This window comes from Roseomonas genomospecies 6 (genome assembly GCF_008365375.1).
Lineage (GTDB): Bacteria > Pseudomonadota > Alphaproteobacteria > Azospirillales > Azospirillaceae > Azospirillum.
On the sequence record NZ_QOKW01000039.1, the window covers coordinates 1 to 42,903 of the forward strand.

Sequence of the window (42,903 nt, forward strand, 5' to 3'; positions counted from 1 at the left end):
CGCCGAGGCCGACGTCCCCGCCCAGGCAAAGGCCATCCTCGACCTCCGCGAACACTTCAAGGTCCGTCGCCACAGATCGATGCGGTGATTGCCCGGCCCGAGCCGAGGGTGCGCTCGCAACGCTTACCATCAACCTGACCGGCGACTATCTCTGGAGCGCGAACCGAGTGCCGAGCATTACCGGCTATCGCCCGTTGCGCGCGCCAACCGAACTCCTGGCCGCATGATGTTCCGGCTTTGTCCGCTTAACGTATATTTTCGTCCGTCCTATGGCGTGACCCCGAGGAGATCGATGCGACCGAACGGGCTTTCGTCGCGGCCCCGATCGCTGGAGCGCCCACGCTGACACGGACCATCGAGGCGGGACGCGCCTTCCGGGCCATGGTGCGCGACAAACAGGGCGGCGACTTGGATGGATGGCTCGCGGCGGCCGACGACACGGCCCTGGGCGGCTTTGCCGAAGGCATCAAGCGTGATCTGGCGGCGGTGCGTGCGGGGTTGACGTTGCCCTGGAGCACCGGGCCGGTGGAGGGGCAGATCAGCAAACTGAAGACGACCAAGCGCACGATGAACGGCCGCGGCGGATTCGACCTGCTGCGCCATCGGGTCCTTGAAGCCGCCTAAAAGGCGGCGCTCCAGCTATTCCGGTGCACCGGGAATGCGGATGGGCCAGTATTCAACCGGCACTGACACACCGCCTTGAAGGCCCGCCGGCTGGTGGTCTGGGTATCGTGGCTGCCGAGGTGCTGGCCGATCCAACAACCATCGCGGCACGCCTCGGCGTGCTTCTGGATGGATGCGGTGGAGAACCTGAAGCGCGCCAACGTCGCCTTGAACAGCACGGTCCGCTCCTTGCCTTTCGGCATGGTGCGGGCTGTCTGCCAGTCTTTCGACTGGCGCATGAGGTCGAGGCGTTTCAGCGTCTCGTCCAGGCAGGCATTGTAGATGTGCCGGGCCGCCTCCAGCCGCACCTGAAGCCTCCGCTCGTCCGCTGCGCAGCGGGAACTCGGCGCTGAAAGACGGTGTGGTCGAGCGCATGGCGGTATCATGCTTGAACACGAACAAAAGGTAAACGTCTTTCGTCTGCGACGAAAGCACCGCTATCCTCACAGTCGAAACAGGGAGCTTGAGCGGTGCTGATAGCGCGCCCGGTCACCACGACCGCCTCGTTCAGATGACCACCGCGTACTGAATCCCACGTTCCCCTCAAGAGGCTTGTTGCCTAGAGCCGCCAAAGCCGCACACCCGTCGGCACGGCGGCGCGGTCGAGCACTCCCTTAATGTCCAAGACAAGGCCGCGACCATCCTTCAGGAGACCGGTCACGAGGCCCCAACCCTCGGCGCAATAGGCGGCGTGCGGCACCGCCAGCACGACAGCGTCGGCCAAAGGCAGGTGGTCGCGTGGGACCAGCGCAAGGCCGTATTCGTGGGTTACCTCGCTCGCCGAGGCCAGCGGGTCGTGCACGGCCACCGTTACCCCAAAGCTTTCCAGCTCAGCTACGATGTCGACCACGCGGGTGTTGCGGATATCGGGCACGTTTTCCTTGAAGGTGAGCCCCAACACCGTAACGCGCAGCGGTTCGGCAACGATTCCATTGAGGCGCTCGCGCATGAGTTGCTTCACCGCCTCGCGCGCCACATACTGACCCATGGTGTCGTTGATGCGCCGGCCGGCCAGGATGACCTCCGGGTTGTGGCCCAACTGCTCCGCCCGGTGGGTCAGATAGTAGGGGTCCACGCCGATGCAGTGGCCGCCGACCAGCCCCGGCTGGAACTTCAGGAAATTCCACTTGGTGCCGGCGGCGGCCAGCACGTCGCGGGTGTCGATGCCCATGCGGTGGAAGATCACCGCCAGTTCGTTCATCAGCGCGATGTTGACGTCGCGCTGGGTGTTCTCGATCACCTTGGCGGCCTCCGCCACGGCGATGGAGGCGGCCTCGTGCACGCCGGCCTTCACCACGCTGCCGTAGACCGCCGCAACGAGCGCCCGCGTCGCCGGGTCGGAACCCGAGACGACCTTGGTGATCGTCTCGAACCGGTGCTCCTTGTCGCCGGGGTTGATGCGCTCCGGCGAGTAGCCGACGGTGAAGTCCCGCCCGTAGGCGAGGCCGGACTCCGCCTCCAGCACCGGCACGCAGTCCATCTCCGTGGCGCCGGGATAGACGGTGGATTCGTAGACCACCACGTCGCCGCGCTTCAGATACCGCCCGACGGTGCGGCTGGCGGCCAGCAACGGGCGCAGATCCGGGCGCCGGGCGTCGTCGATGGGGGTCGGCACGGTGACGATGTGGAAGTCGGCCTTCGCTAGGTCCGCCGGGTCGTCGGTCAGGTGCAGGTTGGCCATGGCCAGATCCGCGTCCGCCACCTCGCCCGTGTGGTCGTGCCCGGCCTGCAACGCCTTGATGCGGCGCGAGTCGATGTCGAAGGCGACCACGGGAACACCGGCGGGAGCGCCCGTCCGGCCGAACGCGACGGCCACCGGCAGGCCGACGTAGCCGAGTCCGATCACCGAGATGCGGCGGGAATGGGGCATGGTGGGGAGGCTTCCTTAGAGAGACGAAAAACGGGAAAAGACAGAAACGGGCCGGAAAGACCCGTCTTATACACGCTCTGCCCGTGCGGTGGAGCGGGGAAGTGGGCGGTCTCAGCCGTTCCCGAGCGGAGTTGTGCCGCGCGCTGTGCTTCATGCCCTTGCCAGGGAATGGTTCGCGATTGCCAAGCCGCGCCGTCACCCCGCTTTTTATGGGAATGCCCGGCCCCTCCGCGTCTTTCCGCAAGGAGTCCTTCGTCATTGTTCCACTTTCCGGTATCAGTATGGCGTGATTGATCCTCGCACGCGCAATCGGGGTTTGCGAACACCGTGTGAGTCTTGGGGCGATCCACGCGAGGGGATGAAGATCCGTGCCGCCCTCCCTCATCGACCGCAAACGCTTAGGAAGGACGAAGCATCCATGGCCACTCTGGCAGACCGCATCAAGCCGTTGAAAGGACGCCGGATTTACCTGTTCGGGGCCGGCGATTGCGGTGTGCATGCGCGCCATATGCTTGAAAAGCGGTTTGGTGTCACCGTTTGCGGGTTCATCGACTCGTTCCGAAGCGGCACACTCGACGGCCTTCCCATTGTCCGGGCAGACACGTTCCACGCCGAACACGCCCAGAACAGCGCGGTCCTGATCACATCCCAGTACTGGCGGGAAATCAGGGACGGGCTTCGGGCGCGCGGGCACGACCGTTACGACCTTCTGGTCCATGCCCCCGTGTCGTGGCGCAACCTGAACCATTTCCAATCCAAGCTGGTCTCCGTCGATGCGGCGGCGGCGAACGGAGTCCCGCCGGGGCGTCTTTCACCCGCCGCAAGCCCGCAAGCCGACGGCGCTCCCCACGTCCAGAACACCGACGTCCAGGACACCGGGAGCCTTACGGCCGACGCGCCGGAGCAGTCGCTGCTGACGGTTCCCTTCAACAGCGACTGCTCCGTGGATTTGCCGCTGACGGAGCGGTGCAATCTGCGCTGCGGCTATTGCCCTCACCACGACACCTCGCGCAAGGATTGGAGCGAAACGGCGCCATGGCTGGTTGACCGGGTCCACGCGTTCCTCACCCCCCATCCCGGCGTCCGCATCGAGCTTGGCGGCGGCGCCGGCGAAACGACGGTCCTGAAGGATTGGCAGCGGCAGGCCGAGCGCTTCATGGCCATCGGCAGTCGGCTGCGCATGACCACCAACCTCGCGCGGGAACTCCGTTGGGATGAGGCCGAGACGCTGTCCCGGTTCTTCCACATCAGCGTCAGTTTCGATAGCGTCGACAGCCGGATCCTCAAGTCCGTCCGCGTCGGCGCCAATCCGGCGAAGATCGTGTTCAACATCGCCCAGATCCGCGCGGCGGCGATGGCGGTCGGGCGCGAACCGCCCAGCTTCAACATCCAGGCCGTCGTCACCGACAAGAGCGTCGCGTTGGTGGATCAGGTCGCCGCCATGGCAGCGGCGCTCGGCATCAAATATGTCCGCTACATCGCGCTGAACGGGGGAACCTACGATGCGGCCCTGTCCGGCATCGCCGGGCTGGCCAGAGACCAAGCGCGCAAGGCCGTGGCCGCCTTCGAACGCGCTTTCGAGATCGGCATCGACGCCGACATCACCATCGAGGTCGATGACGAGGTTTCCGACTGTCTGGCCGCTTGCCTGTCCCGGCCCGCCACCTTGGAGGATGCGGCCGCCCCGGCCGTCCCCGAGGCCATCCCCGCAGCCATCCCCGCAGCTATCCCCGTGGCCGAGCCTGGCCTCGTGGCCGGCGCTCCGGCGGAGGGATGCCCCCCCGGCAAGACACGTCTGTGCCTGGAGCCGTGGACGCACGTCATCTTCACCTACGACGGCACGGTGTTCTCCTGCTGCTATGGAGCCCCGACCTTCCGCCCCGACTATGCCGCCATCGGGACGGACATGAACGCGATCTTCAACGACGAACCAATCCGGGATCTGCGCCGGCGGTTGCTGACCGGCGATCTCAGCGCGCTCTGTCACAATTGCTTGCAGAAACCCATGGTCGCCGTCAGCGACCTTCGCGAGAAGGTTGACGCCCTCATCCGCGTGCGGCGTCAACCCTGCAACGTCGAGAGCCCCAACGGCTGAGCGGGAGGGGGCCTCAGGCAGCCCCGATTTCCGCCGCCAGACCGGCCCAAGCGTCCGGCGGGGTGACAGCCCGCTTGCGCAGCGTCCAGACCGCCGGCATGTGAAGGGTGACGCCGGTCTGGCGGACGAAGTGGGGATTGCCGGGCGCGTCGGTCCGCGCCACGCGGTCCAGCGTGGCGTCGCTGACCGACACGTCGAACACCCCTTCCACCTGAAGCCCGGTCGTTTGGGCAAAAAGGCGCGGCAGCCCTTCGGGTGAGGCGAGGCGGGCGGGAACGCCGGCCACTCGGGTGTGGCCCTCATGGTCGGCATCGGAGCCATCGTTCAGCACGGTTTCCATGGTGAGAACGAGGCATCCCCCGATCCGCAGCCGCGCGTCGATCCAGGCCATCGTCTCCGCGAAACCGTGAAGGAAGATGGCGTTGTCCGGAACCACGACGATGTCCCAAGCCCCCCGGTCCAGACGGGCGCAGGCCGGCCGGCCGATGTGGTGGACGGCAAGACGGTCGGGATCGAAGGGGCGCGAAACCAGCCGCCAACGGTCCGTTTCACCAAGGGCGACCCGCCGGGCGCGCTCGGGCGCGTCGGCGCCGATGTCGATCACATCGACGTGGCGGACGACATCGGACAGGAGCATGGGCATGCCGTCCGGGTGCGGAACGATGACCGCGGCCTCGCGCTCCCGATCCAGCATGCCGAGCCGGTCCAGGGCGTAGGCGGTCTGCGCGCGCGCCCACGCGCCGCAACTCCGCTTGTAGAAATTGTAGACGAGGTCGAGGCGGTCCAGGGCGTTGACCCGGGGGGCATCGGGGGTCTCATCGTCCAGATAGCGCGGGAAGGTCGAGCAGCTGACTTTGAGGCGGTCGAGCCACGCGAACCAGGGCGCCGACTCCCAGTCCTCGGCCGCCGCAAGCTTGCTGAGAGCCGGCGGGCCGGCGGGGCGCTCGGCCGGCGGCAGGGCGCTTTGCACGCGCACGCGCAGGGCGTTGCGCGACCGGGCCGCTGCAGCCTTGACCCGATCGAGCTGCGGCTGCGTGACCCTCTCGGCGCGCTCCAGCCCGGGCCAATCGAGCAGGGCCATCAGCGGAGCCGTCCAGCGCATCGGATCGACCGTGGCCGGGTCGCCGGCCCGCAACACGGTTTTCAGGTCGCCGCGCGCGATGGCGACTTCGCGCGGGCTGATTTCCCGCGTGCGGCCGAGCGCCTGCGCGAGGTAGGTTTCGACGCTCGGCCCGACCGCCGGATCCATCCGGATCAACGGCCGGACGATGTCGGCCAGGCGATCCCCGACGCCTTGCAGGGACAGCTCGCGCACGCCGCGCTCGTAGGCCGCCTCGACGATGCGCGTGCGCAGATCCCGGTCGGCGATCAGCCGCGTCAGGTTCGCCGAGAACCCCTCCAACGCGTCCGCCAGCAGCACCGAGACGCCGTCGTCGAGGCAGTGGACCACCTCTCCCACCGGGGTGGCGCACACGGCCACCTTCGCCAGCAGATACTCGAACATCTTGGTCGGGCTTTTGCAGGCGTTGAACATGGTGTCGGCGTAGGGCAGGACGCCGATGTCCATCTCCGCCAGGACCTCGCTGAACCGCTCCGGCGCGATGCGTTCGTGGAAGACGATGTTGCGCAGGTCGGGATAGCGCTGCGCCACGCGCCGCTTCAGCTCCGGCCAAGCCCGGCCGAAGCCGATCAGATGGAAGCGGGCTTCGGAGCGGAACTCCGGCGGCACCAGGGCAAAGGCGTCGAGAGCGAAGAAGATGTCCCGCAGGACCAGCGAGCCCCAGACATCGCCGCACCAGAGGATGTTGACCGCATCCCCGAAACGCCGGCGCGGCAGGTGCCTCCTGAGCGGGTTGAAGTCTTCCGGATCGGCGACGGTGTGGACCAGATGCGTGTTCGGCTTGTCGCGCCCGACCAGGTCGAGAAGCCGGGTGCTCGACACCACGCAAGCGTCCGCGCGGGCCGCCATCGTGGACAGAAGGGCGTCGGGCTGCAAGGAGGGGAACCAAGGCTCCAGGCGCCAGTAGGGCGACGTGCCGATGTCGTAGTCGTCGTAATCGAAGACGATCCTGTTGCCATGGCGCGCCGTCGCCAGACAGCAGGCCAGCACGTGGTAGCCCGCCTTCTGGACGTAAAGAACCGCCCGAGGGTTTTCGGCCAGGATGTCGAAGGCCCGCAGGTTGAGGCGGAGCTTCTCCTCCTCGGGGATCTGCGCGACGGGACCGCCCCCGAACCGGGCGCCGAGGTGATCGACGAAGGACAGGACCTCCGCCGCGATGCCCTTCTGCCGGAGTAGCTTCGCGAAGCTGTAGCAGCGTACCCGCGCAGGGGCGAGGGAGAAGCCGTCTTGCGCCACGAAGATCACGTCGGCCTCCTTGTAGCGCTGAAGCTGTTCAGGGCTGGGGAGGAGCGGTTCCGACATGTGAATTTCCTGCCTGGAGCAAACCACGCCTTGCGAATGGGCGAAGTCTTGAAACGCCGAGAGTGGATGGACCGTGCAAGCCACCGAACCGGCCCGGGGCCAGGCGGCGCCGAGTTCCTGACCGAGATCCTGGCCGGGATGCGGCCGAGATCGTGAGGGCATTGCCTCGCCGTCGTTGTACGCCCTGGCCACCGGTCGTACAAGCCGCGCGTTCAACAGGGAAGAACACCGGCATGGCGCGATGCACGGAGGCATCAACCGAGGATCGCTGTCCACTCTCGGCCAAGTCACTCCTGTGACAGCGCAAATAACCCTTTATTTACCACATGGCGGTAATGCTGCCCACCATGTCCGCAAAAATATTGCCGCCGAGCGAACGGAACGATCAGTGACAGACGTCAGGAGCAGGGCCTTACATCCGATTCCACCTTAGACGCATTTCCTCGGGAGCCTCCCGCCAAAACGTGGCGGACAGGTGGCGCGTTCGGCTGGACGCGGCATCCTTGCTGTGGGGCATGGTCCATTGGTGTATCGATTTTGACACAGGATGCCGTAATGCACACGTTCGAGACAACGTCGATCAGCAACGTCCAGGCGTATTGGGACGCACGCCCCTGCAACATCCGCCACTCCACGAAAACTCTGGGCTCCCGCGAATATTTCGACGAGGTGGAGGCCCGCAAGTACAAGGTCGAGCCGCACATTCCGGAGTTCGCCGATTTCCAGCGCTGGGCGGGAAAGAAGGTGCTTGAACTTGGCTGCGGCATCGGCACGGACACCATCAATTTCGCCCGGGCCGGCGCCCAAGTCACCGCCGTGGATCTGTCCACCAAATCCCTGGAGATCGCGCGCCAGAGGGCCGAGGTCATGGGGGTGGCCGACCGCATCCAGTTCTTCAACGCAAACGGCGAAGAACTGTCGAAGGTGGTTCCGCTGGACGAATACGACCTAGTCTATTCTTTCGGGGTCGTGCACCACACACCGCACCCGGAGAGCGCCATCGCCGAGCTGCGCCGGTATCTGAAGCCGGGCGGAACCATGAAGATCATGGTCTATTATCGCTATTCCTGGAAGACGCTGTGGATCCTGCTGGGGTACGGGAAAGGACAGTTCTGGAAGCTGCCCGAACTCGTCGCCCGCCATTCGGAGGCGCAGACGGGCTGCCCCGTCACCTACATCTACGACCGGGAGGAAGGGCGGGCTCTGCTCGAAGCCCACGGCATGCGGCTGTTCGAGTGCCGGGTGGATCACGTGTTCCCCTATCGCATCCCCGACTATGTCCAGTACCGCTACGTGCGGGAATGGTATTTCCGCTGGATGCCGGACTCCCTGTTCCGCGCTTTCGAGCGCCTGTTCGGATGGCACCTGCTGCTGACGGCGAAAGCCGACTGACCTCCTGCGGAATCCATGACGCCTGGCCAGATTTGGGAATGGGGACATTCAATTGACGGCGAACAAAAAAGACAACCCCCTCGAAAAGGCCAAGAGCGGCCTTCCCGTTTCCAAAGACGAACAGATGCTCGAAATCAATGCGGCATCTAATAACTATTATTACACGGATGATCAAACATTCGATGACAAGATGAAAGCATGGGTCATCGAAAAATCCCTGGAATTTCTGAAGCCTGGGCGAATTCTTGATCTCGGATACATCAACAGCATCTGGACGAAGGCGCTGCTTTCGGTTCCTGGCGTGGAGGCCGTCGATATCGTCGAGGCGGCGCCCGGTCATGTCGAGCAGGCCCGCGCCGACTTCGCCGGCGAGAAGCGGGTGCGCATCTTCCACACGCTGTTCGAGGAATTCACCCCCGATCACCCCTATGACACCATCCTGATGTCGGGGGTAGTCAAGTATGTTCCCGACGACGACGCCTTGGTCACCCGCGCCAAGAGTTGGCTGGCCCCCGATGGGGTGGTGATCGCCTCAACCCCCAATTGCCGAGCCTTCCACCGCCGGCTGGGGACTTACATGGGGCTGGAATCGTCGCCGTGCACCCACAACGCCCGCGACCACTCGGTGTTCAACGTGCGGCTCTACGACCGTTACTCCTGGCGGGCCCTCTTCGTCCGCAACGGGTATCAGGTCGGTCCCGTCCACGGCATCGGCATGAAGCTGCTCTCTACTCCCCAGATGATTCATCTGGGCACCAAATACGACATCAACGGCATTCTGGAAGGGCTGCGGAGCATGGCCGAGGAGATGCCGGACTATGCCTGGTACCTGTTGCTTACGGCGAAAGCCGGCACCGCCGACTGAGGCTGGAAACGGACATGGATGGACTGCAGACCACAAGCCCGTTCGCCATCAAGGTCGCCGACGCCCTGGCCGGGGATCCGTTCACGCTGATCGACGTCGGCTGCGGGGGTGGGATTGATCCTGTCTGGCGCGAATTCGGGTCCAACCTGCGCGCGATCGGATTCGAACCCAATCTGGCCGAATGCCGGCGCCTAGCCACCGGGGAAACGCACGAGGGGATCCGCTACGAGCCCACCTTCGTCGGGTTGCCGCCGGACCACCTTTTCCTTACCCGCAAGGCGGCCAATTCCCCCGTTGTCATGAACTTCTGGCAGCGGTGCAGCGCTTTCCGATCCTGTCAAATTCAGCAGGAAAAGAGAAAATCCGAAGGGCAGGCCCTGAATCCGTATTATTATGAAGGCGACGGCATGGCCGACGCTGCCGATCAGATTTACCTCCCCGATTATTTCGCGAAGAAAAACATCGGTGACATCGATTTCGTAAAGATAGACGTCGATGGGCCAGATTTTGAAGTTCTTGTCTCCCTGGAAGGTGAATTTTCAAAAAGAAATATTCTCGCTCTCGGCCTAGAGGTGAGCTATTTCGGAACGGAAAACGACACGAACAACACGTTCCACAACACCGACCGTTTCATGCGGCAGAACGGTTTCGAGCTGTTCGGTCTCAGCGTCAGGCGCTACTCGGCGGCGGCGCTGCCGGGACGCTATAGCCTCGGAATCCCGGCCCAGGGCGATTTCGGCCGTCCGATTCAGGGCGATGCGCTCTACGTCCGCGACCTTCTCAGCCCGAGGTACGAAAAGGAACGCGACCGGTACGATGAGGAAAAGCTGCTGAAGCTGGCCTGCATCTTTTCGCTTTTCAACCTTCCCGACAACGCGGCCGAGATCCTGGTGGCTTTCCAGGCGCGGCTGAAGACGCGCGTCGATGTGGAGGAGCTTCTGGAAGTGCTGGCTCGACAGGCCCAGGCCGGAAGACAGAAGGTTCTGGGCTACCGGGACTATATGGCCGCCTTCGAACGCGACGATCCGATGTTCTATCCGCGCTGAAGCGACGGCCGAACCAACCGGGGAAGAGATGACATGGACGGTGCTGGCATGGGGCACGACCGCCGAAGCGCGGGATTGGCGGGAGCGCGGATCGCCGTCACGATCCCGCCGGAGAGCTGGTTCGGCGGACACGACCGTCTGCTCAGCCTGCGCGAGAGCGCCGTCCTGGAGACCGAGTTCGGCTGCCGGTTCCATCATGTCGACACCACCCCCTTCATTGTCGGCGATGTGGCCGGCCAGCGTGCCGAAATCGACGCGTTGCGGGCGTTCCGGCCGCAGGCCGCGCTTGGGCTGCCGAACGGGAACTATCCCTGGTGCTGCCGGACGCTGAGCGGCTCGCGCCGGATTAACATCTTCACCGACATCCTGGAAATTCCCCTGGTGCTGCCGTGGGACCACGGGCTTCTGCAATTTCCGAGCATGGTGTTGTGGCAGTTGCCGACCGGGCCGGAAGCGTCGTCCGAGGATGCCATCCAGCGCGTCGCGAGCCGCATCAACCACCCGTTGATCCATCACATCGCCATCGACAGCGGCCACGTCGCCGAGATGCGCCGCCTCGGCCTGTTGACCAGCCCCAACGTCACCTTCATGCCCGCGAAGACCTCCTGGCCCTACATCCGCCACGGCCGGTCGCTCGCGGCGGAGCGCCGGTTCGACGAGGACGTGGCGTTCGTCGGCAACATCTCCCTCAACCGCGCCCGCGCGGTGTTTCCCGAAGGGTCCGCGGCCGGCCGGCTGGCGAGCCAGGTCGTGCATGCCCGGCGCCGCAACCCCGTCGCGGCGCCCTGGCCCCTGCTGCTGGAAAGCCTGGAGCGCCTGTCCGACGACGAACGCTTCAGGGAGCGGCTGCTGTTCGACGACAGCTATTTCTGGTACGTTGCCTACCGCATCGTCGAGGACATCGCCAACGCGCACGGACGCATCGAGCTTCTGAAAGCCGTGGCGCGCCCGGTGGCGCTGTACGGCGGGTTTGCCGACCCCGGAACGATGGACGAACTGGCCGGGCGCTTCGCGCACCTTCGCTTCCGCGGCTCGGTCAATTATGCCGATGAACTGCCGTCGGTCTACGCGCGCACCCGCATCACCGTCGACTGCATCAATTCCGGCTTCATCAACAACTCCTCACCCAAGCCGCCGTCGTGCTTCTCCTCCGGCGGGTTCGCCCTGTTCGAGCACAAGCCCGACTTCGCGGAGCTGTTCGGCGCGCCCGGCGAGGCGGTCATGTTCCGCAGCTTCGACGAGATGAACCGGAAGATCGACTATTTCCTGACCCACGAGAAGGAAAGGCTCGACCTTTCCGATCACCTGCGGGAGTTGATAAACCGCGACCACGATTACCAGGATGTCATCCGGCGCGTCATGGAAGGCGCCCTGGCGGGGTAGGAACGACGGGGCGGGGAGCCTTCAACCGGCTTCCCCCTCCTCCGGCCGGAGCGCCCGCCCCCCCTCGACCCGGCGCACCCGGTTGGCCTCGTTCCAGCCAAAGCCGGGAATGAACATCTCCTCCCAGTAGCGCAGGACCATTCCGGGAACGAGATCCGGCTGCGCGATCCCCTCCCCCAGCCCGAAATGCCGGGCCGCCAGCTCGACGTCGTTATAGCCGAAATGCGGCCGCACGCTGGAGGTCCCGGAAAAGCGGGGGTTCACCTCGAAGCAGACCGGGCGGCGGTTCTCCACCTTGAATTGGAAGTTGACCGGGCCGACGATGCGCAGTCGCGTTGCCCAGTCGAGCGCGGTGTCAAGAAGCCCGGCGTCCTCGACCAGGGAAATCCGGTAGCTGGTGCCCTGAAGGAGTTCGCGCCGCAGCACGATGCCGGCCCGCGGACGGGCCGCGCGGTCGCACAGCACCGCCGCGGTGTATTCCGGCCCGTCGACGTCCACGCAGCGTTGAACGATGCCGTCCGCGCCAAGAGCGTCCGCCGCCGCCGCGACCAGCGCCGGCGACTGGGCGATGACCACGCCACCGCTGCCATGCCCGGTCCTGGGCTTGACCACCAACGGCGGCCCGAACCGTTCCAGAAGGGCGGCAACGCCGTTGCGATCGTCGGCCCGCACCGTTTCCGGGTGCGCGATGTCCAGGCGGGCGAAGCATTGCGCGGTCAGCCACTTGTCGTGGCACTGCTCGACCAGATCTGCGGCCGGGACCAGGACGATGGCTCCCGTGGCGTCTTCGATGCGCGCGCGCAGCCGCGCCAGGGGCAGGGTCTCCACATCGGCGGCGGCAAAGACCAAGTCGATCCGTTCGTTCCGCAGGATTCCCGTAATGCTGTCCAGGAAGGCCGGATCGTCCGTGCGCGGCACGACGTAGCCGCGGTCCACCGCATAGAGCCCGGCTCCCAGCGGGTTGCAGTCGGTCCCCACCACATGGCTTGCCAGACGGCTGCGGGCCAGGGCCTTCAGGATACCCTGGCCGACGTTGCCCCCCACTCCCGTCACCAGGATGCGCAGGCGGCCGGCGCTAGAGCCTTTGCAGGAGAGCATGGCAGTAATCTTCCAATCCCGATGTCAAAGCGATGTGAGGTCGATAGCCGAACGCCGCCCATGCGCGGCCGATGTCCAGACGCACGCTGGGCGACGGATCCGGCGTCGCCGTGAATTCGATGGCCGATCCCCGGCAAGCCGGAAGAGCGGTGATGAGGCGCGCCAGTTCGGCCATGGACGTTGCCTCGCCCGATCCCAGGTTGAACACCCCATCGGCCCCGGCCGCCGCCACCAGACCGCGTGCCGCGTCTTCGACATGCAGAAAGTCCTGGGTCCGCCCGCCGTCCCCGAACAGCCGCAGCGGGCTGCCGGCGAGCGCCCGGTCGAGAAACAGGCGCAGCACCGACATGGCCGATTGGCCCGGCCCATAGAGCGATGACAGGCGCAGGATCGCCACCCGGGTGCCGAAGGACCGCACCACCCCCAGAACATGCTCGGCGGCCAGCTTGCCGACGCCGTAGGGGGTGTCCGGGCAGGGCGCCAGACCTTCGTGCAGGACCGGGGCGGCGCCCATCGGATAGACCGAGATGCTGGACGCCATCACCAGCCGCTTGGGCGGGGCTCGCTCGCAGACGGCCAGGAGCGTTTCCGCCATCCGCAGATTGTCGCGCAATCCCGCCAGCCGCCCCGCACCGGCGCCCGTCGGGATGTTGGCCGCGACATGAACGATCAGATCCCAGCGACCGGACAGCGTGACCTGTGCCTCCGGCGCGGTCAGGTCGACGGCGATGGCGGGACCGCCGGCCGGCAAAGTCCGGTGACCGACGGCCACGACCTCGGCGGAGGGCCAGTGCGTGCGGGCCAGCCGCAACACCGCTCGTCCGAGAAAGCCGCCGGCGCCGGTCACCAGGATGCGCTCAGGCATCGCACCTCTTCCCCGCGCGCCCGCCAGGCGGGCCTGTATGGAAAAGGCGGTCACCCATTCTGGCGTGCGTAATGCGCGAAAAGCTGGATCGCCTCCAGGTTCTTCGGCTTCTTGCTTTGCCAGTCCGGACAGGAACGGCAGAAGGCCGGCAGGGCTTCCCAGTTTCCGGCGGAATGCGCGACCAGATGAGGGTACACTTTTCTCTGCCAGACGTCGAAAATGGACTCCTCGCGCAGGTTCCCGTGAACCAGCTTCCCTTCCCAATCATTGATGCAGAAGGGAACTTCACCGTTTTCATTGACGTTGATCGAATCGAAAATCCAGGCGCAGGCGTGCCGACGCTCCTGGCCAGTGCCGATCTCGTCCGAGAGATAGTTGATCCACGTCATCTTCGGCCGGATGTAGATTTGCACGGGATGTTTCGACCAGTACTCCCGGAACGGCTCCAGCTCATGCTGGTTGACGTCGAGCACGGCGAACTGAACGGAAATCTGCATCCGGTCGCCGGCCAACTCGATCGCGTCATGGACGTTGCGCATGACGGTGTCGAAGTTCCCGCCGATACGGACCTTCTGCTCGTAGGTTTCCTTGGTGGAGGCGTCGATCCCGATGTAGATCTCGTCCAGCCCGCTCTCCGCAAGCCGTCGGATCGTCTCGCGGTCGAGCAGATTGCCGTTGGTGTTGATCGCCGCCCGCTTCAGGCCCCGGTCCTTGGCGTAACGGATGCGCTCGTAAAGGCCGATCTTCTTCGAAACCAGCGGCTCGCCGAAGTAGCAGAACCACATGCGCACCCAGGGCGCGCCTTCCAGCACCTCGTCGATGATCTTGTGCGCCAGCGTCTCGTCCATGCGTCCCCACGGGCGGGGATTGAACTGGCGCGCGCACATCGTGCACTGGAGCTGGCAGTAGGACGAGGTTTCCAGCAGAACCTGATTAGGGAAATAGCGCAGGCGCCGGTAGATTTCTTCCGGGGTCGTCGGCGTCTGGCTACGCAGAAAGTTGGTCTCGACGGCGTTCAGGGTGGTCGCGTACTGCTCCAGCAGCTGCTGGCGGGTGGGCAGGTCTTCCGGCGGCACGGAATAGACCGGCAGCGTGTCGCCATGGGTACCGGTGGCACCGGGAACAACGTCCATATAGCCCCTCCTCAGATTGGCAGGCGGTTTCGCGCCCAATCGGGTGCTTCCGCCGAGCGATGAATTTGATTGAGCCGGTGGGCGTCCGATCCGCTCACGAAGTGCACCCCTTTTTCGCGCAGGACATCCAGCAACGCCATGTAGGAGGTCACGAACGGTTCGCCACCCAGCCGCTGCGGAATGTGTATCAAGTCGCGGCAATGGAATTCCATGGCCGTGTTCCGCGCGATGAGAACGTCCGCCAGCGTGTCGATCAACGCCGGAGGGAGCCGGTCCGGCCAGAGCGCGCCGACATAGTGCGGGGCCAGCTTCGGAAAGGCGACGTAGATGAACGGATGGACGACGACGGAAACGCGATGCCGTTCCAGAGCCCGGATGAGGGATTCCGCCTCCCGTTCCAGGAAGCGGTCGGGAGGCTGCGTCAAATCGGCCGTCACCCAGCCGAGTTGGTAATGCCCCATGCCGAGACTGAGGAAATCGACGGCTTCGGCAACGTCGGGGCGGAAGGTCGTGTTTCCGTCCTGGTCGAGCAGGTCCAGCTCCGCTCCCAGCAGAATCCGGCCGGAAAATTCCCCGCCCAGCCCGGTGATCTCCGAGCGCGCTTGCCGGAAGATCGCGGATTCGGTGTTGGGATGGAGATGGTCGATCAGGCCGATCTCCTCCAGCCCACAGCGCCCAGCCTCGGCAACGACGGCGTCGACGGTCATCTCGTCCGCGGTGCATGGGCTGTGATGCAGGTGGATGTGGTAATCCGCGCGCATGGGCAGGTCTTTCGTCGGGGTATCGGTCATTTGCACAGCAGGAAGGGTCCGATGGCCAGGGCGTTCATCCCGGTTTCCAGGAAGCAGCGGACCGCATCATCCGGGGTCCGGACGATGGTGTCGCCACGGATGTTGAAGCTGGTGTTGAGCAGCACCGGCACCCCGTTGCGTCGCTTCACCGCCAGGAGCAACGCGTGGAGTTCCGGATTCTGGGTCGGAGCCACCGTCTGCACGCGCGCCGTTCCATCGACGTGGGTCACCGCCGGGATCACCGTCCGGCATTCGGGGCGGACCATGTCGACGGTCAGCATGAAGGGCTGCCGCCCGCCATACTCGAAGTAGCGCTGCGCCTCCTCCTCGACAACGACCGGGGCGAACGGGCGGAACGCCTCGCGGAACTTCACCTTGGCGTTGACGATGTCTTTGGCGTCGGCGCGGGTCGGGTTGGCGAGGATGGAGCGGTGGCCGAGCGCGCGGGGGCCGAACTCCATGCGTCCCTGGTACCAGCCGACGATGGCATGGTCCGCCAGCAGGTCGGCGACCTCCTCCTCCAGCTTGGCGGGGCGGCGGACCGACACCGTTTCCGGCAGCGTGCGCAGCGCCGCTTCGATCTCCGCCGTGCCGTGTTCGGTGCCGTAATAGGCGTGCTCCAGCGGTTCGCGCCGCACCGGGACGCCGGCGTCCGCGCTCGCCAGCAGGGCCGCGCCGATGCTGAGGCCGGCGTCGTTGGCGGCCGGCAGGACGAACACGTTCGCGAAGGGCGTGTGGGCGCGGATCTGTCCGTTCATGCTGCAGTTCAGGGCGACGCCGCCGGCCAGGCAGACGTTGGGCGATCCGGTGGCCGCGTGCAGATCGCGGAGCAGCTCGAAGCAGCGCTCCTCCAGAAGCGCCTGAACGCTGCACGCCATGTCGGCGGCGCGCTCGTCGATCTCCGATTCCGGGACGCGCGGCGGGCCGAAGCGCTCGACGACGCGCGGCGAGTACCAGACGCGCGGATGGCCCTGTTCGTCCATCAGCGTGTCCCGGTGGAAGGTAAAGTAATCGAGATCCAGCTCCAGCTCACCGTTCCGGTAACGGCAGATCCCGCGCAGGTCGTCCAAGAACCGGGGCTTGCCGTAAGGCGCCAGCCCCATCGTCTTGCCCTCGTCGCACGCGGCCTGGAAGCCCAGATACTGGGTGAAGGCCCCGTACATCAGGCCCAGGGAATGCGGGTGCGCGATCCGTTTCAGGACGGCGATGCCCGCCCCGCGACCCAGGCACAGGGATGTCGACACCCAGTTGCCCATGCCGTCCACGGAGAAGATGGCGCTTTCCTCGAACGGAGACGGCAGGAAGGCCGACGCGGCGTGCGCCATGTGGTGATCGACGTGGAACAGCCGAACCCGGTCGCCCACATGGGCGCGGAGCGTCCGCTCGACGTCGGCCTGCGCCCGCAGGGGCGGGACGAAGGCCCCATCATAGGCGCGCTTGATGAAAGCGCGCTTGTGGGTGTTCGTCAGTTCCACGTCGTTCGCGTAGGCGACGACGTCCACGTCCGTCAGCCGCGCGCCCACCAGGTTGAGGCAAGCGTCCATGGCCTCCTTGGGGAAAGCCGAGGAGTGCTTCCGGTGGTCGAAACGCTCCTGCTCCATCATCGCCGCGAGACGGCCGTCGATCACGACGGCGGCACTGGCGTCATGCGAACCGAAGTGAAGTCCCAGGCTGATCATGGCGTGTCCTTTTCAAAAGGTCGATTCCGACTAGGCGCTCGACGCCGGGCGTGAAACGGTCGGGCCGCGAAGTCCGGCACCGTGTCAGCAAACGGTCCGGGGGCGCCCTTGCGATGCCCGCAAGGTTGCGACGACCCGGTCGACATGGGATTCCGGCATGCCTGGATAGAAGGGCAGAGAGAGCGTCCGCGCGCCGATCCGCTCCGCCTGTGGGAACATGCCCTCACGATAGCCGTGGGCGTCGCGGAAATACTGCGTCAGATGCACCGGCCGGTAATTCACCACGCAGCCGATCCCGGCGCCGCGCAGCCACGCCACGAGATCGTCGCGCTCGTCCTCGACCCAGATGGGGAAGAGGTGCCGGGCATGCACGCTGTCCGGGCGGTTGGCCGGCAGGTGAACTCCGGGCAGGTCGGCCAGAAGCGCCCGGTACCGTGCCGCCAGGGCCCGCCGCCGTTCGAGGTTGTCCGCCAGACGGTCGAGCTGGGGCAGCAGGATCGCCGCCTCGATGTTGCTCATGTTGTATTTCCAGCCCATGGCGACCATGTCCCAGTCGCCCCGCGCGCTGGTGTGGCGGCTGAGAAGCGAGCGATCGATGCCGTGCAGGCGGATGAGCTTCAGCTTTTCGTAAAGCGCCGTGTCGTCGGTGACGAGCGCGCCGCCTTCGCCGCAGGTCAGGTTCTTCGTCGCGTAAAAGCTGAAGCACGCCGTCGCCGAAGCTTCTCCCGGCCGCATGCCGCCGCGGACCCCTTCGATGCAATGGGCGGCATCCTCGATCAGTGCCAGGCCGTGCCGGTCGGCGATGGCCCGCAACGCCGTCATGTCGCACATCAGGCCGTAGAGGTGCACCGGCATGACCGCGCGCGTGCGCGGCGTGATCGCCGCTTCCACGCGGGCTGCGTCCAGGTTGCCGGTGTCCGGCTCCACATCCACGAAGACGGGGGTGGCGCCGACCTCGATGATCGCCGATGCCGTCGCCACGAAGGTCATCGGGGTGGTGATCACCTCGTCGCCGGGACCGATTCCCAGGGCCAGCAGCGACATGTGCAGGGCGCCCGTGCAGCTCGTCACCGCCAGGGCGTGCTTCCGGCCCAGCGTTTCGGCGAAGCGGGCCTCGAAGCGCTCGACCAAGGCGCCGGTGGTCAGGATCGGCCCGCGGAACACCTCGGCGATGGCGGCCAGCTCGGCGTCCCCCAGGTCGTGGCGATGGAAGGCGACCGGCTCGCGGGGGGGAGCGGCGGCATCGTCAGCGATCGGGTCGGGGGTTGGGCGCATATCCTCTCTCGATGAAATTTGACGCTTCCGTGTTCCGCTGAGCATCCCCTGAAAGGGTAGACAGAGGGTTAAATAAATCCTACGAGCCCGCTGTGTTGAAGGTCCGGGCGTTGGCCGCGGCCATGCGGGAGAGTTCCCGACGGTCGCGCTGCCAAGCCTGGAACATGACCAGCGTCCAGATGCGGAACGCATGGTCGTTCCGCCCTTGTCTGTGATCGTCAATCAGGCTCCGCACGGAGGCTGGATCAAACAGGCCGTCCTCCGCAAGCGAATCGGGCGACAACAGGTCGTCGAGAACCGCATCGAGCTGGCCGCGCAGCCAAACATGGTTGGGCTGCACGAACCCTTCCTTGGGACGGTCGAGGATCTCGCGTGGGAGGTACCGGGCAGCGAGCGTCTTCAGAAGATACTTCAGCGTCCCACCCCGGATTTTCAGCGTTCCGGGAACCCGCGCCGCCAGTTCGGCAACCCGGTAGTCGAGGAAGGGACTGCGAACCTCGACTCCGTGCGCCATCGACAGGCGGTCCGAGAACAGCAGGACCTCGCCGGGCAGAGAGGTGCGGATGTCCACGTCCAGCATCCGGTTGAGGCCATCGCGCGCAGTGCTGTGACGGAACAACGGCTCAAGAAAGGCGCCAGCGTCATACCCGGCGATGGCCCGGCCGGCGTCGGTGGCCAGGAGTCCCCTCTTCTGCCCGGCGCTGAACGCACCGAATCCGGCGCGAACCTGCCAAGGCGGCATGCCGTCGAAGCGGCGGACCAGCTCGACACGGTCACCAAGGGGGGCCAGATCCGCAACCGCATAGGGATCGGCCGCGCCGTTGTCGCGGGCCGCGGCCAGATTGGCCAGCGGCCAAACCAAGCGATGGTGGCCGTAGCTGGCGAACAATTCGTCGGCCCCGTCGCCGGACAGGACGACTTTCACATGATCCCGAACAAGACGCGTCAGGAAATAGGTCGAGACAACGCCGGCGAAGGGCTGGCCGAAGTGCCTCGCCAGCGTCGGAATCCGCTCGGCCAACTCGGATGCGGCCATAGCGTGCTCGTGATGGTCCGTGCCATAGCGATCCGCAATCATCCGTGCATAATAGACATCCCTTTTGTCCTCCAGCCGGTCGGCATAACCCAAGGAAAAGCTGTGCAACGGCTCCCCTGAGAATTGCCGGATCAGGGCGACGGCAAGAGAGGAATCGACGCCTCCCGACAGCAGAACCCCCATCGGAACGTCCGAGCGCAGGCGCAGGCGGACGGCATCGCGCAGCAGCGCATCCAACTCATCGCACAGCACCTCCTCGCGCGTCGCGGGTTCGGCCTGGGAAAAGTCCAGAAACCAGTAACGCTCCAGGCTCGGGGCCGCTCCCGGACGCCAGAGCAGCCGATGTCCCGGCGGCAACGCAAAAACGCCCCGATACATGGTCTTCGGCTCGGGGACGTAGCGCAGGCTCAGGTACAAGGAGAGCGCTTCCGGATCGATGCCGCGATCAACGCCAGGCCAGAGCAATAGCGGCGCCAATTCCGAGGAGAACAGGAGCTTTCCGTCCACCTCCGTCCAATACAGCGGCTTGACCCCGAGGCGGTCGCGGGCCAGCAGCAAGCGCCGGTTGGTGCCGTCCCACAGGGCGAAGGCGAACATGCCATTGAGGCGACTTACGAAATCCGGCCCGTCTTCCTCATAGAGATGCAGCAGCGTCTCGGTGTCCGAACGGGTCGCCATGCGGTGGCGCCCCGTGGCGGCGATCCAGTCCCTCAGCTCCTTGTAATTGTATATTTCTCCGTTGAAGACGACCTGAACGTCGCCCCGCTCGTTCCCCATGGGCTGGTCGCCCGTGTCCAGGTCGATGATCGACAGCCGTCTGTGGCCAAGGTTCATATGGCCTTGCGGGTCTTCGTAGATGCCTTCTCCGTCCGGGCCGCGGTGGGCAAGCGCCGTTGTCATCGCCCGCAGGCGAAAGGGCTGGGGGAAGCCGGAAAACCCCACTATCCCGCACATCGCATACCCCGATCGGCTCCTGGTTGTTGAAGACCGGCATGCATCACCGGAAGGGCATGACGCTGGCAAGAATATCGCGCTTCCGCCCGGTCTGCTACGGGCCGCCGGGAAGGCAGGAGGGGTGGTGGGAACTTGGAAAGTTCCCAGCCGGCTCTCATGAAGACTTCGGGGAATGACTGTCCCAGAATTTCCGGTACGCGTTCTGTTGCGGAATACGATCGGAGGTCGAAGCGGCGGTGCGGCGGACCAGAACTTCGACCGTGTAGACCCGGTCGTCGAAGCCGCCGACCATGTTGTCCAGCACGCCGGGCCGATAGGCCATGCGCATGATCGGTTTGGCGCCGCTTTCAAACCCCTTTTCCATCCGCAGAACGGTGATGCCCAGGATCTCCAATCCGTTTTCGGAATAGAAGTCGTGAAAAAGCGTTGGGGAGAACTGGTAGAATCCGTGATCGACCTGATTGTTCACCGGCAAGGTATGCAGGATGACACCGCCGACAGCGACGCTTTCAACAATGTTTCGAAGGCAATTTGGGTAATGAAAGACGTGTTCGCTGGTGCCGATGTCCATCACGACATCGGCCGGCGCGCCGATCCGCTCAGCCAGGCCGAGTTGATTGAGGTCGAAGATGACGTCCGACGAATCATAGTCGGAATAATCGACACTGACGACACTGTAAAAGCCAAGAGTCGCGAAGAACAGGTTGTCCGAAATGAACCCCTGCTGGCGTGACCAGGGGTAAGGGCTGAGCGTCTTGCCGGCATCGACCACCGCCTTCATGCGCGCGTAGCGCGCCGGATCGGCGATGCGCACCACGCGCGGTCCCAACGTCAACGGCTGGCCGTCCTCCGACGTCATTCCATACTCGACCAGGGCATCGCAGAACTGTTCCTGGTTCAGGTAGAAGGAAAGCTTGCCGAGCGTCACAAGCTTTCCGGAAAGCCGCCGTTCCGCGCAGATATCGAACAACATCCTGGCGTGTTGCGCATTGGCGATGCCCATGATCGTTCCTGCCTTCTTAACGGCTGGTCATCTGCCCGTAGATCCAGCGGTAGGTCTGCTCCATGCCGTCGTGCAATCTTGTCGACGGAGCCCATCCCAGCAATTGCCGGATCAGGGTGTTGTCGCTGTTGCGGCCACGCACGCCTTTGGGAGCGTCCAGCTTATAGCGGCGCTGCAGCTTGATGCCGGCAATGCCCTCGACGATGTCGACAAGCTGGTTGATGGTGACCAGTTCGTCGCTGCCGAGGTTGATCGGATCGACGATGTCGCTGGCCAGGACGTCGAGGGAGCCCTTGAGGCAGTCCTCAATGTACATGAAGCTGCGGGTCTGCTCCCCGTCGCCCCAGATCTCGATCTCGTGACGGCCGGTCAGCTTGGCTTCGATAACTTTGCGGCAGACGGCGGCTGGCGCCTTCTCACGGCCGCCATCCCATGTGCCATGGGGACCATAGACGTTGTGGTAACGCACGACGCGCGTGGGCAGCCCGTAATCCTCGCGGAAATGCCGGCACATCCGCTCGCTGAACAGCTTCTCCCACCCGTAGCCATCCTCCGGCATCGCCGGATAGGCGTCACTTTCCTTGAGAGGTTGGACCTCGGCGGAGGTCTGCTTGCCGGCGGCGTAGACGCAGGCGCTGGAGGCGTAGAAATAGCGCCGGCAGCCGTGGGCGTGGGCGGCCATCAGCATGTGCGTGTTGATCAGCACCGACAGCATGCATTCGGCCTTGTGGGTCTCGATGAACCCCATGCCCCCCATGTCGGCGGCGAGGTTGATCACGATGTCCGCGCCCTTGGCCGCCTCCATGCAGGCGTCCTTCCCGCGCAGGTCAAGGATGCGGTTGTCGACATCGTCGAAGCGCTGGTACCACTCGGCGCAAGGCTTGATGTCGACGGCGCGGATCCGTCGGCACCCAAGTTGCCGCAACCGCGCCACCACGTGTCCGCCGATAAACCCGCCGGCCCCCGCCACGAGCACCATATCGCTGGGTTGGATGAAGCTGGTCATGAGAGGTGTCCGTTCTTGGGTGTCGTTCAGTCGTCCGCGGCAGCCATCTGGATGGATTCCGGAGGGAGGCCGAAGCCGAGATGGATGACGTCCGTCGTCCCGGCGCAGGCGGCGGGATCCAGTTGGCGCCAGCAGTCGACCACCACCACCCTCTGGCCATCCGCGCACAACGCCGGACGCAATCCACGGAACTCCGGCCAGGGTGTGGAGATGACGATGGCATCGGCGCCGTCCACGCATTCGGCCATGGAAGCCGCCGGTGCCGCCTCGGTCGCCAGCACCGACCGCACGTCCGCCATGGGATCGTAGGCGACGACATCGTAGCCAAGGCGGTGGAGGGCCTGCGCGATCTTCACACCCTGGCTTTCCTCCACGACCATGGTGTCCGGCTTGTACGACAGGCCAAGGACGGCGACCTTGCCGCGCGGTCGGACATGCCGTGTCGTCAAGGCGATGACGCGGTCAACCTGCCGGTCGTTGATGCGGTCGGTGGCCTCCGCGATGTCCGCCGACATGCCGGCCGAACGGGCCAACGCCGCAAAGGCGCGGTTGTCGCGCGGAAAGCAAGGGCCGCCGTAGCCGAGAGCGCCGCGCAGGTATTTCTGGCCGATGCGGCTGTCGCTGCCGATGGCCTGGGTGACGACATCGACGTCCGCACCGGGCAAATGGTCGCACAGTTCGGCAACCATGTTGGCGTAGGTGATTTTGGTCGTGACGAAGGTGTTCACCGAGATCTTGGTCAGCTCCGCGTTCACGAAGTTCATGCGCCGGACGACGGGCGTGTTGGCGGTCATGCCTCGGTAGATCCCCTCCAGGACGTCGCCGGCCTTGGCGTCGGATTCGCCGATCAGCGCGAAGTCGGGGTTCAGCAGGTCGCGGACGACGCTGCCGAGCGCAATGAACTCGGGGCTGTAGCACAGGCCCAGCGTGTCGCCGAGGCGACGCTGCGAGGCCCGTTCCAGAGCCTGCCGGATGCAGCCGCCGGTGGACCCGGGAACGACCGTGCTGGTTATGACCACCAGGTGGTAACCGTCCTTCGCGCGCAGGGCGGAACCGATTGATTCCATCGCCGCCAGGACATACTCGTTGGTGAAGAGACCGTTGGGCAGGCTGGGGGTCGGCAGAATGACGAACGAGACGTCGCTGCCGGCGACAGCCTCGTCGAAGGAAGTGGTCGCGCGCAGCCGCGACCGGTTGCGGTCGATCAGTTCCTGAAGGCCGGGCTCCTTGACCGGCGCCCGTCCTTCGTTGATCGCCGCGACGAATTCCTCGTTCACATCGACGCCAATGACCGTGTTGCCTTCATAGGCAAGAACGGCGGCAAGCGGAGAGCCCAATTTACCCAAGCCGACAACCGAAACACGCATACTTCTCTCCTTTTGTGGCCCGCCGCTCCTCGCGCAAATTGGGCAAACGGCATTCAGCAGCAATCATCACCCCGAAGCCGCCCTCTCTTCCTGGGAGGGCGGCCACCAAAAGGTTGAGAGAATTTCTTCCTAAGTTGCCGCTTCCGCCAAATTCTATGGGCCAATCTTTATGGAAAATACCTCTAGCAATATTTGCGGGAACGCAAGCAGGCTCCGTCAACGGGCGAAGGATGATACGTTAGTGGTAAAAAATAGGTTATTTCACCAGACGCTCACCACGTCGCCTTGGGTTGAAAGCGCCCGGGCACCTTGCTTCATCCCCCACCACCGGGCCGTGTCCTTGCTCTGCGGCTCCGGCGTCATGGCTGGAAACGTCTCGCCGCCGCGCACTCTGAAGAACAGTTCCGACACGTCGGCCCGCCGCTTCCGAACGCTGCGTCCGGCGGAGCCACGCGGCGCGCAAAGCCGGGTGGCGCGGCTCAGTGCAGTTCCTCTTTGCCGGAAGCGGTGAGGATGGGGATGTGACGCATCCAAAGCTGCCGCTTCCACCAGTCGGGATTGGCTTGGTACCACGCGACCGTGGCCCGGATTCCGTCTTCCCACGAATAGCGCGGCGTCCAGTCCAGAAGCCGGTTGATCTTGCCGTAATCGCCGGTGTGGCGGATGACCTGACCGGGACGGTCGCCGATGAAGGCGATGCGGGACGGGTCGTAGCCCATCATCAGGACAATGTCATGGGCGATGTCGAGAACGGAACGGTGCTGCCCGCTGGCGATGTTGAACGCTTGGCCCATGACCTTCTGCACGGGAGCATGGAGCAAAAGGTCGATCGCCCGACAGGTGTCTTCGGCGTAGACGAAGTCCCGCGCCGCCGATCCGTCGCCATGGACCGTCAGCGGTTCGTCCAGCAGGACACTGGTCACGAAGCGCGCGACCAGCTTTTCCAGATGCTGGCGCGGGCCGAAGTTGTTGAAGGGCCGGACGATGACAAGGGGCAGCCCATACGTGGCGAAATACGAATACACCAGCCGATCGGCCCCGCACTTGGCACTGGCGTAGGGACTCATGGGATTGAGGGGATGCTCCTCGTCGATCATCGGCGCCAATGCCGTGCCATAGACTTCCGAGGTGGAGACGTGGATGAACCGCTCGATCCGCCTGCCGGCCTTGAGGATCGCGTTCACGATCGTGTGCGTGCCGATGACGTCGGTCTGGAAGAACGTCAGGTTGTCATGGATGGACCGGGTGACGTGCGTCTCGGCCGCGAAATGAACCACCACGTCGGACTGGCTGACCAACTCGCCCACCAGTTCGGCGTTGCAGATGTTGCCGTACCAGAAACGGATCGGCCCATTGGTCGCCTGCATCGCGTCCTGCGGCAGATTGTCGACCGACGCGGCGTAGGTGAGCGCGTCCAGAACGAGGATACGGTAATCCGGATGCTGCTTGCGCATCCAATGTATGAAATTCGAGCCGATGAACCCGGCGCCGCCAGTCACAAGAATCGTTTTGGACATCCCGGCCGTCTCTTCCGGTTGAAAAGGCGTAAGCAGGCAGTCCACGGCCTTCGCCGGCAGCCTGCAAAGCAAGGCATCATGAAGGCATGCGGTTAACGAGAGAATAACTCACGACCGTTCACCGGGCGGGAGATCGGCGCGGGGCGCGGGAATCGCGTCGCCCCGCGCCATGCCGGCATCCAGGACCATGGCCGGGACCATGGCTGCCCCCGATGGAATGCTCAGGCGAAGCGGGGGTTCAGGTAGGAATGCACGCCGTCATTGAAAGACACCGCGCCATAGTCGGTCTCCACTGTCGCCATGGATGGAAACTCCCAGACCGTCACCCATCCGCGCTCCCGGAAAAGCTCGGACAACCCGCTTTCGATCTCACGGGAATGCGTGCCGATATGAATGCGCTGCACCTTCTCGTCGATGACGTCGATGGCTTCCCGGACGACATCCAGTTCCACGCCCTGGATGTCCATATCGACCAAGTCGATATGGCCGTAAGGGGCGAGCACGTCCGAAAGCTTGACGCCCGGCACCGTCGCGAGGGTAGCGCCGAACTCTGACGGATCCCAGGTGGAGATTGCCTGCCCGTACCAGCCCGAGGGGTTGCCCACCGTGAAGGAAACCTTTTCGCCCGTCGCCGAGGCGGCGGCCCGAAGCAGGACATGCTGGTCGGGGTCGATCCCATTGTCCGACATGTGGGTTTTCAGCCATTCGAAATGTGTCGGCTCGGCCTCGACTCCGACCAGCAGGAAGGGCAACGGGTTGATCCGCTTCAGGGCAATGGCGCCCTGAACCAGCCAGCGTCCGTACCCGGCTCCCACTTCCACCATGGTGAAATGCCCGCGCGCGGAGCGCACCGCCGCGATGAGGTCGATCAGTTCAAAATACTCTTCCGTCACCGGCGGGAAATCCGTCTTGACGGCACGCTCGGTTTTGTAAGGCTCCGGATCAACGCCGGGGAAGCCTACTATGAAATCAACCCGCGCAAGGGAGCCAATAAAATTTTCCATCATGCCTTGCGGGACCAGCCCAGACCAAGTCGGAAAGCTTTTGATTTCAGGGTGGTGCATTTATACTTACACTAGTTTTGAAAACAGTTATTCAACTCTGAATGTAGTGGCCAATTACTAATTAACGGTAAATAGATGTGCCTGGAAATTCGGATCGGCCTGTTCCTTACACACCCGCCCATGCTCACCCCGACCGTGCCGCTCTTGCATCCAAGCCGGGTCTGGCCCAACCTCCCCTCCCAGGCGCCGATGCTCAACCCAGAACGGAGACGAACAGCCATGGCGGGCCAGACACATACCGCTCGCTCGCACGCCCCCCTTCCGATCGATGCCGATCGTTGGCGCCGCGCCATCCGCGAGGATACGTTCTCGAACTATCATTATGAAATGGGCCTGGCACTGCGGCAGCAAGGCGAAAGCGCGGCGGCCGTCGCGGCTTTCCAACGCGCCCTTGCCATCAAGCCGGACCTCGCCACAGCCTCCGTGGCGCTGATTGAGACGCTGGAGGAGACGGGGCGGAGCAAAGAGGCCCGCGTGGTGCGCCATGCCGCTGCCGTTCACGATCCGGATTTCGAAATTGCCGCCGATCTTGTCCGCATCGAAGACGCCGCCGGACAGGAGAGCAACGATCTTTCGCCCGCCACGGTTGCCGCGGTCCATAGCCGCCTGCCCCATCTGGTGCGCCCGCTGGTCGTCGCCGCACACGCGTTCCGCAACGCCGGGCGTTACGACGAAGCGGCGGAATGGAGCGCAAAAGCCCTGTCGCTGAACACCGAGGAGGCGATCCGGAGCGAGCTTGACTTCCTTATGGCGAGCGGGAGCGACAACACGGTGCAGCATCTCGCCGACCGGATGCACATCACCACCGACTCCGATCCGGGCAAACCCGTGGCCCACTTCTTCTTCGGCCGCCCAGCGGCCGATGAGACCGGGCTGTTGACCACGACCATCTGGCTTCGTGTCCTGCATGGCTGCATCACGCTCACCATAGGGGCAAGGGGAAGCGGAGAGCGGCTCGTCCGAATCACGGCGTTGCAGTCCGCCGAGGTTGTTCCGGTGGACGTGCCGGTCCTGATCGACGCGGATTTCCGGCAGATCGAAATTTTCAATTCCAACGCCAATGGAACCTCTGAATTCGAGGTTCACGGCGTGCTGGTCCGTAAAACCGCCTTGCCGTCCGTCGCGGCCGCCACTCCCGAAGACGGCACCCCCGGCGATGACGCAGCCGCGCCCTGGCAACCGCTGATGCTCGCGGAAACGGCCCTGCGCATGGCCGGGCGGCATGCGCAGGCACGGCACTATACGGCAGCGGTTCCGGCCGCTGCCCGCTTCGCCGCGGCTCGAAACAACCTTCGCCAGTTCACTCCCACGCTCTACGGCAGCCTGGAGGATGCAGGCGGGCACCGGCTGCTCCGCGCCAGGGAGGGCGACTTCGTGTACGCCGCCTTTGCAGGCCTGGGACAACCGGAAAGCCTGCCCTGCTCCGTAAGGATCACCGTCTTCCTGCGCGTTCTCAAAGGCCTGGGAGGCGTCTGCGTCACTCCCGCGACGCGGCCGACCCGCTTGACCGACATCGTCCCCGTCAAGCCGGCCGAAGACATTGTGGCCGTGACCCTTGGCGTCGAGGCTGGGGCGAATTTCGGCCACCTGGTTATTCTCGCCAGTGCCCCGGGCCATCCAAGCGAACCGCCGGCCGAAATCGAGCTTTACGGCTTCTTGGTGGAGTAGGATTACGGTCCGGACCGCGACCGCCCGCCGGCCCCGTCTTTCAGGAGAACAATCATGCCGCAGACGTCTTCCGACACCATCCACACGCAGGAACAATACGGTCTGCGTCCGGAAGCGTCCGAGTTTCCGATGATGCTGGTTCTGTCCTTCGTCTATCCCTGCAACGCGCTGTGCCCGCACTGCCCCTACACGAACTCGAACATCCGCAAGGAATATCGGGACGTGCCCTTCATGCCGGAGGCGACATTCAGGAAGATCGCCGACGAGACCGGCCGCTATGGGGCGTATCTGCGCATTTCCGGCGGCGGCGAGCCGATGCTGCACCCCCAGGCCGTCCCGCTGCTGGTCTACGCCAAGAAGGCCGGCTGCAAGATCGGCCTGATCACCAACGGCTCGAAGTTCGACGAGGACAACAGCCGCGCGCTGCTGGAGGCGGGCGTCGACATGATCGAGTTCTCGGTCGACGCCTGCGATCCCGAGACCTATGCGCAGGTCCGTGCCGGCCTGGACTGGAACCTCCTGGTCGAGAACGTCGAGCGCATGATGCGCCTGCGAGCCGAATTGCGGAGCCCGTCCAAAATCGTCGCCTCGGCGGTGAACCAGAAGGGGGTGGACATCGATGCCGTCGAAACGTTCTGGGTCCAGGGAAAGGGGATCGACTACCTGATCAAGCGCAAGTTCCTGACCTGGGGCGCCAACACCGAGTTGGACAGCGCGCGATCCGCCGACCCAAACGCCTACATCGAGGCCGGCGAAGTTCCGTGCCCCTTCATCTTCGAGCGCCTGAACATCGACAGCCGCGGCAACGTCATGGTCTGCGGCTACGACATCTCCGCCAACACCTCGATGGGCAACGTCAACACGGAAAGCATCCGCGACATCTGGCACGGAGAGGGCTTCCGTTGGTATCGCGAGATGCATCTGCAAAAGCGCGGTCCCGAGGTCCCTCTGTGCTCCGGCTGCCCGGACTGGCAGTACCGGTCCTGGCAGCACAATTACTGGAAAGTCGTCCGGAACGCCGAAACGGTCCGCGCCCGCAAGCTGGGTGAACATGACGATTTCCAGACGGTCGAGGAGACCCGCTGATCCCCGGCGCCACCCAAGTCATACGATCGGCGGATGAACACGTCCAGTGCCCGCCGACCGTATCGCAAGGCCGCCGGCGTCCTGCATGTCCGTCGCCGGCCCCAGACCGGCACGACGAACAAGAAGCGAGAATGGGAGCACTGCCTTATGAGCCTGAGGATCGCCGGACATTTGTTCACTGGGCCGTTCACAGTGGACGACATGGTGGTTCGCAAGAACCACGACCCTGCCGTCTTCGCTGTCATCAGCCGGGAAGGCAAGCCGTGGAGCCCGATTTTCCGCCTTCTGGATGTCGGCGAAACCGGGGATGAAGGCCTTGTGTTCAAGGGCCATCCTCAGCGGGGCGACTGGGAAAGGCTGTCCAATTCCGAAAGCGGCGTCCTGGGCATCTACGTCTATTCCATGCCGCGCGCACAGTTCGCCCCTCAGGCCCGCAGCGACCTCGTCCAGGAGATCAGGACCCAATACGCCCCGCCACGGGGGGAAGTCCGCATCTCCGGCCTGTGATCGCAGGCGCGGGCGAGTTCCCCGGCCGCCGCCGGTGACGGGAACGCGGCGCCCCGTGGCTCAGGCAAGCTCTGGGCGGGGAGAGGAGCACCAGTCGGCAGCGAACAGGGCCAAGTTGCGGGCGACCGACGCCATGTGATCCAGGAAATAATGTTCGTCGACGCCGTGGCTGTTGCGCCCGCCACCGGGGCCGTACAGGCAGACGTTGGGCGTGCCGAAGGCCGCCATGTCGGTGTATCCGGTGATGCTCATCACCTGGCACTCGCCCGAACCGTTGGCCTGGACGATGCCCTGGAGCTTGCGGATCAGGGGAGCGGCCGGGTCGCCGCGGTAGGGTTCGCGCATCAGCAGCCAAGGCTCCACCATGATGCGCGGCGACAGGGAGGCCGCCAGGGCCTCCACCGTTTCCATCATGCCGGTCGTGCTGGCGGGGGGCGGAAAGCCCATTTGGACCGACAGTTCCGCCATCGCCGGCACGGAGCCGCACCACACGCCGGCGTGGAAGGAACCGACGTTGACGAAGTAGGGATGCTCGATGCCCTCGAACGGAACGGTGTCCGCGTTCAGGGCCGCCACATGCGCGCGCAGGCGCGCCACCATGTCCATCGCCACATAGACCGGGTTGACGCCGCGCCGCTCGTTGGAGGCCGCCAAGGGGTCCCCGGTGATCCGCAGCGTGAACGAGATGTGGCCAAGGTGAGCATGATAGAGCCGTTCCGGCCAAGTGCCGTCGCAGATGACCGCGCCATCGGCTCCAAAGCCGGCAGCGACCAAAGCCCGCGTGCCGTTGCCGGTGGTCTCTTCTTCGGCCACGATCTGGACGATGAGATCGCCGGGCAGCCGCAAGCCCAGGCGGCGCAGGGCTTCGACCACCAACAGCACGGTAACGACGCCGGCCTTGTCGTCCTGGGCGCCGCGCCCGTGGACGACGTTGCCGCTTACCGTGCCCGCGAAGGGCGGATGAGACCACGACGAGGCCGGGTCCACGGGCACGACATCCGCATGGGCGTTCAAGACCAGGGAGCGGTGACGGGGCGGGTCGGTGCCAGGAATGCGGGCGGCAAGATTGAGGGCGTGCTCGTCATCCCGGCTTTTGACAACCTCCACCGACAGACCCAGCCGCGACATTTCCTCCAACACACGCCGTTGCATCGGCCCTTCGTTGCCGTAAAGAGAGGCGAAGCCGATCAATTCCGCCAGCAACGCGTGATATTTGGGCCGCAGTTCGGCAAGGACGGCATCGACGTCCGGAACGGAGAGAAGCGGCATGAATGACCTTCGAACAATTGCGGTCCGGCTCCGGACAGCGCCTTCAGGATCGTAGCCGCTATCGTCCGGCCGTGCCATCATCGGACGAGGGGGCCGCGTTCCTGCGCAGGCACAACACCGAGCTGGTCCGGAAACCGCCGCCCTCGGCTATGATGAAATGCGGCCGCGCCGTCTCGTCGGTGCCGGACCGGGCGAGGCGGTCGAGCGTCGCGTCGCTCACACTCCAGTCGATCTCACCGACAGGACGAAAACCGGCGCACGTCCCGACCGCCCGGCAGAACCCCAACACATCCTCCGCCGTGACGTCGTCTTCGCCGGCAGCCGCCTGGATCGCCACCTCGACGGACAGCAGCAGCAGTCCGCCAGGCTTCAGGCGGCGGGCAAGCTGGATGACGTGCTCAACGGCGTTCCCGACCCCATCGGCGAACAGTCCACCTTGCGTCACGACCACGGCATCCCAGCGTCGGGAGGCAAGCTCCGGCGAGGCAAGCCCGGCATGATGGACCGACAGGTGGTCCGGATCGAACAGCCGGTTCTTGCGCAGCCACGGATCGATCCCCTCGTCGCCCGCGGCTTCGGGGAAAAGGCAGGGCTTGAGGGGAACGGCATCGACATGCGCCACGCGGTCGGCGAGGAACATGGGTAGGCCGTCCGGCGCGGGGCTCAGCACCGCAATCCGTGCATCAAGCCGCAACACGCCGAGCGCTTCCAGGGCATACAGGCACTGGGCGCGCTCCCAGACCCCGCGGCTGCGCTTGAAGTAATTGTAGGTCGAGACGATGTAGCCGAGGCCCTCGCGCGTCAGCCGCTCCGCCCAGACCCGCCAGCCGGCGCTCTCCCAATCCTCCACGGCGGCCAGTTTGCTGAACGCTACGCCGTCCTGAGCGCTCCGGTCCGAAGCGGCGAAACGCGCATCGATTTGTGGGCGGATCGTTGCGCTCGGCCGCCGCCGTTCCGTTTCGCGGTGAAGGACATCCAGCGTTCCGGCGTCCAGGCCGAGCGCCTGCTCCGCCTCCGGACAGGACAGGAGCGCCAGCAACGGAGCCGAAAAACGGCACGGGGCAACCGCATCAAGGCTGCCCTCGGCGGCGGCGGCCACAAGGGTCGCCACATCGCCGTGCAGCAGGCCCAACTCCCAAGGGTCGAGCGCAAAGCGGCGACCGAGGGCCTCTTCCAGGGACCGGACGATTCCCGCACCCGAGCGGGCCGGCGCGACCGGCTGCTCGTTCGGACGCACGGGGCCGAAACAGACGCGGGTGGTGAAGGGGGTCCAGGTGAACAGCAGTTCCGTCCGGGCCAGGGCACCGAAATGCGTGTTGATGGCGTTCAAGCACACGAACTTGCGGTGCCCCATCGGGACGGGAGCGGCGCGCTCCAAGGCGACGAGGCGGTTGAAGCACCCCTTGATGCGTCCCAACCGGGCGCGGGCCGCAGGATTCAAGTCATGAACGCTGCGAACCGGACCGGCGGGCTGCTCGTCCGGATCCAAGGAAAAGTCGACGACGAACAGGCTGGCCCGGCGGTGCAGGTCCTCCAAGGGCACGGTTTCAACCGCCGCCGGATCGTCCAGTCCGCGCGCGAGGCCGCCCAGCGCTTCCGGAACCAGAATGCGCCCGCGCCCGCCCATGCCGCGCCAGAAACCGGCCAGCAGACGGAACATGGCGGATGATCCGGCGATGACGCCGACGACCGCATCCTGGGGAAGGGTGCTCAGATGATCGGACGCGTAGGGCAGGACATGTTCGGGAGGATAGCTCACCCCGAGATAGGCGAGCCGGTCGTTGTGCGCTTCGCCGTAGGGCCGGCTGAGCGGGGAAAGGCTGCGGTTCAGGGCGGCGACGTAGCGATCGGCCGGCAGGTCGAAGCCCCGGTATTCCTCGATCGCTTCTCCGGCAAGACCCCAGGTTTCGGCCTGCTCCGGAACATCGGGACGGGTCACACCGTCGATGAAGACGCGTGGGTCGTTCTGAATGGCGGTGGCGCTGAGCGCTGCCGTCGGCTTCCGGGTGTGGTCGCAATGATAGCCGAACACATCCTCCAGCAGGCTTCCCGTCCCGTCGTAAATACGGCGCAGGCGCCGGCACAGGTTCATGTCGACGTTCCAGCCGACCAGCATGCTTTCGTGGAAGCCGTGCATGGCGAACAGGTCGCGCCTCAGGACCAGTTGGCAGTCGCCGATCCCGTCGAACAGGGAAAAGGGATCGGTGTGAACCACCTCGTTCAGGTGCAGGCCCGTCCCCCACCGGGCGAGCGTCGCCATGATGCCGCGCGGGTCGCGGCGGTCGAAGGATTCCCACAGCGTCTCCGGAAGCTCGAAGCGCGGCAACTGGTAGAAACCGCCGGGCTTGCCCGCTGCGATCTCGGACAGGGAGCGGGGAGGGTCGCGGGGAACGAAGACCATGTCCGTGTTGGTGGACAGGATCCAGCGGTTGGCCGGATTGGACCGGCGGACCGCCACGTTGCGCGAGACGGCTTCGACCACGTCCAGGTGGGTCCGGTGGCGGAACCGGTCATGGACATCCGGCCGGACCCGGAACACCCTCAGCAGGCGCCGACAGTGGTCCGTCAGGGTGTCGCGAATGGCTTCAACAAGGGTGGGATAGTCGTTCGGAGTGTTGTAATCCGTGAAGATGATTTCGTCGTTCGGGTCGGTCAGCAGTTCCGCAAGGCAGTTCAGGCTGATCGCGGCCCGCTTGTGGAAGTTGTAGCCGTGGTGGTCGTTCCGGCCGTAGACAACGACGGTGATCATGGGTGCGGTCGCCTCACAGGCCGGTCAGGGCGTTGGCAAGTCGTTCCCAGCCGCTGTCCGCCGTTTCGGCCTCCTTGCGCAGGGCAAGGACGCCGACGGTGTGCAGGACGCCGCCGCTGTCGACCACCAGATGGGGACGCCGCGTTTCGGCCGTGCCGTTCCGCGCCGTGCGGTCCAGCGTGTTGTCGCTGATCGACCAGTCGAAGGCCCCGGCGCAACGCCATCCCGTGTGGCGCTCCAGGAGATCCCGGATCGCGTCCACCTCGTCCGGAGACAGCCACGGACGATGCCGCCCGCCGTTCAGGACGACCTCGACCGAAGCGGCGGCGCCGCCGCCGATCCTCACATGCCGGTCCAGCGCCGCGAGCGTGCCCGCTGTCCCCGCCGGTCCATCCCGAAACAGGCTGCTCTGCGTGAAGAAGACCGCGTCCCACATCCGCTCCGTCAGCGTCGCCGCGCCGGGGCCGTCGTGGAAACCGATCTTGTCGCGGGCGAAGAAGCGCGGCTTGCCCAGCCAGCCCTCGTCCGCCCGCGCGCCCCCCGCTGGGATCACGTCGACATGCCGGGCGAACAAGCTCAGATACGCGTAGAGGCCGTCCACGGCCGGGGTCACCACAGCCGCGGTGGCCGCGAAGTGCAAGACCCCCAGGCTTTCCATAGCCCAGAGCGCCTGCACGCGCTCCCACACGCCGCGGCTCCGTTTGAAATGGCTGTTCGTCGATACCGAGTGGCGCAGGATGGTGTTCCCGCTGGCGTAATCGCCGACCAGGGAAAACCAGTCGGGATCTTCCCAATCCTCGGTTCCGCACAGCTTGCTGACGCTCGGCGCGGCGGCCGGAGACGCTTCGCGCCGGGGCACGGTGACGCGCGGACGCAGCCGGGCGGCAAGCCGGTGCCGCTCGACCCAGGACACCGCCACGGCGATGCGTTCGGGGGACAAGCCGGCCCGCTCCGGCAGGAGCGGCCAACGCAGAAGCGCCGCGAGCGGCTCGCTGAAGCGCCACGGTTCGACCGCCTCCGGGCGGTCCCGGCCACAGACGTGCCGGGCGTCGTCCAGCAGCATCTGGACCTCCCAGAACTCGACCGGCCGACCGCGTTTCAGTTCGCCCGCCAGGAAGGCCTGCAGATCGACCCAGTCGGGATGGGTCGTCACCGACCGCCATTCCGGACGCAGGTAGCCGTGGCGCAGCCGGGTGGTGAAAGGCGGCCAGGTCAAATTGATGTTTTCCGCGAAACTGTATTCGAAGATGTTGTTCACGGCGTTGATCGCGAAGAACTTCTTCGTGCGGGCCTGGGGCAGGCAGTCCGGCCGGCGCATGCGGCGGACGATGCCGCGGAACGCCGCATGCACGGCTCCCAGCCGGCTCAACCCTGCCTCGCCGACCGACAGCAGGCGCTGCTGGCCGACGATGCGCCGGCGTTCCTCAAGAGACCGGATGCCGTCCAGCAGGGGCGAAACCGCGCGCTCGTCGAAGGGCGGAATGTCGTCGAGACCGAACTCGAAGAAGAGTGCGGCCGCCTTCTCCACGATGTCGTCGGCCGGCGCCATGGCGACCGGCCCGTCATGGTCCGGATCCGGCATGAGCCAGGATTTCATGGACTCGTCGATGAGAATCCGGCCCGTGAAGCCCAGCGCCGCGCAGCAGCGCCGGAACAGCGTGAAGGTGCGGACGCAGCCGCCGAAATAGCCGAGGTCGGCATCGAGCGGGAGCGTCGTCAGATGATCGGCGATGTAGGGAAGCGCGTGCTCCGGCGGGTAGGCCAGGTCGTTGTAGCGCTCGGGCAGATAGTCGGCCTCGTACCGGTCGCTGGTCATCGGCACCAGCGCCTGCTCCAGCGCCGCCGCGCACCGCGCGACATGGGCTCCGGTCAGCCGGATCTCCTCGACCGGCGTGTCGGGCAATCCCCAACTGTCGGCCTGTTCCGGGATGTACGGCGTCTCGACATTGAAAACGTACAGATCGGGGTCGTTTTCGATCTTCGCGCTTTGGTTCGCCAGCGTCGCCTGCCGCGAGTGGTCGCAATGGTAGCCGAGCATCCAGTTCTCGGCCGACCGGATCTCCCCGCGCAGAAGCGTCATCCGCTTGCAGAGGTTGGAATCGACATGCCACCCGCGGACCATTCCCTCGTGGAAGCCGTGGATCGCGGCGATGTCGTCCCGCGTCATCAACTGGAAATCGCCCGGCCCGTCGAACCGGATGAGGCTGTTGCCGTGGACGACCTCGTTCAGGTGGAAACGCCGGCCCCAAAGGCGGAACCGCTCGATGATCGCCTTGGGGGCGGAGCGATCCACCGACTCCCAGAGCGCCTGCGGAACGTCGAAGCGCGGCAGTCCGTAGAAGCCGTCCGGCAGAGCGGCGACCATCCCGGACAGCGAGGGCATCCCGTCCCGCGGGACGAAGACCATGTCGGTGTTCGTCGACAGGATCCATCGGTTGGCCGGGTTCGCCCGCCGGATGGCCGTGTTGCGCGACACCGACTCCAACGCCACCAGATGGGTGCGGCCGCGAAAAGCCTCATGCACATCGGGGCGGATGCGCAAGATCCTGAGAAGACGCCGGCACCGCTCGGTCAGAGTATCGGCAATGGCTTCAGGAAAGGTCGGAAGGTCATTCGGTGTGTTGTAATCGACGAAGATAAGTTCATCGTCCGGATCATCCAACACCTCAGCCATGCAATTGAAGCTGATGGCTGCCCGCTTATGAAGGTTGTAGCCATGCGAATCATTGCGACCGTACAGAACAACCGACAGCATGGGGGTCTCCGGCGCTCAACCAATCTATGACGATGGCATACCGTAAAGAACGTGCAAGGGGCAACCGTTTGCGCCATCGCTCACAGCGGGACGGCAATGCTGCGGCACCGCACGGATGAAACGAGCCCGGCGACGGGCACAAGATTTTAGGCTTTATTAACCGGCCGCCTTCGATCATTCGGAAATTACTCTCGGAAAAGACCTGGACCCCGCCGCCATCATGAACGCCATGCGCCCTCACAGGATCGTCGTCACCGGCGGCGCCGGATTCGTGGGGTCCAACCTCGCCCTCATGTTCAAGCGCGACCGGCCCGAAGCCGAGGTCGTGGCCTTCGACAACCTGCGCCGGCGCGGGTCCGAGCTGGCCCTGGAACGCCTGCGCGCGGGCGGCGTGCGCTTCGTCCACGGCGACGTGCGCAACCCGGAGGATCTGGAGGAGCTCGGCGCCTTCGACCTGCTGCTGGAATGCTCCGCCGAGCCGTCGGTGCACGCCGGCTATGGCGGCAGCCCGGCCTACGTCATCAACACCAACCTCGTCGGCACGGTAAACTGCCTGGAGGCGGCGCGGCGCCATGGCGCCGACATGGTGTTCCTGTCCACCAGCCGCGTCTATCCCATCGACCCGCTGCGCCGGCTGCCGCTGGAGCGGGGCGCCACCCGGCTGGTTCTGCCGGACGGCGCCGCCGGGCCGGGCTGGTCGGCGGCGGGCATCGCGACGGACTTCCCGATGCCGGGCAGCCGGTCCATCTACGGCGCCACAAAGCTGGCGTCGGAGCTGATGATCGAGGAGTACGGCGCCATGTACGGCCTGCGCGCCGTCATCAACCGGTGCGGCGTGCTGACCGGCCCCTGGCAGATGGGCAAGGTGGACCAGGGCGTCGTCGTGCTGTGGGCGGCCCGGCACCTGTATGGCGGCGCCCTGTCCTACAGCGGCTTCGGCGGGGAGGGGCTTCAGGTGCGCGACATGCTGCACGTCGCCGACCTGTACGATCTGCTGACGGTGCAGGTGGCCGGCATGAACCGGTTCCAGGGCCGCGTCTTCAACGTGGGCGGCGGGCCGGAGGTGAGCGTCTCGCTGGCCGAGCTGACCGCGCTGTGCGCGGAGCGCGCGGGCCGGAGCATTCCCATCGCCGCCAGCCCGGAAACCCGCGCCGCCGACATTCCCTGGTACGTGACCGACAACACGGACGTCACGCAGGCGACCGGCTGGCGTCCGCGGCGCCTCCCCGGCGCCATCATGGACGAGTTGTTCGGCTGGCTGGACGCCAACCGGCGCATCCTGGAACCGATTCTGTTATAGACGGCGCTCGGCGGCCACGCCGCCCCATTCTTCCGAGGAGAGTTCCCTCATGTCCGTCGTCATCGTCACTGGGTCCGCCGGTCTGATCGGCGCCGAAGCCGTCGGCTTCTTCGCTGAGAAGGGCTTCGACGTCGTCGGCGTCGACAACGACATGCGCCGCTACTTCTTCGGCGACGAGGCGAGCACGGCCTGGAGCCGGGAGCGGCTGGAGAAGCGCCATCCGTCCTACACGCACGTCACCGCGGACATCCGCGACCAGGACGCCATCGACGCGCTGTTCGCGCGGTACGGCTCGTCCATCGCGCTGGTGATCCACACGGCGGCCCAGCCCTCGCACGACTGGGCGGCGCGGGAGCCCTTCACCGATTTCTCGGTCAACGCCAACGGCACGCTGAACCTGCTGGAGGCGGCGCGGCGCCACTGCCCAGACGCGCCCTTCATCTTCACCTCGACCAACAAGGTCTACGGCGACACGCCCAACGCCCTGCCGCTGGTGGAGCAGGAGAGCCGCTGGGAGCTGGACCCGTCCCACCCCTGGGCCGCCCACGGCATCCCGGAAGCGATGAGCATCGACCAGACCAAGCACAGCCTGTTCGGCGCCTCGAAGGTGGCCGCGGACGTGATGGTGCAGGAGTACGGGCGCTATTTCGGCATGAAGACCGCCTGCTTCCGCGGCGGCTGCCTGACCGGGCCGGGCCATTCCGGCGCCCAGCTTCACGGCTTCCTGGCCTATCTGATGAAATGCGCGGTCACCGGAACGCCCTACCGCGTGTTCGGCTACAAGGGCAAGCAGGTGCGCGACAACATCCATTCCTTCGATCTGGTGAACGCCTTCTGGCACGTCTTCCAGACGCCGCGCAGCGCCGAGGTCTACAACATCGGCGGCGGGCGCCACTCCAACTGCTCGATGGCAGAGGCCATCGCCAAGGCCGAGCAACTGACCGGCCGCCCGATGGTCTGGAGCTACGACGAGACCAACCGCATCGGCGACCACATCTGGTGGATCAGCGACATCCGGCGCTTCCAGGAGCATTATCCGGACTGGTCGCTGACCCGCGACATCGACGGCATCCTGGCCGAGATGCACGCCGAAATGGCCGACCGGTTCGCCCACCGGTGATTGCCGGCCCGTGATGGCCGGCCTGAGAATGACGATCCGCGGGGAGCGGTGGAAGGAAGCGCGATGAAGGTCCTGTTCAGCAATCCGCCCTGGTGGGTCAAGCGGTTCGAGTTCGACGGCGACGACGCCCCGGCCTCGGCCTGGTTCAGCGGCGTGCGCGCCGGTTCACGGTGGCCGCACACCAACCAGGCACACTCCTCGCCCGGGAACTTCGTGTTCGGGGAGTATCTGCCCTATCCCTTCTTCATGGGCTACGCCGCGACCTACGCCGCCAAGGCCACCGGGGCGAAAGTGACGTTCCGCGACTCCATCGCGCTGCGCGAGTCCTACGACAGCTATTTCCAGCATCTGCGGGACGAGCGGTACGAGTACATCTTCATCGAGACGGCGACGCCCTGCTGGGACCACGACCAGACCATCGTCCGCCGCATCAAGGAGATCCTGCCCGACACGAAGATCGTTCTGACCGGCGCCCTGTCCGCCAAGGGCGAGGCGGTGCTGGCCGACCATCCGGTCCACGCCGTCATCCAGGGCGAATACGAGAAGGGCAGCGTGCGCGTGCTGAACGGCGCCACCGGCGTGCTTCCCCACGAGCTTCTGACCGTGGCGGAGATGAACGCCGCCCCCCATCCCTACTTCGACGAGGTCATCGCCCACCGCTATTGGGACGTGAACCCCGCCGGCCAGAAGGCGCCGCAGCTCCAGGTCTGGGCCAGCCGGGGCTGCCCCTACAAGTGCATCTTCTGCGTCTGGCCGGCGACCATGACCGGCAACGACCCGGACGGCACCGGCAAGCGCTCCGTCCGCTTCTACAGCCCCGACTATGTGGAGGGGATGCTGCGCGAACTGGTCGGTCGCTACGGCTACCGGTCCATCTATTTCGACGACGACACCTTCAACCTGGGCGACAAGCACGTCCTGGGGATCTGCGAGGTGATGACCCGCATCGGACTGCCCTGGTCGGCCATGTGCCGCGCCGACACCATCAAGCTGGAGACGTGGCAGGCCATGCGCGACAGCGGCTGCTTCGGCGTCAAGCTGGGCTTCGAGAGCGGCAACCAGTGGGTCAACGACAACATCGTCAACAAGCGCCTGAACCTGGAGACCGCCCGCGCCGCGGTGCATGAGATCAAGCGGTTGGGCATGACGGTGCATGGCACCTTCACCTACGGCCTGCCGGGCGAAACGCGCGAGCAGATGCAGGACACCAAGTCCTACATCGCCAGCCTGCCGCTCGACACCTTCCAGGAGACGGGCTGCGGCGAGATCGAGGGCACGCCCATGTCCACTCTGCGGGAGAAGGGCCATCTCGACCGCTACGCGGGGGCGGCGCTCGACGAGCAGTATCTCTACGTGCCCGACGGCGGCGAGAAGATGCGCCGCCTGTCCGAAGGCGACCTCGCGATCGGGGCCGACAAGGCCAAGAGCAGCTCCGACTATCTGATCCGCCAGTGGCGCGCTCTGGGCGCCGCGGTGACCGGGGCGGCGGCGGACGGCCCGGTGGCCCTGTGGGGCGTCGGCACCGACTTCTTCGAGACGCTGGCGCAGGAGCCGGCGCTGAAGCCGCTCATCAAGGAGGGGCGGGTGCGGCTGTTCGACGGCAAGCTGGCCGGGCAGTCGCTGGACGGCACCCTGGTGGAGGCCCCCACTGCCCTGCCCGGCTTCGCGGGGCCGGTCTTCCTGACGCCGCGCATCGTCTCCTCCCGCACGGCGATGCGGCAGGACGCGGCCCGGCTGGGAATTCCCGCCGCCGCCCTGCGCGACCTCTACGACGACGCGCCCGTTCCAGCGGAATGAGGAGCGGCGATACCCTGAAGAAACGGTGGCCGGCCTTCATCGTGTGTAACGTTGACACCGACGAGGCCGGGGTCCACCTTATGTCATGAGAAGCAGCGACCTGATCCGGGACCTGATGGATGCGGGCTGGACTCTGGACCGGGTCCGGGGTTCCCATCATGTCTTCAAGCATCCCTCGCGACCGGGCATCGTTGTGATCCCTCATCCGAAAAAGGATCTGGGTACCGGACTTGTGGCCGCGATCCGAAAGCAGGCAGGTCTCTGATGCGCTATCCGATTCTCATCGAACCCGGTTCCGCCGACACCGCCTTCGGGGTCGCCGTGCCGGATCTGCCGGGCTGCTTTTCCGCCGGAGACACGCTGGACGAGGCGATCGACGCCGCCAGGGAAGCCGCCGCGGCCTGGATCGACGCGGCCTTGGACGAGGCCCGTCCCCTTCCTCCGCCTTCCAGCCTGGACGCCGTCCGCCGCCTGCCGGACTATGCCGGCTGGACCGTCGGGGTGATCGAACTCGACGACGTGCTCTTCGACGACACCATCGAGCGGGTCAACATCACGCTGCCCAGACGGGTGCTGCGCCGTCTGGACGATCTGGCGCGCGCGGAGGGCCAGAGCCGCGGCGCCTTCATCGCCCATCTTACGCTGAGCGCCCACAAGACGCCGGAAGCCGGAACGCCCTGAACGTCGGGACACCCTGAAGCCACCCACCCTCTACCAACGGATCATCCCAGGAACCGCGCCAGCCTCTCCCACCCGCTGCCCGGCGTATCGGCCCGCTTGCGGGCGAACCAGACGGCGGTGATGTGCAGGGCCTCGCCGGTGCGGGCGACGAAGTTCGGGTTTTTGGAGCCCGGCGCGCCGGTCGTCACGAATCGGTCGAGCGTCGCGTCGCTGAGCGACAGGTCCACAGGCCCTTGCAACTCCAGCCCGGTGTCCTCCAAGGCATCCCCCAGGCCCTCGGCCTGACGCGGGGTGAGCCCCGGCACGCCCGGACGCCCGTTCAGACGGATTTCCGCCGAGAAGGCCAGCACCCCGCCCGGCGCCAGACGCCGGTCGATCCAGGACAGAAGCTCCGCCGCCCTTCCCTCCGCCACCAGGCGCGGCAGCGTGTTCTGCGGCAGGATGGCGGCGTCCCACGGCCCGGCGGCAAACAGATCCCGCCCCGGCGGCCCGTGATGGATCGCGATGCGGTCGCGGTGGAAGCGGCGCGGCTTGGCGAGCCAGGGATCGCGGTCGCCGCGCGCCACCCGCTCCGCGTGGGCTGCCGCCCCCGGTCCGACATCGACCACCCCGACGGCCCGCGCCAGCTCGGTCAGCATCAGGTAGAATCCGTCCACCTCGGCGCTCGGCACCAGGGCGCGGGGGCCCCGCTCCAGCAGGCCCAGCCGGTCGAGGCCGTAGAGGAACTGAGCGCGCTCCCAGGTGCCGCGGCTGCGCTTGAAGAAATTGTCGATGTTGTTGCGGGCGTCCTCGTCGCGGCGGCGCTCCGCGTCGGCGTCGTCGAGGTAGGGGGCCTGGAAGGTGGAGACGTTGGTCCGCACCCGCACCGCCCAGGGCCGCCAGGACGGGTCGTCCCAATCCTCCGCCGCGGCGAGCTTGCCGAGCGCCGGGGGGCCGGGGGGCCGCTCCTGCACCGGCAGGAGGATTTCCGGGCGCAGCCGGGCGGCGTTGCGGTGGCGCGCCGCCGCGGCCTTCAGGGCGGCCACCCGGTCCGGGGCCACCCGCTCCACGCTGGTCAGGCCGGGCCAGTCGAGGGCGGCGACCAGCGGCCCGCTCCAGCGGCGCGGGTCGGCGGCCTCCAGATCCTCGGTGGCCAGCAGGGCTTCCAGGTCGCGGCGCATCAGATGCACCTCGCGCGGGGCCGGCGGAACCGGGCGGGCGAGGCGGGCGGCCAGGAAATCCTCCAGCGTCGTCACGGCGGGGGGCCCCCCCCCCCCCCCCCCCGGCCCCCCCCCCCCCGCGGGGGGGGGCCCCCGGGGGGGGGAGGCCCTGGGGGGGGAAACCATCCTCGCCCCCCCGGGGGGGGGCTCGGCCCCCCGCTGGCGGGAGGGGGCGCGCGCCACCTCACCCGGGGGGGCCCCCCCCTAGACACCCCCTTCCTCCGCCCCACCCCGCGGCCCCGCCGTTT

The 42,903-nt window shown here is 65.9% G+C and carries 33 protein-coding genes and 1 pseudogene; 14 read left to right on the plus strand and 20 right to left on the minus strand.

The genetic code is table 11. From position 1 onward, the window contains the following. Positions 1-276: 276 nt before the first annotated feature. Positions 277-624: pseudogene (locus DS843_RS28090) on the plus strand (ISL3-like element ISAzs13 family transposase); the annotation flags it as partial. Here DS843_RS28090 and DS843_RS28095 read toward each other — a convergent pair. Both DS843_RS28095 and DS843_RS28100 read right to left on the minus strand, forming a co-directional pair. Further along, the gene (locus DS843_RS28095) at positions 621-971 is read right to left on the minus strand and encodes a hypothetical protein (protein ID WP_208852347.1); all 351 of its coding nucleotides are present in this window, start codon (positions 969-971) and stop codon (positions 621-623) included. The pseudogene DS843_RS28090 and the gene DS843_RS28095 sit on opposite strands and share 4 nt — an antisense overlap. 251 nt (positions 972-1,222) lie before the next feature. Beyond that, positions 1,223-2,533: a nucleotide sugar dehydrogenase gene (locus DS843_RS28100; RefSeq protein ID WP_149472128.1), complete on the minus strand. Its 1,311-nt coding sequence runs from the start codon at positions 2,531-2,533 to the stop codon at positions 1,223-1,225. A 358-nt stretch (positions 2,534-2,891) separates the two neighbouring features. On the opposite strand from DS843_RS28100, the gene DS843_RS28105 reads away from it, so the two are divergent. After that, positions 2,892-4,628 (plus strand): radical SAM/SPASM domain-containing protein, encoded by a 1,737-nt coding sequence (locus DS843_RS28105; RefSeq protein ID WP_149472129.1) that lies wholly within the window; start codon positions 2,892-2,894, stop codon positions 4,626-4,628. A 13-nt stretch (positions 4,629-4,641) separates the two neighbouring features. On the opposite strand, the gene DS843_RS28110 is transcribed toward DS843_RS28105, so the two are convergent. Then, the gene (locus DS843_RS28110) at positions 4,642-7,050 is read right to left on the minus strand and encodes a glycosyltransferase (RefSeq protein ID WP_167525506.1); all 2,409 of its coding nucleotides are present in this window, start codon (positions 7,048-7,050) and stop codon (positions 4,642-4,644) included. A 555-nt stretch (positions 7,051-7,605) separates the two neighbouring features. Here DS843_RS28110 and DS843_RS28115 point away from each other — a divergent pair. The 4 genes from DS843_RS28115 to DS843_RS28130 are packed head-to-tail and all read left to right on the plus strand — an operon-like array spanning position 7,606 to position 11,736. Further along, positions 7,606-8,442, plus strand: a complete 837-nt coding sequence (locus tag DS843_RS28115; RefSeq protein ID WP_149472131.1) for a class I SAM-dependent methyltransferase — start codon at positions 7,606-7,608, stop codon at positions 8,440-8,442. Between the two features lie 52 nt (positions 8,443-8,494). Beyond that, complete coding sequence (locus tag DS843_RS28120; protein WP_149472132.1) at positions 8,495-9,307, plus strand: class I SAM-dependent methyltransferase; 813 nt, start codon at positions 8,495-8,497, stop codon at positions 9,305-9,307. A gap of 14 nt (positions 9,308-9,321) precedes the next feature. Beyond that, positions 9,322-10,353, plus strand: a complete 1,032-nt coding sequence (locus tag DS843_RS28125) for an FkbM family methyltransferase (RefSeq protein WP_149472133.1) — start codon at positions 9,322-9,324, stop codon at positions 10,351-10,353. 33 nt (positions 10,354-10,386) lie between these two features. Beyond that, positions 10,387-11,736 carry a glycosyltransferase family protein gene (locus DS843_RS28130; protein WP_149472134.1) on the plus strand — a complete coding sequence of 450 codons (1,350 nt, stop codon included), beginning with the start codon at positions 10,387-10,389 and terminating at the stop codon, positions 11,734-11,736. A gap of 21 nt (positions 11,737-11,757) precedes the next feature. Here DS843_RS28130 and DS843_RS28135 read toward each other — a convergent pair whose 3' ends face one another. The 13 genes from DS843_RS28135 to DS843_RS28185 form a co-directional block, all read right to left on the minus strand. Beyond that, positions 11,758-12,834 carry an ATP-grasp domain-containing protein gene (locus DS843_RS28135; RefSeq protein ID WP_149472135.1) on the minus strand — a complete coding sequence of 359 codons (1,077 nt, stop codon included), beginning with the start codon at positions 12,832-12,834 and terminating at the stop codon, positions 11,758-11,760. After that, positions 12,812-13,699 (minus strand): NAD-dependent epimerase/dehydratase family protein, encoded by an 888-nt coding sequence (locus DS843_RS28140; protein WP_149472136.1) that lies wholly within the window; start codon positions 13,697-13,699, stop codon positions 12,812-12,814. The genes DS843_RS28135 and DS843_RS28140 overlap by 23 nt, the downstream gene beginning before the upstream one ends. A gap of 50 nt (positions 13,700-13,749) precedes the next feature. After that, complete coding sequence (locus DS843_RS31435) at positions 13,750-14,832, minus strand: radical SAM/SPASM domain-containing protein (RefSeq protein ID WP_167525507.1); 1,083 nt, start codon at positions 14,830-14,832, stop codon at positions 13,750-13,752. An 11-nt stretch (positions 14,833-14,843) separates the two neighbouring features. Next, positions 14,844-15,593: a hypothetical protein gene (locus tag DS843_RS31440; protein ID WP_167525508.1), complete on the minus strand. Its 750-nt coding sequence runs from the start codon at positions 15,591-15,593 to the stop codon at positions 14,844-14,846. A 26-nt stretch (positions 15,594-15,619) separates the two neighbouring features. Beyond that, positions 15,620-17,302: a carbamoyltransferase family protein gene (locus tag DS843_RS28150; protein ID WP_149472138.1), complete on the minus strand. Its 1,683-nt coding sequence runs from the start codon at positions 17,300-17,302 to the stop codon at positions 15,620-15,622. Between the two features lie 84 nt (positions 17,303-17,386). Then, on the minus strand, positions 17,387-18,577 hold the full coding sequence (locus tag DS843_RS28155; RefSeq protein WP_149472139.1) for a DegT/DnrJ/EryC1/StrS family aminotransferase: 1,191 nt from the start codon (positions 18,575-18,577) through the stop codon (positions 17,387-17,389). A 79-nt stretch (positions 18,578-18,656) separates the two neighbouring features. Continuing rightward, entirely contained in the window at positions 18,657-20,555 is a 1,899-nt protein-coding gene (gene asnB, locus DS843_RS28160; RefSeq protein ID WP_167525509.1) for an asparagine synthase (glutamine-hydrolyzing), read from the minus strand. 166 nt (positions 20,556-20,721) lie between these two features. Continuing rightward, positions 20,722-21,570, minus strand: a complete 849-nt coding sequence (locus DS843_RS28165) for a hypothetical protein (RefSeq protein ID WP_149472141.1) — start codon at positions 21,568-21,570, stop codon at positions 20,722-20,724. A 16-nt stretch (positions 21,571-21,586) separates the two neighbouring features. Continuing rightward, positions 21,587-22,576, minus strand: coding sequence for an NAD-dependent epimerase/dehydratase family protein (locus DS843_RS28170; protein WP_149472142.1), 990 nt, complete (start codon positions 22,574-22,576; stop codon positions 21,587-21,589). A gap of 26 nt (positions 22,577-22,602) precedes the next feature. Further along, complete coding sequence (locus DS843_RS28175; RefSeq protein WP_149472143.1) at positions 22,603-23,943, minus strand: UDP-glucose dehydrogenase family protein; 1,341 nt, start codon at positions 23,941-23,943, stop codon at positions 22,603-22,605. Positions 23,944-24,204: 261 nt separating this feature from the next. Next, positions 24,205-24,354, minus strand: a complete 150-nt coding sequence (locus DS843_RS31445) for a hypothetical protein (RefSeq protein ID WP_167525510.1) — start codon at positions 24,352-24,354, stop codon at positions 24,205-24,207. Positions 24,355-24,422: 68 nt separating this feature from the next. Next, positions 24,423-25,505, minus strand: a complete 1,083-nt coding sequence (locus tag DS843_RS28180; RefSeq protein WP_208852348.1) for a dTDP-glucose 4,6-dehydratase — start codon at positions 25,503-25,505, stop codon at positions 24,423-24,425. A 176-nt stretch (positions 25,506-25,681) separates the two neighbouring features. After that, complete coding sequence (locus tag DS843_RS28185; RefSeq protein ID WP_149472144.1) at positions 25,682-26,524, minus strand: FkbM family methyltransferase; 843 nt, start codon at positions 26,522-26,524, stop codon at positions 25,682-25,684. A gap of 219 nt (positions 26,525-26,743) precedes the next feature. Between DS843_RS28185 and DS843_RS28190 the strand changes: the two genes are divergently transcribed. Genes DS843_RS28190 through DS843_RS28200 form a run of 3 tightly spaced genes read left to right on the plus strand, consistent with a single transcriptional unit; the run spans position 26,744 to position 29,785 of the window. Next, positions 26,744-28,192, plus strand: a complete 1,449-nt coding sequence (locus tag DS843_RS28190) for a tetratricopeptide repeat protein (protein ID WP_167525511.1) — start codon at positions 26,744-26,746, stop codon at positions 28,190-28,192. A gap of 54 nt (positions 28,193-28,246) precedes the next feature. Then, positions 28,247-29,278, plus strand: coding sequence for a radical SAM/SPASM domain-containing protein (locus DS843_RS28195; RefSeq protein ID WP_149472146.1), 1,032 nt, complete (start codon positions 28,247-28,249; stop codon positions 29,276-29,278). Between the two features lie 33 nt (positions 29,279-29,311). Continuing rightward, a complete protein-coding gene (locus tag DS843_RS28200) occupies positions 29,312-29,785 on the plus strand; it encodes a hypothetical protein (protein ID WP_149472147.1) in 474 nt (157 codons plus the stop codon). A gap of 60 nt (positions 29,786-29,845) precedes the next feature. Here DS843_RS28200 and DS843_RS28205 read toward each other — a convergent pair whose 3' ends face one another. From DS843_RS28205 to DS843_RS28215, 3 genes are read right to left on the minus strand one after another with little or no spacing between them, the layout of a single operon-like run. After that, a complete protein-coding gene (locus DS843_RS28205; RefSeq protein ID WP_167525512.1) occupies positions 29,846-31,054 on the minus strand; it encodes a M20 family metallopeptidase in 1,209 nt (402 codons plus the stop codon). 58 nt (positions 31,055-31,112) lie between these two features. Continuing rightward, positions 31,113-33,803, minus strand: coding sequence for a hypothetical protein (locus DS843_RS28210; protein ID WP_149472149.1), 2,691 nt, complete (start codon positions 33,801-33,803; stop codon positions 31,113-31,115). A gap of 13 nt (positions 33,804-33,816) precedes the next feature. Next, positions 33,817-36,345 carry a hypothetical protein gene (locus DS843_RS28215; protein ID WP_167525513.1) on the minus strand — a complete coding sequence of 843 codons (2,529 nt, stop codon included), beginning with the start codon at positions 36,343-36,345 and terminating at the stop codon, positions 33,817-33,819. A 433-nt stretch (positions 36,346-36,778) separates the two neighbouring features. Between DS843_RS28215 and DS843_RS28220 the strand changes: the two genes are divergently transcribed. The 5 genes from DS843_RS28220 (at position 36,779) to DS843_RS28240 (ending at position 41,456) form a co-directional block, all read left to right on the plus strand. Next, positions 36,779-37,858, plus strand: a complete 1,080-nt coding sequence (locus DS843_RS28220; RefSeq protein WP_149472151.1) for an NAD-dependent epimerase/dehydratase family protein — start codon at positions 36,779-36,781, stop codon at positions 37,856-37,858. A gap of 49 nt (positions 37,859-37,907) precedes the next feature. Then, positions 37,908-38,978: an NAD-dependent epimerase/dehydratase family protein gene (locus tag DS843_RS28225; RefSeq protein WP_149472152.1), complete on the plus strand. Its 1,071-nt coding sequence runs from the start codon at positions 37,908-37,910 to the stop codon at positions 38,976-38,978. 63 nt (positions 38,979-39,041) lie between these two features. Continuing rightward, positions 39,042-40,775 (plus strand): B12-binding domain-containing radical SAM protein, encoded by a 1,734-nt coding sequence (locus tag DS843_RS28230; protein ID WP_149472153.1) that lies wholly within the window; start codon positions 39,042-39,044, stop codon positions 40,773-40,775. A gap of 85 nt (positions 40,776-40,860) precedes the next feature. Beyond that, the gene (locus tag DS843_RS28235; protein WP_149472154.1) at positions 40,861-41,040 is read left to right on the plus strand and encodes a type II toxin-antitoxin system HicA family toxin; all 180 of its coding nucleotides are present in this window, start codon (positions 40,861-40,863) and stop codon (positions 41,038-41,040) included. After that, positions 41,040-41,456: a type II toxin-antitoxin system HicB family antitoxin gene (locus DS843_RS28240; protein ID WP_149472155.1), complete on the plus strand. Its 417-nt coding sequence runs from the start codon at positions 41,040-41,042 to the stop codon at positions 41,454-41,456. The genes DS843_RS28235 and DS843_RS28240 overlap by 1 nt, the downstream gene beginning before the upstream one ends. Positions 41,457-41,497: 41 nt before the next feature. Here DS843_RS28240 and DS843_RS28245 read toward each other — a convergent pair whose 3' ends face one another. After that, the gene (locus tag DS843_RS28245; RefSeq protein WP_208852349.1) at positions 41,498-42,691 is read right to left on the minus strand and encodes a hypothetical protein; all 1,194 of its coding nucleotides are present in this window, start codon (positions 42,689-42,691) and stop codon (positions 41,498-41,500) included. Between the last annotated feature and the right edge of the window lie 212 nt (positions 42,692-42,903).

What these genes read in the sequence shown, in the direction of transcription:
- DS843_RS28100 (WP_149472128.1), bottom strand. Translation starts at nt 2,533, where the DNA reads ATGCCCCATTCCCGCCGCATCTCGGTGATCGGACTCGGCTACGTCGGC.
- DS843_RS28105 (WP_149472129.1), top strand. Translation starts at nt 2,892, where the DNA reads ATGAAGATCCGTGCCGCCCTCCCTCATCGACCGCAAACGCTTAGGAAG.
- DS843_RS28110 (WP_167525506.1), bottom strand. Translation starts at nt 7,050, where the DNA reads ATGTCGGAACCGCTCCTCCCCAGCCCTGAACAGCTTCAGCGCTACAAG.
- DS843_RS28115 (WP_149472131.1), top strand. Translation starts at nt 7,606, where the DNA reads ATGCACACGTTCGAGACAACGTCGATCAGCAACGTCCAGGCGTATTGG.
- DS843_RS28125 (WP_149472133.1), top strand. Translation starts at nt 9,322, where the DNA reads ATGGATGGACTGCAGACCACAAGCCCGTTCGCCATCAAGGTCGCCGAC.
- DS843_RS28130 (WP_149472134.1), top strand. Translation starts at nt 10,387, where the DNA reads ATGGACGGTGCTGGCATGGGGCACGACCGCCGAAGCGCGGGATTGGCG.
- DS843_RS28135 (WP_149472135.1), bottom strand. Translation starts at nt 12,834, where the DNA reads ATGCTCTCCTGCAAAGGCTCTAGCGCCGGCCGCCTGCGCATCCTGGTG.
- DS843_RS28140 (WP_149472136.1), bottom strand. Translation starts at nt 13,699, where the DNA reads ATGCCTGAGCGCATCCTGGTGACCGGCGCCGGCGGCTTTCTCGGACGA.
- DS843_RS31435 (WP_167525507.1), bottom strand. Translation starts at nt 14,832, where the DNA reads ATGGACGTTGTTCCCGGTGCCACCGGTACCCATGGCGACACGCTGCCG.
- DS843_RS31440 (WP_167525508.1), bottom strand. Translation starts at nt 15,593, where the DNA reads ATGCGCGCGGATTACCACATCCACCTGCATCACAGCCCATGCACCGCG.
- DS843_RS28150 (WP_149472138.1), bottom strand. Translation starts at nt 17,302, where the DNA reads ATGATCAGCCTGGGACTTCACTTCGGTTCGCATGACGCCAGTGCCGCC.
- DS843_RS28155 (WP_149472139.1), bottom strand. Translation starts at nt 18,577, where the DNA reads ATGCGCCCAACCCCCGACCCGATCGCTGACGATGCCGCCGCTCCCCCC.
- DS843_RS28165 (WP_149472141.1), bottom strand. Translation starts at nt 21,570, where the DNA reads ATGGGCATCGCCAATGCGCAACACGCCAGGATGTTGTTCGATATCTGC.
- DS843_RS28170 (WP_149472142.1), bottom strand. Translation starts at nt 22,576, where the DNA reads ATGACCAGCTTCATCCAACCCAGCGATATGGTGCTCGTGGCGGGGGCC.
- DS843_RS28175 (WP_149472143.1), bottom strand. Translation starts at nt 23,943, where the DNA reads ATGCGTGTTTCGGTTGTCGGCTTGGGTAAATTGGGCTCTCCGCTTGCC.
- DS843_RS28185 (WP_149472144.1), bottom strand. Translation starts at nt 26,524, where the DNA reads ATGCACCACCCTGAAATCAAAAGCTTTCCGACTTGGTCTGGGCTGGTC.
- DS843_RS28190 (WP_167525511.1), top strand. Translation starts at nt 26,744, where the DNA reads ATGGCGGGCCAGACACATACCGCTCGCTCGCACGCCCCCCTTCCGATC.
- DS843_RS28195 (WP_149472146.1), top strand. Translation starts at nt 28,247, where the DNA reads ATGCCGCAGACGTCTTCCGACACCATCCACACGCAGGAACAATACGGT.
- DS843_RS28200 (WP_149472147.1), top strand. Translation starts at nt 29,312, where the DNA reads ATGAACACGTCCAGTGCCCGCCGACCGTATCGCAAGGCCGCCGGCGTC.
- DS843_RS28205 (WP_167525512.1), bottom strand. Translation starts at nt 31,054, where the DNA reads ATGCCGCTTCTCTCCGTTCCGGACGTCGATGCCGTCCTTGCCGAACTG.
- DS843_RS28210 (WP_149472149.1), bottom strand. Translation starts at nt 33,803, where the DNA reads ATGATCACCGTCGTTGTCTACGGCCGGAACGACCACCACGGCTACAAC.
- DS843_RS28220 (WP_149472151.1), top strand. Translation starts at nt 36,779, where the DNA reads ATGAACGCCATGCGCCCTCACAGGATCGTCGTCACCGGCGGCGCCGGA.
- DS843_RS28225 (WP_149472152.1), top strand. Translation starts at nt 37,908, where the DNA reads ATGTCCGTCGTCATCGTCACTGGGTCCGCCGGTCTGATCGGCGCCGAA.
- DS843_RS28230 (WP_149472153.1), top strand. Translation starts at nt 39,042, where the DNA reads ATGAAGGTCCTGTTCAGCAATCCGCCCTGGTGGGTCAAGCGGTTCGAG.
- DS843_RS28235 (WP_149472154.1), top strand. Translation starts at nt 40,861, where the DNA reads ATGAGAAGCAGCGACCTGATCCGGGACCTGATGGATGCGGGCTGGACT.
- DS843_RS28240 (WP_149472155.1), top strand. Translation starts at nt 41,040, where the DNA reads ATGCGCTATCCGATTCTCATCGAACCCGGTTCCGCCGACACCGCCTTC.